Raw genomic sequence first — 55480 nt, forward strand, 5'->3', positions numbered from 1 at the left:
AGTCGCTCCCCGATACACGCTTTGTGGGGGCACTCTCCAGCCCCCGCCCCTACCGCCCTGGAAGCCCGTTCGAGCCTGAAGTACGCGAGGCGTAAGGGGCGGGCGCGGGGAGCTTCTCTCACAAAGCGTGTATCGGGGAGCGACTGAGAGAAGCTCCCCGCGTCCGCCCCGGAACTATGCGGTCAATTACAACGAGCTAAAGAAAGGCCCGCACAAGCGGGCCTGTGACAAAAGGTAAAGCCCTTACATGTGCTCGATGAGCGCGTCGCCGAAGCCGGAGCAGCTGACCAGGGTGGCGCCTTCCATGAGGCGCTCGAAGTCGTAGGTCACCGTGCCGGCCTGGATGGCGCCGTTCATGCCGTTGATGATGAGGTCCGCCGCCTCGTTCCAGCCGAGGTGGCGCAGCATCATCTCGGCGGACAGGATCAGCGAGCCCGGGTTGACCTTGTCCTGGCCCGCGTATTTCGGCGCGGTGCCGTGGGTCGCCTCGAAGAGGGCCACCGTGTCGGACAGGTTGGCGCCGGGGGCGATGCCGATGCCGCCGACCTGGGCCGCCAGCGCGTCGGACAGGTAGTCACCGTTGAGGTTCAGGGTGGCGACCACGCTGTAATCCTTCGGCCGCGTCAGCACCTGCTGCAGCATGGCGTCGGCGATCACATCCTTGATGACGATCTGCTTGCCGTTGTTCGGGTTCTTGATCTCCACCCAGGGGCCGCCGTCGAGAAGCTCGCCACCGAACTCTTCCTGCGCCAGCTGGTAGCCCCAGTCGCGGAAAGCGCCCTCGGTGAACTTCATGATGTTGCCCTTGTGCACCAGGGTCACGGAGGGCAGGTCCTGGTCGATGGCGTAATGAATGGCCTTGCGCACCAGGCGCTTGGTGCCCTCCTCGGAGACGGGCTTGATGCCGATACCGCAGTTCTCCGGGAAGCGGATTTTCGTCGCGCCCATCTCGTTGATGATGAAGTCGATGACCTTCTTCGCCTCGTCCGTATCCGCCTGGTACTCAATGCCGGCGTAGATGTCCTCGGAGTTCTCGCGGAAGATCACCATGTTGCAGTCTCCCGGCTTCTTCACCGGTGACGGCACACCCTCGAACCAGCGCACCGGGCGCAGGCAGGTGTACAGGTCGAGTTCCTGGCGCAGGGCCACGTTCAGGGAACGGAAGCCGCCGCCCACGGGCGTGGTCAGCGGGCCCTTGATCGCCACGGAATAGGACTTGATGGCTTCCAGGGTCTCGCCGGGGAACCAGTCACCCTCGTAAAGCTCAGCGGCCTTCTCACCGGTGTAGATCTCCATCCAGGAGATATTCTTCTTGCCGCCGTAGGCCTTCTCGACCGCTGCGTCGACCACCTTGATCATGACCGGGCTGATATCCACCCCGATACCGTCACCCTCGATGTAGGGGATGATCGGATTGTCCGGGACGCTGAGGCTGTGGTCGTCATTGACCGTGATGCGTTCACCCGTCTCGGGCACCTGGATGTGCTGATAGCCCATTGAATGTCTCCAATACAGTATGGTTGGATGGTGAGCGAGATGACGCCCTTGTGAGGCTCCGCTCAAGCGGCGCCCAGTGTACCAGATTTACCCCCGGGACTCCCCCTCGCGGGGGCGCGCCGAGGCCGCCCCCGCGGCCGTAGCCGGGAGAAGGCCGTGGCCGAAATCATCCTGTTCAACAAGCCCTTCCGGGTGCTCAGCCAGTTCAGCGACGGCGAGGGACGTCGCACGCTTGCGGACTATCTCGACGCCCCCGGCTTCCGCCCGGCCGGCCGCCTCGACTATGACTCCGAGGGTCTACTCCTGCTCACCGACGACGGTGCTCTGCAGCAGCGCATTGCCAACCCGCGCCACCGGCACTGGAAGACCTACCTCGCGCAGGTCGAGGGGCACGCCTCGGATGCCCAGCTCGCCGCGCTGCGCGCCGGGCTCCGGCTCAGGGACGGTCCGACCCTGCCGGCGAAGGTCCGGCGCATCCCTCCGCCGGCCCTCTGGCCGCGAGTGCCGCCGGTGCGCGAGCGTCAGGCGGTGCCGGACTGCTGGCTGGAGCTCTCACTGCGCGAGGGCCGCAACCGGCAGGTGCGGCGCATGACGGCCGCGGCCGGCCTGCCGACGCTGCGCCTGGTGCGGATGGCCGTCGCCGACTGGACCCTCGGCGACCTGGCGCCCGGCGAGTGGCGCCGGTGCCGGGTGCATCTGCCCGCAGCCCCGGTCCGGAGGCGCCGGTGAGCCGCTGGGCGCCGCGGGCCACGGTGGCGACCGTGGTCTTCGATGGCGGCCGCTACCTGCTGGTCGAGGAGAGGGACAAGGCGATTGGCCAGCGGGTCTTCAACCAGCCGGCGGGACACCTGGAGCGGGGCGAGGGACTGGCCGAGGCCGCCCTGCGGGAAGTGCTCGAGGAGACCGCCTGGCAGGTCGAGCTTACCGGTGTCATCGGCGTATCGCTCTACACCCCGCCGTCGGGCAGTCCCGATTTCCTGCGCACGACCTTCCTGGCCCGGCCGCTGGCGCAGCTGGCTGGCGCCACGATCGACGACGACATCGACGCGGTGCACTGGTTCAGCTACGAGGAAATCCTCCAGCGTTCTGCTAGAATGCGCAGCCCGCTGGTGCTGACCGCCGTCGAGCGCCATCGCGCCGGCGCCATTCACTCGCTGGACCTGCTTTTCGACCCTTGAACGGCCCGCTATAGCCCGTGACCGCAAACGCTTCCAAGACCGTCATCGTCGGCATGTCCGGCGGCGTGGATTCGTCCGTGAGCGCCCTCCTCCTGCTCGAGGCCGGCTACCGGGTCGAGGGGCTGTTCATGAAGAACTGGGACGAGGACGACGGCACGGAGTACTGCACGGCGAAGGCGGACTACGCCGACGCCCAGGCGGTAGCCAGCCGCCTCGGCATCACCCTCCACGGCGCCAACTTCGCGGCCGAGTACTGGGACAACGTCTTCGAGCACTTCCTCGCCGAGTACCGGGTCGGCCGGACGCCGAACCCGGATATCCTCTGCAACCGCGAGATCAAGTTCCGCGCCTTCCTCGACTACGCGCTGCACCTCGGTGCCGACTGTATTGCCACGGGCCACTACGCCCGCCGCGGAAGCGATGAGGCGGGACGGGCCACGCTGCTCAAGGGCCTCGACGCGAACAAGGACCAGAGCTACTTCCTCCATGCCGTCGGCCACGAAGAGCTCGCCCGCACGCTCTTCCCTCTCGGTGAACTGCCCAAGCCGCAGGTGCGGGACCTGGCCGCCACCGCGGGGTTCGTGACTCACGACAAGAAGGATTCCACGGGCATCTGCTTCATCGGCGAGCGCCGCTTCAGCGACTTCCTCAGGCAGTACCTGCCCGCGCAGCCCGGCGACATTGTCAGCCTGGACGGCGAGCACCTCGGCCGCCACCAGGGGCTCATGTATCACACCATCGGCCAGCGCCAGGGCCTCGGGATCGGGGGCCTTGCCGGGCACGACGAGGCGCCCTGGTACGTGGTCGGCAAGGACCTCGAGGCCAACGAGCTCCTGGTCGCCCAGGGCAACGACCACCCGGCGCTCTACAAGGAAACGCTGTGGACCAGCCCCCCCACCTGGGTCAGCGGTGAGGCCCCGTCGCTGCCGCTGCGCTGTGCCGCAAAGATCCGCTATCGCCAGGCCGACCAGGACTGCACGGTCCACGCGGACGGCCCGGGCCTGCGCGTGGTCTTCGATGCGCCCCAGCGCGCGGTGACCCCGGGCCAGTCGGCGGTGCTCTACCAGGGCGACCGCTGCCTCGGCGGGGCCATCATCGAGCGCGCGGCCTGACCCGGTGGCCGCGACGCTGAAGGAGCAGGCCATCGCCCTCGCCGGCGTCGCCCAGGCGGCGCGGCTGGTCGACCAGGTCGCCCGCACGGGCAGCTACCCCGACCGGTTCCTCGCGGCCTCTGTCCACAGCCTGTTCCAGTTCGACCCCCCGGACACCGCAGCAGTCTATGACGGCCTGCCGGGCGTCAAGCTGGGCCTCGACACCCTGGCGGCGGTCCTCGCCAACCGCCAGGCCCCGGAACACCGGGAGGTGGTCCGCTATGTCTTTTCCCTGCTCTACCTCGAGCGCCGGTTTGCCGCAGACCCCGAGCGCATGGCGGTGGTCCGCTCCCGCCTCGAGCATGCGAGCTTCAAGGCAGAACATTTCAGCAGCCATGTCGGCCCCGTCTGTCATAGCCTGGCGGGGGTCTACCAGGACACGCTGAGCACGCTGCGCTTCCGCATCAAGGTCACCGGTAGTGCCCAGCACCTGCAGGATCCCCGCATGGCAGACACGGTGCGGGCACTGCTCCTGGCCGGGGTCCGTTCTGCCCACCTGTGGCACCAGCTCGGCGGCCGCCGCTGGCGCCTCGTGTTCGAGCGCCGCCGCCTCCTCGCGACGTGCCAGGCGCTGTCCCGGGAACTTGGGGTGGTGTAACATCCCGGCTTTTTCCGGGGAGCCACCCATGGAGCTTTCGGCCTTAACCGCGGTCTCGCCGATCGATGGTCGTTACGGCGACAAGACCCACGCCCTCCGCGCTATCTTCAGCGAATACGGCCTGATCAAGCGCCGGGTTCTGGTCGAGGTGCGCTGGCTGCAGCAGCTCGCCGCTCACCCGCGCATTGCCGAGGTGCCCGCTCTGTCCGAGGCCGCCAACGCGCGGCTGGAGCAGCTGCTGGCCGACTTCGGGCCCGAAGCCGCCGCCCGGGTCAAGGCGATCGAGGCGACGACCAACCACGACGTGAAGGCCGTCGAGTACTTCCTCAAGGAACAGATCGCCGGTTCCGCGGAGCTCGCCGCGATCAGCGAGTTCGTGCATTTCGCCTGCACCTCCGAGGACATCAACAACCTGTGCCACGCGCTGATGCTGCGCGACGGCGTCGAGGGCGTGTTGCGCCCGGCGCTGGGACGCATCGAGGCAGGCCTCGCCGCCTTCGCCCGGGAGCACGCGGAGCTGCCGATGCTCTCCCGTACCCACGGGCAGACCGCGAGCCCGACCACCGTCGGCAAGGAGTTTGCCAACGTCGTCGCCCGCCTGCGGCGGCAGCTCGCGGCGCTCGATCACTGCGAATACCTTGGCAAGATCAATGGCGCGGTCGGCAACTACAACGCCCACCTCGCCGCCTACGCCGATGTCGACTGGGCGGCGAATGCCCGCAGCTTTGTCGAGTCGCTGGGACTCACCTTCAACCCCTACACGACGCAGATCGAGCCCCACGATTACATCGCCGAATTGTTCGATACCCTCGCCCGCATCAACACGATTCTCATCGATTTCAGCCGCGACGTCTGGGGCTACATCTCCCTCGGCTACTTCCGCCAGAAGACCGTGGCCGGCGAGGTCGGTTCTTCCACCATGCCGCACAAGGTGAACCCCATCGACTTCGAGAATGCCGAGGGTAACCTGGGGCTGGCCAACGCGCTGTTCAGCCACCTCGGCGGCAAGCTGCCGCTGAGCCGCTGGCAGCGCGACCTCACCGATTCCACGGTACTGCGCAACATGGGCGTGGCCACCGGCTACAGCCTGATTGCCTATGCCAGTCTCGAGAAGGGCCTCGGCAAGCTGCAGGTGGACGAGGCGCGCCTCGCCGCAGACCTCGACGGCGCCTGGGAAGTCCTCGCGGAGGCCGTGCAGACGGTGATGCGCCGCCACGGCATCGAGCAGCCCTACGAGAAGCTCAAGGAACTCACCCGCGGGCACGCGGTCAATGCCGAGCGGCTCGCCGCCTTCATCGACGGCCTCGACCTGCCGGAAGCCGCCCGCGCCGAACTCCGTGCCCTCACCCCCGGCAGCTACACGGGGAACGCGGCCTACCAGGCCCGCGCCCTGGACTGACGCCATGGCCGCCGTGCCGCTCGCCATCGACTGGGACACCTTCCTCGCCCGCGACTGGCAGCAGCGGCCGCGGCTTTTCCGCCGCGCTCTGCCGGGCTTCGAGCCGCCACTGGACGGCGATGACCTGGCCGGGCTGGCCATGGAGCCGGAGGCCGAGGCGCGCATCGTCGAGCGGCGGCCCGACGGCTGGGCGCAGGCCGACGGTCCCTTTGCGCCCGGGGACTACGCCCGGGACTATCCCTGGACTCTCCTCGTGCAGGGTGTCGACCGCTGGTCGCCGGGGGTCGACGAGCTGCTTGGCATTCTCGCCCCGATCCCCCGCTGGCGCATCGAGGACGTGATGGTGTCCTGGGCTTCTGACGGCGGCAGCGTCGGCCCCCACTACGACAACTACGATGTCTTCCTGCTCCAGGGCAGCGGCCGGCGACGCTGGCGCATTGGCGACTACTGCGAGCGGGGCTGTGAGCTTCTGCCCCATCCCTCGTTACGCCTTCTCGCCGGGTTCGAGGCGCGGGAAGAGTACGTACTCGAGTGCGGGGACGTGCTCTACCTGCCGCCGCGGGTCGCTCACTGGGGCATCGCAGACGGCCCCTGCACCACCTATTCGCTGGGCCTGCGGGCCCCGCGCCTGAACGACCTGGTGTCGCGCTGGGCGGACCGGCTCCTCGAATCCCTGGACGACGAGCTGTTCTACCAGGACCGGCACCTGGAGCCGGCACGCCGGGCCGGCGAGATCCGCCCCCGGGACCTGGAGCGCGCCCGGCTGCAGTTGCAGGCGGCCCTGGACCAGCTCGAGGGCAACGACTGGTTCGGCGAGCTGGTCACGGACAACCCGCACGCGGAGCCGCCCGGGGCCGAGGAGATCGACGCCGCCCGGGCTAGCCTTCGCGCGGCGGGTGCCACCGCCTGCGCACGGCGAGGCGCGCGTATCGCCTGGCAGGCCGACGGCGACGGACTGCTCGTGTTCACGAACGGCGCGCGCCTTCGCGTCGCAGGCAGCCTGCGCGACCGCGTGGTACAACTGGCCGCGGGCGAGCCGATCGCCGGTGCGGCGCTTCAGGCGCTGCGCGAAAGCACCGAGGGCGAGCGCCTGCTCGAGCACTGCCTGGACTGGGGGGCCATCGATGTCTACTGAGCCGACACTTTCGCGGGCACGTTGGGCGCAGGACGAGGAGACACTGAAGCAGCTGCGGGAAACGGTCTTCGTGCGCGAGCAGCAGGTACCACCGGAGATCGAGTGGGACGGCCGGGACCGGGAGGCCGTGCACGTCATCGCCCGTGACGGCGACGAGGCCATCGCCTGCGGGCGGCTGCTGGCCGACGGCAAGATCGGGCGCATGGCCGTGCTGCCGGCCTGGCGCGGCCGGGGTGTCGGGGCGGCGGTGCTGGCCGCGCTGGTCGATGAAGCCCGGCAGCGGGGGCTGCGCCGGGTCTACCTGCACGCGCAGGCCCACGCGGAGGGCTTCTACGAAGGTCAGGGCTTCGGCGCCGAGGGCGATCGCTTCGAGGAGGCAGGCATCCCCCACGTGGCCATGGCACGGGACATTGACTTCCTCGACTGTCCCGTCGCCGTAGCGCCGGTGTACCAGCCGGAGCCTTTCGCCACCCTGCTCCTGTCGCTTGCACGCAGCGCCCGGCGGCAGCTCGCGATCCTCAGCCCCACCCTCGACCCGCTCCTGTTCGAGCCGTCCGGAGTGACCGAGGCACTCACCACCCTCTGCCGCGAGACTCGCGAGGCAGAGGTGCGGATCCTCGTCGCCGATGGCCGGGCGCTGACGGCGCGCGGCAGCGCTCTGCTCGCGCTGGCGCGACGGCTGCCGAGCAAGCTTTCCCTGCGCGAACTGCCGGAGCATCCGCAGTGGCCCGGGGACAGCTGCGTGATCCGCGACCGGGACGGCCTCCTCGCCCTGCCCGCCGACCCGCTGAGCGGCGGCAGCTACTACCCGGAGGATCGACCGCGGGCCGCCCGGGAACTGGATCGTTTCGACACGCTGTGGCGGCAGGGCCGGGAAACGGCAGAGCTTCGCGCGCTGCACCTCTAGCGGAAGGATTGTTGTTGCCTGGCCCGCCGCAGGGCGTCGTGGCTAGACGAGGTCGACGATCTGCCGCGCGGCGTTATAGGGGGTGGTCCGCTGCGCCTCGACGTCGGCCTCGAGCTTAGGCAGCAGGTCCTTGAGTTCCGGCTGCGCCTGCAGCCGGGCAAGGAGCATCTCGCGCACGAGCTGGTGCATCCAGTCGCGGTACTGGCGCGCGCGCCGGGCGTCGAAGGCGCCGAGCTTCTTTGCCTCGAGATAGTAGTCGACCACCATGCCCCAGACTGTATCGATCTGCAGCCGTTTGAGGGCTGAGCAGGTCATCACCCGCGGCGTCCAGAAGCTCGTGTGGCGCAGGAGCCCCATGGCGCTCAGATAATGCTGCCGGGACTGGCGCGCAAGCTCCTCGCTGGCGCCGTCGGCCTTGTTGATCACCAGGGCATCGGCGAGTTCGAGGATGCCCTTCTTGATCCCCTGCAGCTCGTCGCCGCCGCCGGGCAGCATGAGCACCATGAAAAAATCGACCATGGCCGCGACCTGGTACTCGGACTGGCCGACCCCCACGGTCTCCACCAGGATTACGTCGTAGCCGGCGGCCTCGCAGAGGAGCATGGTCTCGCGGGTCTTCTGGGCGACGCCGCCGAGCGTGCCCTCGGAGGGTGACGGGCGGATAAAAGCCTCATCCCGGCGGGAGAGCTCCTCCATCCGCGTCTTGTCACCGAGGATCGAGCCGCCACCCAGCGGTGAACTCGGGTCCACGGCGAGCACGGCCACGCGCTTGCCCTGCTCGATAAGGTGCAGGCCGAAGGCCTCGATGAAGGTCGACTTGCCGACCCCCGGCACCCCGGTGATGCCCACGCGGACGCTGTGGCCCGTGGCCGGCAGCACATCCTCGAGCAGCGCCTGCGCCGCGTCCCGGTGCGCGGGCAGCCGGCTTTCCACCAGGGTGATCGCCTTGGCAAGCGCGCGGCGGTCGCCGTGCTTCAGCGCATCGACGTCAACGGCGGCCATTCAGTCGCCGACGGCCTCGTTGATGGCCGTGAGCACTTCCCGGGCTGCGGCAGGGATGGGCGTGCCCGGGCCGAAAATACACTTCACACCGCCCTCGCGGAGCACATCGTAGTCCCCCCGCGGGATGACGCCACCGGCGATGACCACGATGTCCCCGGCGCCCTGCTTGCGCAGTTCCTCGACGAGGGCGGGTACCAGGGTCTTGTGGCCGGCGGCCAGGGAGGATGCCCCGACCACGTGCACGTCGTTCTCGACAGCCTGCCGGGCGACCTCCTCCGGCGTGGAGAACATGGGCGACAGGTCGATGTCGAAGCCGACGTCGGCGAAGGCCGTGGCCACGACCTTGGCACCGCGGTCGTGACCATCCTGGCCCATCTTGCAGACGAGCATGCGCGGGCGCCGCCCGTGGCGCTCCACGAAGGCCTCGATGTCACCGGCGATGGCCTGCCAGTCGCCGTCCTCCTTGAAGGCCGAGCCGTAGACGCCGGAGACCGTCTGGGCGTGCGCGTTGAAGCGCCCGAACTCGCGCTCGAGGGCGAAGGAGATCTCGCCCACGGTGGCCCGGCGGCGGGTGGCCTCGACGGACAGCTCCAGGAGGTTGCCCTCGCCGGAGACGGCGGCCTGGTAGAGTTGCTCGAGGATGTCCTCGACGGCCTGCTCGTCGCGCCCGCTACGGATCTTTTCCAGCCGGGCGAGCTGTGCCTTGCGCACGGTCTCGGTCTCGATCTCGAGCACCTCAACCGCATCGTCGTGGCCGGAGCGGTACTTGTTGACGCCGACGATGACGTCGTCGCCGCGGTCGATGCGCGCCTGCTTGCGGGCGGCGGCCTCCTCGATGCGCAGCTTGGGCATGCCGCTCTCGATGGCCTTGGCCATGCCGCCGGCTTCCTCCACTTCCTCGATGAGCTCCCAGGCGCGATCGGCCATATCCTGGGTGAGCTTCTCCATGAAGTAGCTGCCGCCCCAGGGGTCGACCACGTTGGTGATATGGGTCTCTTCCTGGATGATGAGCTGCGTATTGCGGGCGATGCGCGCGGCAAACTCGGAAGGCAGCGCGATGGCCTCGTCGAGGGCATTGGTGTGCAGCGACTGGGTGCCGCCGAACACCGCGGCCATGGCCTCGATGGTGGTGCGCACAACGTTGTTGTACGGGTCCTGCTCCGTCAGCGACCAGCCGCTGGTCTGGCTGTGGGTGCGGAGCATGGAGCTCTTCGGATTCTCCGGGTCGAATTCGGAGACGATCCGCGCCCAGAGCAGCCGCGCCGCGCGCAGCTTGGCGATCTCCAGGTAGAAGTTCATGCCGATGCCCCAGAAGAAGGACAGCCGTGGCGCGAATTCGTCGATGTTGAGACCGGCCGCCAGCGCCGTGCGGATGTACTCCTTGCCATCGGCAAGCGTGTAGGCGAGCTCAAGGGCGGCGTCCGCGCCCGCCTCCTGGATGTGGTAGCCGGAGATCGAGATCGTGTTGAAGCGCGGCATGTGCCGCGAGCAGTAGGCGATGATGTCGCCGATGATCTTCATGCTCGGGGCGGGTGGGTAGATGTAGGTGTTGCGGACCATGAACTCCTTGAGGATGTCGTTCTGGATGGTCCCGGCCAGCTGCTCCTGGGCGACGCCCTGCTCCTCCGCGGCGACGATGTAGCCGGCGAGCACCGGAAGTACGGCGCCGTTCATGGTCATGGACACGGAGACCTGGTCCAGCGGGATACCGTCGAAGAGGATCTTCATGTCCTCGACGGAATCCACCGCGACGCCCGCCTTGCCCACGTCCCCGGTGACCCGGGGGTGATCCGAGTCGTAGCCGCGGTGCGTGGCCAGGTCGAAAGCCACGGAGATACCCTGGCCGCCTGCCTCAAGCGCCTTGCGGTAGAACGCGTTGGACTCCTCCGCGGTACTGAAGCCCGCGTACTGGCGGATCGTCCAGGGCCGCCCGGCGTACATGGTGGCCTGCGGGCCGCGCAGGTACGGCGCCATGCCCGGCATGGTGTCGGTGTACTCGAGCCCCTCGAGGTCTGCCGCCGTGTACAGGGCCTTGACGTCGATGCCCTCGGGCGTGTGCCAGGTAAGCTCTGACGGGTCCCTGCCCTTCATCTGCTTCGTGGCGAGCTCGCGCCAGGCTTCCGGCGTCGCCTGCTCGCGGTCGTAGATCTTTCTGCTCATGTCAATGACCCCCCTCGCCCGGCTGGTTCAGTTCGATGAGGACACCGTCGCAGCTCCTGGGGTGGATAAAGATGGTCAGGCAGCCGTGCGCCCCCGGGGCCGGTTCGTCGGCCAGGAACTGGTAGCCCTTCTCGCGAAGCCGCGCCACGTCTGCGTGAATGTCATCGGAACGGAAGCACAGGTGATGGATACCGCCACCGCGTTTCTCCAGGTATTTCGCGATGGGTCCCTCACCGCGTAGCGGGTGTACCAGTTCGATACTGGTGGGCGGCAGCGGGAAGAAAGCCGTAGAGGTCTTCGCGGCCTCGACATCCTCCGTGCCTTCGAAAGTAAGCCCGAAATCTTCCATGAAGCGCTTTACGGCCTCTTCGAGATCGGGAACGGCGATGGCGATGTGGTCCAGGGCTGTGATCATGGTGTCTCCTCAGACAAGCTGGGCCAGGAATTCGTCCGTGGCGGCGCGGCGGCGGGCGGCAACCTCCTCGGGGGATTCGATGACGATCTTCTCGTCGGGCGTGATCTTGTAAAGCGGCTGGCCCTTGCTGATGATCACGCCGTCATCCTCAATCAGCACCTCGTCCACGGTCCCCGCGAAGGGCGCGTAGACCTTGTTGAACATCTTCATCACCTCGATGATGTACAGCGGGTCGCCCGCATCGAAGTGATCGCCGACGCGGACGTAGGGCTCGTGCGTCGGGGTTTCGCGGCTGTAGAACATGCCGCCGCTCTCGGCGAGAATCTCGTCCGCCTTGGCGCGGGGCGGAGGTACCAGCACCTTGGCCATGGCCGCCTGGTGGTCCGCATCGAGGAGCCGCTCGGGAATGTGGATGCTGAGGTCGGCGTTTACCGAGAGATCGAAGAAGCCGGCATGCTCCGCAAGGCTGGGCAGCACCGCGAGCAGTTCCATGCCGGCCTGGAAGCCGCGGTGGGCAGCGCGGGCGGCGGCCCACTGCGCCTCCGCGACGCCCTCCGGTGCGCCCTCGTCCTCGAGGCGCGACTGCAGGGCCAGCCAGTCTTCTTCGCCGGTCACCGCGTGCAGTTCCCGGTAGAAGGCGAGCCCGGCCTGCAGGAGCTCGTGGTCATGGTCCCAGATCACCGATGCAGCGGGTGCATCGGGGTCGTAGTCCATGTCGAGATAGTGGTAGGTCTCGTCGAGGAGCACGAGCGGGTTGCCGTTCCAGCTGATGTGCCCGTCCTCGAGCACGGTATAGCTGTCGCGGTGGACGCTGAGCCAGCCGGCGAGCATGTGCGGCTGGGCCAGGAGAAGCTCCAGGGGGCGCAGCAGCAGGGTCTGCTTGCGGTCGAGGGCCGCGCCGAGCGCCTTCTCCGCGTCACCCTCGTGGGCCGCCAGCCGGTGCCGGCGAAGACCGCTCCAGGCATGGTGCAGATCGATGTCGTTGGCCCGGGCCTTCAGTTCACCGACCGCCGTCAGGTACGGAACAATGAAGCGCGTCGTCGGCCGCGCGTTGATGTTGTTTCCGATGAACCAGTTAACCAGGCCGTAGTGGAACTCGAGGTTCGTGGCCAGGTCCTTGCCGCGCATCTGCGCCTGGCGGATGGTCTCGGCCATGCGCTGGTAGGTCTCCAGGCGGGTCTCCCCCACCGTGAGCAGAAGCGCGATGTTCGAATCATAAGCGCCGGCCAGCGTGTACTTCATGAAGCTGTCGGTGTCCGGGTTGTGCAGGCTGATGCCCTGGTCGTCCCGGATCTCCCCGTCGATGGCGTCGGACCAGTACTCGATGATGCCCCCCGCCGCGGGCTTCAGCGCCTGGTTGGTCGCGTTGAGGCGTGCCTCGACGCTGTCGTTATGGCGCACTTCGCGGGTTGGCTCGGGCAGCTTGGGGCCGTGCGCGGCCAGCAGCACCATCGCCTCGACCAGGGACTCGACGACAAAGGAATCGGCCGCATCGTCGGGATTGGTGAAGCGCAGCGCGTAGCAGAGTTCCGTCACCCGGTGCTCCACCTGGATGCGGGTGTTCATCTCCATGAAGAAGTGCTTGTCGCGGTCGACGATGCACTCGAAGGTGGACACCGAGTCGAGGCCGACGGCCTTGCCGAAGCGCGCCGCCTCGTCTTCCATCTCCTCGAGGGTGCGGATCTCCTGCTTGAGAATCCGTGCTTCCTCCGCGTTGCCGTCCGCCTCGGCCTGGGCGAGCGCCGTGCGCAGGCTCTCGTCGGTCACGGAGACCTCAAGGAGCTTCTGCTCGTGCATCTGCAGGGAGCAGTCACGGCCGCCGAGGGTGATGCACCAGTGGCCGTTGCCGAGCACCTGGATCTCCTGGTGCCGGGTGGTCTCGATGTTGAGTTCGACGAGGATATTTTTGTTATCGCCCACCCCCGTTGTCTTCACCTCGTTGAGAATCTCCCGGGCCAGCTCCGCCGTGCGCGAGGCCTCGCCGATGCCGAGGATCCGCTGCCCCTTGCCGCCGCCGCCGCTGATGGCTTTCAGGCGCACCCGGTTCTCCGGGTAGTCGGCGGCCATCTTCTCGACCACTTCCGTCAGCGTCTCGCAGAGCTCGTCGACCGTGTACAGGTCGACGCCCTTCTCGTAGGAGGCCGCGAGTACCCGGTCCGCCAGGTCCTCGAGCGCAAGGCTGTCATCGGCGAACAGCGTCTCGTCGATGGCCAGGCCCTTCTGCTCCGCGAGCGCCTTGAGGGCCGCCGCGTCCGGGTGCTTTTTCAGCAGGGTGAGCGCGGTGGCGTTGTCGACGCCCGGCGTAACAGAGACACCGGCCTTGAGCGCCGTGCGCTTGGCTTCGTCCTTCAGACCCGCGTCGTGCACGGTGCGCGAGCAGGGGCCGATGAAGTTGAGCCCGGCCGCCTCCATGGCCGACACCATGGTTTCGTCTTCGGCCATGAAACCGTAGCCGGCGAAGATCGCGTTGTAGCCGTTGTCGTGGGCGATGTTAATGATCTGGCGGATGCGCTGGCCGCGCTCCTCCTTGTTGGCGCCGGTGTAGTCGGGCACGCGGTGGATGCGGTCCGGGTCGGTCATGGCGCGCAGTTCGGGGGCGAGCGCGTTCTGGTAGGTGATCGAGTCCTTTTCCGAGAGCAGGATGCCGAAATGGGTGATGCCCATTTCCCGGAACACGTCCATGGCCTCCTTGCGGATGGGGCCGCGGCAGATGATCAGCGGCGCGATGTGCGTGCAGTCGAACTGGCGCACCCAGGGAGAACGGTGGCGGCCGAGGCGACGGTCGGCGTGGATCAGCGGGTTATGCAGGTAATGTTCGTTGGACACGGGATTTCCTTATCGTTACCGGGACGCCGGATCAGTGGAATTCGCGCTGCACGGAATCGAGCGGCGCGGGCGTGTAGTGGCGGAGACAGAAGTCCATGTGCTCCGTCAGCACGTGGCGAAGGTCCGACGGCATGACGATCTGCGAAATCGAGCCGAGGCTGAGGGCCTCGTTGGGGTTCATCAGCTCCCGCTCGTAACGCTTCGCGAGCTCGGCCTCCTCCGCCTTGACCCAGGCATCGACGAGGCCCCGGGCCGCGTCCTCCGCCTCGGCCGGGCTGAGGCCGGCAGCTTCCTGCGCACGCGTTTCCGCGGCCAGGCGTTCGGGAACGGCGCCGCGGATCTTGCGCAGCTCGTCCTTGTAAACGTACTCGACACCGGCCGGCCCCATGACGGCCACGCGCGTGGTCGGCAGCGCGACCACGAAATCGGCACCGGTCGGGTAGTTATTGTAGGAGGCATAGGCGCCGCCGAAGGCGTTGCGTACGAGCACCAGGAAGCGCGGCGTGCGCAGGTCGACGATGGCGTCGAGCATGGCGCGTCCGGCCTGCACGATGCCGCGGCTCTCCTGGTCCTTGCCCGGGAGGAAGCCCGTGGTGTCCTCGAGGAAGATGATGGGAATGTTGTAGAGGTTGCAGAAGCGGATGAAGCGCGCATTCTTGTAGGCGGCGTCGATATCGATCTGTCCGGAGGCCACCGCGGAGTTGTTGGCAACGAAACCGATAACATGACCACCCATGCGGCCGAGAGCGGTTATCGTGTTTCGGGCGCGCTCCGCCTGCAGCTCGAGAAAGTCACCGTGGTCGCAGAGCTGCTGGATGAGCACGCTGATGTCGATCGGTGTGTTGAAGCCCGTTGAAGAGTTGAAGGCCTTCTTGAGCAGGATGTCGATGTCCCAGGTCTTGCGGCTGACCGGGTCCGAGGAGGGCTGGTGCGGGGCCAGCTCGCTGTTGCAGCCCGGCAGGTACTTGAGCAGCTCACGCACCTTGCGCAGGGCGGCCACCTCGTCGGGCACCACGAAGTCGGTCACGCCGCTCTGGCTGTGCACACCGGGGCCGCCGAGCTCGTCCGGGGTCACGTCCTCGCCGAGCACGGATTTCACCACCCCCGGTCCGGTCAGGCCAAAGAAGGTGTCATTCGGCTGGATGAGGAAACTGCCCTGCCGCGGCAGGTAGGAGCCGCCACCGGCATTGAAGCCGAACATGCACATGATGCTGGGTACGACGCCGCTGATCTTGCGCAGCGCGGTGAAGGCATCGGCATAGCCGTCGAGGCCGCCCACGCCGGCGGGGATGTAGGCACCGGCAGAATCATTCAGGCCGACGAGGGGGATGCGGCGCTTGGCGGCGAGTTCGAACAGGCGGGCAAGCTTCTTGCCGTTGGTGGCATCCATGGAGCCGGCCCGGACCGTGAAGTCGTGGCCGTAGATGGCGACATCGCGCCCGCCGACGCGGACCAGGGCGGTGACCAGGGAGGCGCCATCCAGGTTCGGCCCCCAGTTCTGGTATAACACCGTCGGCGGCTCGTCGGCGAGGAACTTGATCCGCTCCCACACCGTCATCCGTTTCTTCAGGTGCTGGCGCTGCACGTTGCGTACGCCGGCCGCTTCGTAGGGGCGGGCCTGCAGGGCGGCTCCTGCCCGCAGGGCATCCTCGTAGGGGCCCGGTTCCGAAGCGATCTGCCCGGGCACCTCGAAGGTCCGCTCCACCGGGGGGGCGAACGGGTTCTCGAGGCTGGCGTAGAGCGGCTGCTTGTCTTGACTCATGGCGTGGTCCACCGTGGCTGCGGGGTTATTCTTTCCGGCAGGCGCCCGCGGGGTGCGCCGCGCTGCCAGTCGGCACGCAGCACGGCACGGGGACACCCGGATTTCGGGGCCAAGACGATAGCCTTCGGCTGCCGGTAAGTCAATGGAAAACAACAGCTTATGAAGAAAAGCAGAGTTTCAGTCCAGCACTCGGGTCAATCCCGGCCATGCTGACGGTGAGTACATATCGCGGGACCGTTGAGACAGTTCCCTACCGCGATGATCCCCTCGCGCATTACCGTCGTCTCGCCGATCTCCCGGACCCCGTCCTCCTGGACAGCGGTGGCGACCGCGGCCTGGATCTCGTTGCCGCGGCGCCGCTGGCCGGGCGCAGCCTGCGCCTGCCCGCGGCGCCCGATGCCCCGGCCGTTGCCCGTTTCTTCAGCGAGCTGGAGACGCTCCACGCCGACCGGCCACCGGTCGACGATGCCCGCGCCGTCCTGCCCTTCGCCGGTGGCCTTGTCGGCCTCATCGGCTACGATGCGGCCCTGCCGATGCACGGACTCACGGGCCGGGCCACCCCGGGGGGCGCCCCCGCCGCGCTGGTCCATGAGTATCCCTGGGCCGTCCTCCAGGACCGCGCCCGCCGGGAGGCGTGGCTGGTGGCACGCCCGGGCGTGGCCCCGGCCCTGCGCCGGGATCTGCGCTTGCGGCTGCACGCGTCCGGTGCGCCGCTGCCCGGCACCTTCCGGCTCGAACGCCCCTTCCGGCCCGACCGGGACGGGGCCGGTTACCGCGGAGCCTTCGAGCAGGTACAGGGCTGGATCCGCGCCGGGGACTGCTACCAGGTGAACCTGGCACTGCGCTTCACGGCGCCCTTCCACGGGGATCTGCTCGAGGCCTATGCGATGCTGCGGCACCGCGACAGCGCCCCGTTCGGTGCCTACCTGCCGCTCGGTGAAGGGCGCGCCCTCCTCTCACGCTCTCCGGAACGTTTCCTCGCAGTGGCCGGCGGCGTGGTGACCACAGAGCCGATCAAGGGGACGCGCCCGCGGGCGGTGGACACCGCCACCGATCGGGCCATCGCCGAAGAGCTTGCGGCATCGGTAAAGGATCGCGCGGAGAACCTCATGATCGTCGACCTGCTGCGCAATGACCTGGGACGCAACTGCCGGCCGGGCAGCATCCGTGTCGAGGAGCTCTTCGCGCTGCGCAGTTTTCCCGCCGTCCACCATCTCGTGAGCACGGTGCGGGGCGAACTCGCGCCGGGTCACAGCCCCGTGGCCCTGCTCCGCGACAGCCTGCCTGGCGGCTCCATCACCGGAGCGCCGAAGCGCCGGGCCATGGAGATCATCCACGCCCTCGAGCGCGAGCCCCGACAGGCCTACTGCGGCAGCCTCTTCTATCTCGACGATGCGGCCCGCATGGACAGCAGCATTCTCATCCGCAGCCTGCTGGCCCAGGACGGAGAGCTTCATTGCTGGGGCGGCGGCGGGGTGGTGGCCGATTCGGCCTGCGACGCGGAACACCGGGAGATCTACGACAAGGTCGGCGGCTACCTGCGCACCCTGGAAGGGTCACTTCAGTAGGTGGGCAGATCCACGTGATCGAAGAGCGCCTCGACCTCGCCGCGGCTGCGCGCGGAAAAAGCTTCCTGTACCAGCTCCCGGGTAAGATGCGGCGCGAAATCCTCGATGAAGTCGTACATGTACCCGCGCAGGAACGTGCCCTTGCGGCAGCCTATGCGGGTGACGCTGGGCGCGAACAGGTGGCTCGCATCGAGGGCGACGAGGTCCCGGTCGTTGCCCGGGTCGTGGGCCATGCTGGCGATGATCCCGATACCGAGGCCCAGGCGCACATAGGTCTTGATCACGTCCGCATCGGCGGCCGTGAACACGACCCTGGGGGTCAGCCCCGCGCTCGAGAACGCCTCGTCGAGGCGCGAACGGCCGGTAAAGCCGAAGACATAGGTCACGAGCGGGTGCGCCGCCACGTCGGTGAGCGTCAGCTCGCCAGCGCGGGTGAGCGGGTGGTCCCGGGGCACGATGACGCTGCGGTTCCAGCGGTAGCACGGGAGCATCACCAGGTCGCCGAAGAGTTCCATGGCCTCGGTGGCGATGGCGAAATCCACCGTGCCGTCGGAAGCGAGCTCCGCGATCTGCATCGGCGTGCCCTGGTGCATGTGCAGGGATACCTCGGGGTAGCGCTCGATGAAACCGCGGATCACCGGTGGCAGCACGTAGCGGGCCTGGGTATGGGTGGTGGCGATGGACAGCGCACCTTTCGTCTCGTCGCAGAACTCCTGGGCGACCTGCTTGATGTTCTCGACCTTGCGCAGGATTTCCCCGGCGGTCTCCAGGATGACCTCTCCCGCCGGCGTGACGTGAGTCAGGTGCTTGCCGCTGCGGGCGAAGATCTCGACGCCAAGTTCATCCTCGAGGAGGCGAATCTGCTTGCTGATGCCCGGCTGGGACGTAAACAGGCTCTGCGCCGTCGCGGAGACGTTCAGGTCGTGGTGGGCGACCTCCCAGATGTAGCGCAGCTGCTGCAGTTTCACGGGATGCTCCCCCTGTGCCCGGTCATCCACGGCCCGGCGCCTTTGCGAAGCGTGGCTTTATAAAGAATAGCCATCAGGCGGGCGGCATTCCAGTGCCTGTCGTAATAAGCGTCACCGCGGGTCGTTGGCGACACCATGGGGCACGTGGCCCGTCGCCACGTGCGAGCCGGCCGAGCGACAGTAGGTCTCCTGGTCGTCGAAGAACACGTCGGCCTCGTAGGCGCGGAGGAAGTCGGCCTTGTCCAGGCCGCCGAGGAAGATGGACTCGTCGATGCGGATGTTCCATGCCCGCAGCGTGTGGATCACCCGCTCGTGGGCCGGCGCCGAGCGCGCTGTCACCAGCGCGGTGCGGATGGGCGCCTCCGCCGGCGGGAAAGCCTGCTGCAGCTCGTGCAGCGCCGCGAGGAAAGGTTTGAAGGGGCCGCCCTCGAGCGGCTTGCGCGCCGACGCGCGCTCGCTGGCGGTAAAGGCCTCCAGCCCCTCCAGCTTAAACACCCGCTCAGCCTCGTCGGAGAAGATCACCGCGTCACCGTCGAAGGCGAAACGGAGCTGGTCGTCGGCTCCTCCCGCGCCCCGGGACGAGACCAGGGTCGCGGCGGCGACGCCGCACTCCAGTGCGTTGCGCACGTCCTCGGGCTCCGTGGACAGGAACAGGTGGCAGCCGAAGGCATTGACGTAGCGCCAGGGGCTGGCGCCACCGCAGAAGGCGGCCCGGCTGATCGCCAGGTCATAGTGCTGGATGGAGTTGAAGACCCGAAGCCCCGTGTCGGCGCTGTTGCGGGACAGCAGTACCACCTCGACCCGGGCGTCGCCCTCGAGGCGCTCATTGATCCGCAGCAGCTTTTCCACGAGGGGAAAGGCCTCACCGGGCGCCAGGGGCTCCTCTTCGCGGGCGACCTGGTACTCGGAGTAGGCGGCCAGCCCCTGCTCTTCGAAAACCCGGTGGCTTTCGTCCAGGTCGAAGAGCGCCCGGGAGGAGATCGCAATGACCAGCTTGTTGTCGAGGGTAACCGGCATGAGGCAAGGATAGCGCGGGGCTGCAGCCCCGGGGAAGCGCCGGCCACGGCGTACCGGCCGGGCCCGCGAGGGGGCGCGGCGCTAGCCTACCCGCAACAGGCCTCGTTCCTCGAGGTCCAGGAGCAGCAGCTGCTGCAGAATGAACTCCCGGCTCGTTTCCGGGTGGTCAAGGTGGATCCGTTCCAGGTAGTGGCGCGCCTCCTCGTGTTGCGGGTGGTGCAGGAGCGCGCGTACGGTGCGCGCCAGGAAATGTGCCGGCTCTTCGCTGAGCGTCTTGATGCGGCGCAGACTCGCCGCGAGCGTCAGCTCCTCGTCGGTCATTTCCGTACCGAAGGGGTAGTCCGGCAGCAGGCCGCCCTGGCGGTAACCGGCAAGCGCCTGCTGCAGGCGTCCCGGCAGGTTGTGGCGCTGCTCGGCGGGCACACGATAGTCCTGTGGCAGCTTGCCGGCCGCCTTGGCGGCCTGCGCGAGCTCATCCTGGAAGCGGCTGTCAGCGACGGCAATGAGCCGCCGGATCACCTCGGCGTCCTCCTGGCCGCGCAGGTCCGCCACGCCGTATTCGGTGACGATGATGTCGCGGAGGTGACGGGGAATCGTGGTGTGTCCGTAGTAGGGGACGATGTTCGACGAGAGCCCCCTGCCGCTGCCGCGGGTCGCTCGTATGCAGAGGATGGAACGGGCGCCGGGGAGATCGTGGGCCATGGCCACGAAGTTGTATTGCCCGCCTACCCCGCTGATAACCGTGCCGTCCTCGAGCGCATCGGAGGTGACCGCGCCGCTCAGGCTCACCATCATTCCCGTGTTGATGAAGCGGGCGTCCCGACGCTGGGCGCAGTAAAGCGGGTAGTCGCGGAGCAGCTGATTCGTGCGCAGGACGCTGGTCATGCAGATGGCGTCCCGGGCCTCGTCGTCGAGGTTGCAGAGTTTCCTGTAGAAGTCCCGGGGGCCGAGGAAGAAGCCACCGTGGATTACGTGGCCGTGGCGCAGCCGGGACCCGCCGACCGCCGCGAGCAGCCGCTCCCGCGTCCCGCTGTCATCGAGGTCGTTCGGGAACGCTTCGCCATCGAGGGCAAGCGATGCGCCGGCAAGCTCGAGGTCCTCGGGCAGCAGCCCCCAGTACTGCCCGATACCGAGCGCGTTCGCGTCGAGGGTCTTCGGCAGGAGGCCGTGCTCCCGGGCGTAGTGAAAGAGCGACTCGTCAACGATGTCGCCGATAGCCCCCGCGTTCAGGCCCTGCTGCAGCGCGAGGTTGTCATAGACCCGGCGGCTGACGATGCCCGCCTCCATGAGCTGGAGCATGCCGTTGACGAACATCTCGGTGGAGACGTAGAGGCCCTCCTCGAAGCGCCCGCCGGTGGCGCTGCCGCCGAGAGCCCTCAGGAGCGCCCGGTAGTCCGCCGTGCGCTGGTGCCGCAGCTTGAGTGCATGGGCCAGGGCGTCACCGAGAGCGCCGATGCCGATCTGCAGCGTGCCGCCGTCCACGACCAGGCTGCTCGCATGCAGCGCGGTGGCATAGTCAGCCAGGGGAATGGCCGGGTTGGGCACCGCAAAGAGACGCCGGTCGAGCGCGGGGTTTTCCAGCAGCAGGTCGAAGGTCTCCGGGGGCACCTCGGCGTCGTTGGTCATGAACGGGAGGTCCGGGTGGACCTGGGCGATACTCAGGTAGCTCCCGGGGCGTTCCCGGCGCAGGCAGTCCAGGAGGTCCAGCGCCGTATCGGGATTGCAGGACAGGCTCAGACGCCGCCCCCCACCGCTGCCGCGCGACGCCACGAGCTGTGTCAGCACATTCACACCGGCGGCACAGAGGTCCCGTGCGATGTGCGTGTAGTTGCTGGAGATGTAGTGCTGCTGCGCGCTGGCCAGTCCTTTCATCGACCCGGCCTTGAAGTAGAGTTCGCTCACCGTGACATTGTCGGGCAGGCCCTTGCCGCGCAGCGCCTCCAGGTAGGCGAGGCCTTCGTAGTCCCCGAAGAGGCGCTCGATGATCGGCCCCGCCAGCTCCTTCTCCACCGGGTCATGAGGCTTCGGGACCTCGAGCGACAGCGCCGTGTAGATGTGCAGGCGCAGGCTACGGTCGGCTTCTGCCCGGCGGTAGAAGGCGTTGAGCAGCTGCACGGGCTTGCCGAGGCCCAGCGGTGCGGCGAGGCGGATGTCCTTGCCCACGGCGGCGATAGTGGCATCCACGCAGGCATCGAGGGAGGTGTATAGCTCGGTCATGGCGGTTGTCCCCTGTTCTTATCGGTGTCAAAGAAAGCACAGGGGAGGGAAAGCGGCGTTGCGCGAGATCAACACCGCGGCGATCGGGCTCAGCGCAAGGCGACGAAGTACTCGCGGGAAATGCGGAACACCAGGGGCCCGAGGAGGAGCAGGGCGATGAGATTGGGAATGGCCATGAACGCGTTCAGCGTATCGGCCAGCAGCCAGACGAGGTCGAGCTGCACCACCGTTCCCACCGGCAGGGCGAGCACCCAGAGCACCCGGAAAGGCAGGATGCCGCGGGTGCCGAACAGAAACACCACGCACCGTTCCCCATAGAAGGACCAGCCGATCGTGGTGGTGAAACCGAAAAGACAAAGCCCCAGGCTGACAATGATCTCGCCTCCGGGAAAGGCGCCGCCGAAGGCCATGGAGGTCAGGCTCGCGCCGCTGACGCCGGAGGGCAGCACGTCCATGATGACGATCACGAGGCCGGTCATGGTGCAGACCACCAGGGTGTCGATGAAGGTTCCGAGCATGGCGATCATGCCCTGCTCCACCGGCGAGTTGGTGCGCGCCGCGGCGTGGGCAATGGGGGCGCTGCCAAGACCCGCCTCGTTGGAGAAAATGCCCCGGGCCACGCCGAAACGCAGAGCCGCCCACACCGTGGCCCCGGCGAAGCCGCCCGTGGCGGCTGTCCCGGTGAAGGCCGAGCGCACGATTTCCACCACGGCACCGGGCACGGCCTCGATATGGAACAGGATGACCAGCACGCTCATGAGCAGATAGCTGGACGCCATGATCGGTACCAGGTAGCTCGCCACCTGGGCGATGCGACGGATGCCGCCGAGTACGACCGCACCCACCAGCACCATGAGCACGAGGCCGGTAAACAGGGGCGGCACCGCATAGCTGTCGTTCAGGACCTGCGCGATGGAGTTCGACTGTACCGTGTTGGCAATGCCGAAGCCGGCAAGGCTGCCGAAGATGGCGAAGGCATAGGCGAGGAAGTGCCAGCGACGGCCGAGGCCATTGCGGATGTAGTACATGGGGCCGCCGCTGTAGTTGCCGTCCGCATCCTGCTCGCGGAAACGCACGGCGCACACGGCCTCCGCGTACTTTGTGGCCATGCCGAAGAGCGCTGTGAGCCACATCCAGAACAGGGCGCCCGGCCCGCCGAGAGCGAGCGCTGTGGCCACGCCGGCGATATTGCCGGTGCCGATGGTCGCCGACAGGGAGGTCATAAGCGCGCTGAAGGGCGAAATATCGCCCTCCCCCGCGCCGGCGCGACCGCGGAGCAGCAGGCCCACCGCCCGGGGCAGGCGGCGCAGGGTAGCGAAGCGCAGGCCCAGGGTGAGGAAAATGCCCGTGCCCAGCAGCAGGACGAGCATGACCGGGCCCCAGGCCCAGCCATTGACGGTGACGATCAGGTCACGCACGGCGGGCAGCGGGATCAGTCGCCGATGGCTTTCAGGGTGCCTTTCGGCAGCTTCGCATGCACGTGGATGCGCTGGAACTTCAGCGTCGTATTGTCACCCACGTCGAGAACCATGTAATTGTCATCGAGAGCGGTGATGCGGCCGAGGATGCCTGCGCTGGTAACCACTTCGTCACCCTTCGCCAGGCTGCCGACCAGCTCCTGGTGCTCTTTCTGGCGCTTGCGCTGCGGCCGGATCGCAATGAAGTAGAAGATGGCGAACAGTCCGACGAGGAAGACGATCTGGAACAGGCCGCCACCGGGCGGCGGCTCGGCGCCCTGAGCGTGGGCGGCTGCGATAAAGGGGTTCATGACAGTCCTTCTTGCACTGGGAACATGGCGTGGTTTGCCGACGCGGCAATGTAACGGGTTTGGGCGTCCCGGGCAAACGCCCGGGGCTCGTTCGACCCTAGACGGGTAAGTCCAGGTCGAAGATCATGGTCTGCGGCGCGTGATCGGAGAAGCGCTCGTCCCGGTAGATCGACGCCGCGCTGACGCGATCCGCGAGGCCGGGCGTGATCACCTGGTAATCCAGCCGCCAGCCCACGTTCTTCGCCCAGGCCTGGCCGCGGTTCGACCACCAGGTGTACTGGTCCGGTCCCGGCTCGACCAGGCGGAAGCTGTCCAGGTAGCCGAGCTCGTCATAGACGCGGTCCAGCCAGGCCCGCTCCTCCGGCAGGAACCCCGAGTTCTTCTGGTTGGCCTTCCAGTTGCGCAGGTCGATCTCCTTGTGGCAGATGTTCCAGTCGGCACAGATGACGAACTCCCGGCGCTTCCGGCGCAGGCTGCGCAGGTGCTCGTAGAAGCGGTCCATGAAGGCGTACTTCTTCTCGAGAGCCACGTCGCTGCTCGAACCGGAGGGCAGGTAGAGAGACACCACGGACAGGCCGTCGTAGTCCGCCTGCAGGTAACGCCCTTCGCTGTCCGCGGGATCCCAGCCCAGCCGGTCGATCACCCTGCGCGGCCGGACCCGCGAGTAGAGCGCGGTGCCGCTGTAGCCCTTGCGTTCGGCATCGTTGTAGTAGCAGTGGTAGCCCGCCGGATAAAACGGGCTTTCGTCCAGCTGGTGCTCCTGCGCCTTGGTCTCCTGGATGCAGACGATATCCGGCTGTTCCCGTTCGAGCCATGCGAAGAAGCCTTTGCGGGCGGCGGCGCGGATACCGTTCGCGTTCAGGGTGACAATGGACACCATTGCGCTACAGGCCCAGCTCGTCGATGAGCGCCAGCACGTCGTCGTGGTGGGTCTTGGTCCTGACCTTGTCCATGACGTGTTTCAACCGGCCATCCTTGCCGATGATGAAGGTCGTGCGCAGGATGCCCATGAATTCCCGGCCCATGAACTTCTTCAGCCCCCAGGCGCCGTACTTCTCCGCGATGGCGTGGCCTTCGTCGGACAGCAGGCTGAAGTTCAGCTGCTCCTTGTCGATGAACTTGCCGAGGCGCGCCACCGGGTCCGGGCTCACACCCAGCACGACCGTGTCCTTCTTCGCCAGCGCCTTGCTGCTGTCGCGCAGACCGCAGGCCTGCACCGTGCAGCCGGGCGTCATGGCCTTGGGGTAGAAATAGAGCACCACGTTCTTGTCGTCGCGAAACTGCTTCAGGCTGACCTTGTTGCCGTCCTGGTCGGGCAGCGTGAAAGCCGGGGCCATATTGCCGATCTTCGGGAATGCCATGGCGGTCTCCTCGTTGGTTGTCGATCGCTGTACTTGCGCCGGGGCTCAGCCGCCGGCGTCGCGGCGGCGGTAGATGGTCTCCACCGCCAGGGGGTAGTCCCGGCTCGCAGCGCGATCCTCGAAGAAAGCACGCAGCGCCCGGTAGATGCTCGGGAACGCCAGCTCGTCCCAGGGCACCTCGTCGCGATGGAAGAGGCGCGTGTCCGTGCTCTCCGGCCCGGGCGCGTGGCTGCCATCCACCAGCGTGCAGCGGTAGAACAGGTACACTTGGTTGATATAGGGCACATCGTAAACGCGGTAGAGCGCGAGATCGCGGACCTGCGCCCGGGCCTCCTCCCAGGTTTCGCGGGCGGCGCCCTCCTCCGTGGTTTCGCCGTTCTCCATGAAGCCCGCCGGCAACGTCCAGTAATCGCGACGCGGCTCGATGGCGCGGCGGCAGAGCAGGACCTGCTCGCCCCAGGTCGGGAGACAGCCGACGATGAGCCGGGGGTTGATGTAGTGAATCATCTCGCAGGCGGTGCACACGAAGCGCTCCCGGTCATCCCCGGGCGGAATGCGCAAGGCAACGGTGGCGCCGCAGTCGCTGCAGAACTTCATGGGCTCAGGAGACTGCGAGCGCGCGGTAGCCGCCGCGGTAGAAGACGAGGGGGTCGCGCGCCGTGTCCGCGGCGAAGCGGGTCACGCGGCCGACGATGATCGTGTGATCCCCGCCTTCATGGGTCGCCGCGAGTTCGCATTCGAAATGGGCCAGGGCCCCGCTGATAACCGGCGCGCCGTTTTCACCGAAGGTGAAATGCGCGGGTTCCAGCAGGTGTCCGCCCGGCTGGGCATAGCGCACCGAGAGCGCCTCCTGCTCGGCTGCGAGCACACTGATGGCGTAGTGCCGTGGTGTCGCGAAGACGTCAAAGACTTCCGAGTTGTTCTGCAGGCTCCACAGGACCAGGGGCGGGTCGAGAGACACGGAGGAAAAGGAATTGACCGTGAGCGCCTGCGCCCGCCGGTCGCCATCCAGGGCGGTGACCAGGCAGACGCCCGTCGTGAAATTGCCCAGGGTGTTGCGCAGCTCCCGAAAATCCAGTGCCATACTACTCTTCCGTACTTGCCGTGGTCGTACCCGCCCTGGCCCGCCAGCGCGCCGCGCGATCGCGGTCACCGCTGCGAGCCTCCACCCAGCGCGCCTCGGGGCCCCAATGCTCCTTTTTCCAGAAGGGGGCACGGGTCTTCAGGTAATCCATGGTGAATTCGCAGGCGGCGAAGGCGTTGCCGCGGTGGGCGGCGGCCGCGCCGACCCACACGATTCTAGCACCCGGGGCGAGCTCGCCAATGCGGTGGACGACCCCGATTGCGAGCAGCGCCCAGCGCGCGAAAGCCTCGTCGAGGATCGCCCCGATGGCGCGCTCTGTCATGCCCGGGTAATGCTCGACGGTAAGGCCCGTGAATGCCGCATCCCCCGGCGGGCGGCGGACCAGCCCGGTAAACGTCGCCACCGCGCCGGCGGCGTCTTCTGGTTTTCCGCTGCTGGCCAGCAGCGTCGCCGGCAGCTCCGCCGGGTCGAAATCGGCCCGCTGTACACGGCAGAAACACTGCATCCCGTCAGCCGCCGGTCACCGGCGGGAAAAAGGCCACCTCGTCGCCGGGGGCGAGCGTGGTGTTGCCGTGCACCACGGCCTGGTTCACCGCACAGACGAGGTTTGCCTGGGCAAGGACCTCGCGAAAGATCTCGCCGCGTGCCGCCAGCGCCTCGCGCAGCGCATCGAGGTCCGCCGGCTGCGCATCGGGCTCAAAGTGGTACTCGCCCGTACCGAGCCGCTCGCGCACGCTGGCAAAGAACAGCACTTTCACACCGCCACCTCGCCGCGCCGGTATTCGCCGGAGCGGCCGCCGCGCTTGGCGAGGAGCCGCGTCGCGGCAATGGTCATGTCCCGGTCCACGGCCTTGAGCATGTCGTAGACGGTGAGCGCCGCGACGGAGGCCGCCGTGAGCGCCTCCATCTCGACGCCGGTACGCCCCGCCACGGCGCACCGGGCCACGATGCGGACCCCCGGCAACTCCTCGCAGGGGGTGAGCTCAACGTCGATCCGGTCCAGGGGCAGCGGGTGGCACAGGGGTATGAGTTCCGCCGTGCGCTTGGCGGCCTGGATCCCGGCGATCCGGGCCACGGCGAACACGTCACCCTTGGCCGCGTTGCCGGCGCGCAGCAGCTCAAGCGTCGCCGGCGCCATGACCACCTCACTCGCCGCGGTCGCTTCCCGGCGGGTCACGGGCTTGGCGCCCACATCGACCATGTGGGCCTCGCCGTTCTCGTCCAGGTGTGTCAGTTCCGCCATTGCTCCGGCCCTGCGCGTATTGGCCCGGCAGTCTAGCCAAAGGCGGTGTGCGAAGCCAGAAATACCAATCCCGCAGCGGCTGTGGCACAGTCTGCGCCACCTTGCTTCAGCGGTGCCGCCGTGACGACCGAAAACAATAACGTCCGCGACGACAGCTTCAGCCCCGCTTACCGGCGCTTCGTGCTGGTGATGCTGACCATCGTCTACGCTTTCAACTTCATCGACCGGCAGATCCTGGTGATTCTGCAGGAGCCGATCAAGGCCGACATGGGCCTGTCGGACGCACAGCTAGGGCTGCTCTCGGGCTTCACCTTCGCCGTCATCTACGTCACCGCCGGCATTCCCATTGCCTACCTCGCGGACCGCGGCAACCGCCGCAATATCGTGGCGACGGCACTGACGGTCTGGAGCGCCATGACCGCGCTGTCCGGCCTGGTGCAGAGCTACGGCCAGCTGCTGCTGGCGCGGCTCGGCGTCGGCCTCGGTGAGGCCGGGGGCAGCCCCCCGGCACACTCCATGATCAGCGACTACTACCCGCCGGAGCATCGCGGCACGGCGCTGTCCTTCTACTCATCCGGCATTTACGTCGGCATCCTCCTCGGCTATGCCTTCGGTGGTTTTCTCGCCGACGCCTTCGGCTGGCGGGCCGCTTTCATGGTCGTGGGCGTACCGGGCATCCTCTTTGCCGCGGTGCTCGCCCTGACTGTCAAGGAGCCGCCCCGCGGACGCTGGGATGCCGCTGGCAGCAATGACCACCGGCCAGGCATCGGAGAAACGCTGCGCCTGCTTCGAGCGCGCCGGTCCTTCTGGTACGTCGCCCTGGGTTGCGCCCTCACCTCCTACGTATCCTACGGCAACGGCAACTTCCTGCCCTCGCTGCTGATTCGCAACCACGGCATGAGTGTGGGTGATGTCGGCCTGGTGCTGTCGCTGGTGGCGGGCCTTTCCGGCGCCATCGGGACGTTCCTCGGCGGCTACCTCGGGGACCGTCTCGCGGTGGGCGACCGTCGGTGGTACGTGTGGGTCCCGATCCTCGGCGGCACGCTGGCATTCTTCCCCTATTTCTACGTGGTCCTCGGCAACAACACGACGGCGGTACTGTCCGTTCTCGCCCTGGTCTCCGTGGTGAACTCCCTCTACCTCGGTCCGAGTATCGCGATTTCCCACGCGCTCGTTCCGCCGCGCATGCGCGCACTCACCTCCGCCGTGCTGTTCTTCGTGCTGAACATGATCGGCCTCGGGCTCGGACCGTTCCTCACCGGTCTCGCCAGCGACCTGCTCGCCCCGGTGGCCGGCGACCAGAACCTGCGCTGGGCCATGGTCATCACCGCCTGCGTAGGCCTTCTGGCCCTCGCCAGCTTTTTCCTTGCGGCGCGGAACCTGCCGGCGGATCTCGCCAGGGCCGGCAGCCCCGGCAGCGGCGGCACCTGAGGACTCTGTTAAGCTGGACCCATGTTCAAGCTCCCAGCGGTAACACACACCGCCCGCGGCGACTGGCGCCGGGCCGGCTTCGAGATCGAGTTCACCGGCCTGTCCCTGGAACGTGCGGTAGCGGTCGTGGCGGCTGAGCTCGGCGGCGAGCGGCGGGAGCAGGACGCCGCCCACTGCATCCTTGCGGTTCCCCGGGCCGGCGACTTTACCATCGAGATCGACTGGGCTTTCCTCAAGCGCCAGGCTGCCGGGCAGGACGGCGGCAGCGCCGACGGCTGGGTCGAGCTCCTGAGCGCCGCTGCGGAACGCATTGTGCCGCTGGAGGTCGTCGCGCCGCCCCTGCCCCTCGATCACCTCGGGGCGCTGCTCGACCCGCTGGTGGGTGCGCTCCGGGAGGCCGGCGCCGCCGGCACCCGCGACACGGTGATCGCCGCTTACGGCGTCCATATCAATACGGAAGCCCCCGACCTGGAAGTAAGCACGCTGTGGCGTTACCTCGCCAGCTTCGCCCTGTTGCAGTGGTGGCTGGTGGATGCGCACGCCGTGGATCTCGCCCGGCGGGTCAGCCCCTACGTGGACCTCTACCCCGAGGCGTACGCACGGGAGCTCTGCGAGCAGGGGCCGCCGGAGAGCAACGATGCGCTCCTTGCGGCTTACCTGCAGCACAACCCCACCCGCAACCGGGCACTCGATATGCTGCCCCTGTTCAGCGAGCTCGACGCGGGTGCGGTGCAGGCCACGGTCGAGGACGAGCGCGTCAAGGCGAGGCCCGCTTTCCACTACCGCCTGCCCAACTGCCTCATCGACGACCCGGACTGGTCCCTGGGCGATGCCTGGGAGGGCTGGCGCGTCATCGACGACCTGGCCCAGCGGCCGGCGGACCTCGAGGCTCTCGCGGCGGCCTTCCTGGACCGGTGGCGCCCGCTCCTCGGCGTCGACCGGGCCGCCTGGTGCACGGAGCTTTCCCCATGGCTGCGCGACCGCGGATTGGTGTGACCGGGACCGCGCGGCGCTTCGCGCCCGCCTGGTGGTGCACGCGGCTGGCCCTGGCCCTCTGCGGCGCCCGCGCGGTCCGCATCAGCCTGCGCCACGAGCAGACGCTGGACGCCATAGACGGACTGGTTATCGGCGGCGGCAACGACATCGCGCCCGAGCACTACGGCGGTGTGCTCGAGGGGCCGGTGCGCACGGACACGGCCCGCGACGCGCTGGAAATCCGCTGGGTCCGCGGGGCACTGAACCGGGAGCTGCCGCTGCTCGGGATATGCCGGGGCGCACAGCTCATCAATGTCGTCCTCGGCGGCAACCTGCACGCGGATATCCGGCCCCTGCGCCGGCGCACGCGGAACCGTCCGGGCCTTCTGCCCACCAAGCGCGTCGACCTGGTGGGGAACTCGCAGCTGGCGACGGTGACGCACCGCGAACGGCTGCGGGTCAACAGCCTGCACCACCAGGCCATCGACCGCCCCGGTGAAGGCCTCGCCATCACCGGCCGGGACCTGGATGGGCTGGTGCAGGGCGTCGAGCACCGCGAGCGTGCGGTACTCGGCGTCCAGTGGCATCCCGAATACCTGCTCTACCTGCCCGCACAGCTGGCCCTGTTCCGCTGGCTGGTGCAGGCTGCGAGGCGCCGTGACTGAACTCGCGGTACTGTTTGCCAGCGCGTTTCTCGCCGCCACGTTCCTGCCATTCTATTCCGAGGTGGTTTTCCTGGCACTGCTCGCCGACGGCGGCGGAGCGGTGGCACCCGTGGTCGTCGCCACCGCCGGCAACACCCTCGGTGGCCTGGTGAACTGGGCCCTCGGCCGCGCCCTGCTGACCTTCCGGCGCAGGCGTTGGTGGCCTGTCAGTGACAGGCAGCTCAGCCGGGCGACGGCCTGGTTCGGTCGCTACGGCTACTGGAGCCTGCTCTTTGCCTGGCTGCCCCTCGGCGGTGACGCGCTTCCCCTGGTCGCCGGCACACTGCGGGCGCCGCTATGGAAAGTCGCGCCGCTGCTGGCGATCGGCAAGGGCCTGCGCTACGCCGCCCTGGCCCTTCTGGCCGGCTCACCCTTTTCTGCCTGACCCATGGCGCCCTCGGTGGCGGCAGCTATGGCTGGGGCGGGGCCGCTGTTCTGGGTGGACCCGGTAGACGACGTCGTCGGCATCTTCATGACCCGGAGCGTGCCCCACCAGACCACCATGGCGGACAGCTTCAGGGTGCTCACCTACCAGGCGCTGCTGGACACCCGCCGCAAGCGCGTCGGGAACGCCTGCGCCGCCTTCTGAGGCCGGCGCAGCCGATGCGAGGGCTCAGGCCGTTTCGGCGAGGAAGCCTAGCAGCTCCTCGAGGTAGCGTTCGCGTTCCTCGATGAAGGGTGCATGACCGCACTCGGAAAATTCCACGGCGCGGGCGTGGCTGTTGTTCTCCGCGACCCAGCGGCAGATCGGCGGCGCCACGAAGCCGTCCTGGCCGCCGACATAGCTGAGGATCGGAACCGTGAGCCCGGCGAGGACCTCCCGCTGGTCGAGGGGGCCGAGCTCCGCAAGGGTCGCGACGGCCCGCGGCGACGCCTCGGTGAAAACGCGCCACATCCAGTGCTCCAGTGCCTCGCCCACGGGCTTCGCGCAAACGGCCTGGGAAAGCCCGTGCAGGAAAGTAATGCGGTCCTCGCTGAGGCCCTGCACCGTCGCCGACATGTCCTCGGGCGTTCCCCCGAGGGCAAGGTCCGGCTTCTGCACGTAGATCGGCGAGGCGGCACAGGTCAGCACCAGCCCCTCGCAGCGCTCGCCGAGCCGGGCAGCGGCAGCGACGGCGACGGCCCCGCCGAGAGACCAGCCGTTGAGCACGACACGCTCGAGGCCGAGGCGCTCCACCAGGGCCACCGCGTCGCCCGCGATAGCCTCGATGCCCATGTTTGCGAAATCCTTGTCGGAGCCGCCGCAGCCGCGGTGGTCCATGAGCACGACGCGGTAGCCCTGGTCGAGCAGCGCGAGCAACACGGCATCCCAGACGCGCAGGCTCATGCCCCAGCCGTGGAGCAGCAGCACCGTGCGCTCACCACTGCCGTGGTCCTCGAAATAAACGTTGCCGTCGTCGCGTTGCAGATAGGCCATGGGTATCACACTCCTGATATCAAGATGGTCATGACGTGCTTCTCGTAATCGGCGAAGAGCCTGTCGATGTCCAGGGAATCGGCATCCACAAGCCACTGGTAGATCGTGCCGAACATGAAGGCGCAGTAGCGCACGGCGAACTGCTCCGCATCGATGGTCGGCGAGATGTCTCCATCCGCGATGCCCGCCTCGATCCACTCGCGGGCATCCTTGCGATAGATCGCGTGGTGGTCTGCCAGGGTACCGCGGATGTCCGACTCGTGACCGAGGGATTCGTACCACAGCAGGTACATGGCACGGAGGTAGCTGGGCTCGCTGCGGAAGAAATCCCGCTGGGCGTGGATGCCCGCGCGGATAGCCTCGATACCGCGCTTGCCCTGCAGCCGCTCGCCGAGGTGTTCCTTCCAGCGCTTGTCGAAGCGGACGAAAAGCTCCTGCAGCAGGCCGTCCTTGGAACCGAAGCGGTAGCTCGCCAGGCCCCGGCTGTAACCGGCACGCTCACCGATTTCCTTCAGGGTCATCTTGCGGGTGCCGAACTCGTTGATGAGCTCGATGGCCGCCTCGAACATGCGACGGTCGGACAGGGCCGTCCGCTCGGCCTGGGTCAGCGGCCCTTCCTCGGCCCGGGGCGGCTGTGGCTGTGGCATCGATGCCTCTCCTCGTCAGGCTGCGCCCACCATCAGGACACGCGCAGGATCTCGAACTCTCCCGCATCCCGGCGCTCGCGCAGGCGTTTCTTGTCGATCTTGCCCACGCTGGTCTTTTCGATGGCATCGACGAAGACCCAGCGCTCGGGGATCCAGAAACGGGCGACGCGGTCACGCAGGAAGCCGCGTAGCTCCTCGGCTTCGAGACCCTCGCGGCCGCTGGCCACGATTGCCAGCGGGCGCTCCTGCCAGCGCTCGTCGGGGACGGCGATGACGGCGGCCTCGGTCACGTCCGGGTGTGCCGCAAGGGCATTTTCCAGGTCCACGGACGAGATCCATTCGCCACCGGACTTTATCACGTCCTTGGTACGGTCGGTGAGCTGAACAAAGTGTCTGCGGTCGATGTGGCCCACATCACCGGTGCGCAGCCAGCCGTCGTCGGTAAAGCTGTCCGCGGCGTCGATACCATGATAGGCGCCGGTCACCCAGGGACCGCGCAGCTGGAGCTCGCCGACCGTCTCCCCGTCGCAGGGTGCCGGTCTGCCGTCGTCGCCGATGGCGCGCACCTCGATGCCCGGCACCGGGCGTCCGCTCTTGGCTCGCCAGCGCGACTCGGGCAGCCCCCCGAGGTCCCGGGGCGGGTGGGAGAGAACGCACATGGGGCTGGTCTCGGTCATCCCCCAGCCCTGGAGCAGGGGCACACCCCAGCGCTCGCGCACCGCCTCGATCATGGCCGGCGGCACCGCGGAGCCCCCGGAAACCAGGAGACGGAAGCAGCGCATGTCGAGCTCTTCTTCGGGAACCCGGAGCAGGTCGCCGAGCACCGTGGGCACCATGGCACTGAAGGTCGGCCGCTCACTGCCGATCAGCCGGACCAGCTTGTCCGGCTGAACGTGCGGCCCGGGCATGAGCAGGTCGCTGCCCGAAAACCAGCCGCTGTAGGGCATGCCCCAGGAGTTGGCGTGGAACATCGGTGGCAACAGCAGGAGCCGGTCGGCTTCGCAGATACCGAAGGTATCGGTCGCCCGGGAAGCGAGCGCGTGCAGGTAGGTCGTCTTGTGGCTGTAAACAACCCCCTTGGGATTGCCCGTGGTACCGCTCGTGTAGCAGACGGCGGCGGCCGCGTTCTCGTCCAGCGTCGGCCAGGGATAGTCGCCGGGCTGCTGGCTGACCGCAGTGCGGTAGTCATGGCTGTGGATGGGACCGCCGGCGCCTGCGGTATCACCGACGATAAGCAGGTGCTGCACGGTGTCGAGGAGCGGCAGCGCCGGCGCCAGCACCTCGAACAGCTGCGCGTCCACGATCAGCACCCGGTCCTCGGCGTGGTTGATCACGTAGGCAATCTGCTCCGTGGAGAGGCGCACGTTGATCGTGTGCATGATTGCGCCCATGGCGGGGATCGCCAGGTACGCCTCCTGGTGCTCGCGGTTGTTCCAGCTGAACGTACCGACACGGTCCCCCGGTCGAACGCCGAGGTCCCGCAGCAGGTTGGCCAGGCGCACGGCGTTCTCCGCGACCTCGCTGAAGCGCGTGTGGGTGACCCGCTCACCGTCGAAGTCGGCCACCACGCTGTCGGGGAACACCGTCGCGCCGTGACGCAGGATCATCTGCACCGTCATGGGCATATGCATCATGGTGGCGGGCATGGGCGCGTAATCGGCCATTTACCAGTCTCCTTTCGCTGCGGCGGCGGCCTCGGCCAGGAGCGCGGGCACGTCCCGCTCGATGCCCCGGGCATAGGCGGTGTCGACCTTGCCCCGGCGGTAGAGGACGTAGGCGCCCTCGACGATGGCGGCGAGGCGCCAGAAGGCAAAACACAGGTAGTAATCGAGGCGGTCAAGGGAAATCCCGGTCTGTGCGGACCAGCGCTCTGCAAGCACGCGGCGACTGTGGACGCCGGGGCGACGGGTCACCTGCTGGATCTGCGGGAAACCGGGCGGGTCTGCGCGGCGCTGGTCACCCCAGAACATCAGCAGCAAGGCAAGGTCCGACAGCGGATCGCCGATTGTCGCCAGCTCCCAGTCGATGATTGCGGCGAGCCCGGGTCTATCCGGCAACGACAGCGTGTTGTCGAGGTGGTAGTCGCCGTGGGTCAGCGCGCCGGGGTGGTCTGCAGGCTTCTCCGCCAGGAGCCAGTCGGCGAGCGCCTCGAGCTCGGGCAACTCACGCACCTGGTCGTTCCGGCGCAGCTCGCGCCAGCGCGTGACCTGGCGCTCGAGAAACCCCTCGGGCCGGCCGAAACCCTCGAGGCCCAGCGAGGCCCAGGGCAGCTTGTGCACCAGGGCAAGCTCATCCACGAGGTCTTCGCCGAGGCGGTTCACCGTCGCCACCGTGTCCGGGTAGGCGTCCGGCAGCGTGTCAGTGATGGATACACCATCGACGTGGCGCACGACGAGGAAAGGCCGGCCGAGGACGAGCGGGTCCTCGCACCAGGCGACAAACCCCGGCACGCGGGCCCGTCCCGAGAGCGCACGCAGAACTCTACCCTCACGCTCGATACCGCGGTGGGCCTTTGCCGAAACCGCATTTTCCGGCGGTGTGCGCAGCACCAGGGCGCCGTCGTCGCTGGCGAGGCGCAAGGTGACATTGGCGTTGCCACCGCCCAGCTCGCCCGTAACGCGCGCGCCGGTGACACCGGCCTGCGCCGCGAGCCAGTCGCGCAGCGCCGCTTCCCGTTCGGGGCTCATTGCCCCGGGACCCCGAAACTCGACAGCAGGCCGCCGTCTACCGGCACGAAGGCGCCGGTCATGTAGTCGCTGGAACCGACCCAGTGGATGACCCGGCCGATATCTGCGGCCTCGCCATAGCGGCCGAGGGGAATGGTCTTGCGCATCGCTTCCAGTGCCTTCGGTGAAACGCCACCGGTCATCTCGGTGAGGACAAGGCCGGGGATCACGAGGTTGACGCGGATACCGCGGGGCGCGAGTTCAATCGCCAGGGCCCGGGTGAGGCCCGACAGCCCGGCCTTGGACGCCGCATAGGCGGAGTCGCCGGGGAAGCCGCGGAAGCCGACGACGGCCCCGACATTGACGATGGCGCCGCCTTCGGCAAGGTGCGGCTCGACGGCGCGGATGGCATTCAGCGCACCGGTGAGGTTCACATCGAGCACGGCCTGCCAGTCTTCGGGCTTCAGGCGCCCGACACGGCCGCCCCGGTGCAGGCCCGCGTTGTTGACGAGGACGTCGATACGCCCCCACTCGGCGATTACGCGCTCGGCAACCGCGGCGAGCTCTTCGGGACGGGAAACGTCGGCGCGGCAGGCGATGCAGTTGTCGCCGCGCTCAGCGGCAAGCTCATCGAGCCCGTTACCACGGGCGACGAGGGCGACGCGGCCGCCCTGCTCGAGAATGCGGTCGGCGGCAGCCAGCCCGATCCCTCGGGAGGCACCGGTTACAATCCAGGTAGTCGATTCTTTGTCCATGGCATCCTGCGCTGGGGGTTATTAATATTTGCTTGTTTGCGACTAGCAAGTTTAAACTTGCCGCTTACCAAGTCAAGGCGCATTCCATTGGAACAGCCCCGCAAGGCGCGCCAAGACCGACGCCAGACAGCCGAGAATAAACGGGAGGCCGCGTGAGCTGGAGTTTCGAGACAGACCCTGAGTTTCAGCAGAAGCTGGATTGGATCGACACTTTTACCCGGGAGGAGATCGAGCCTCTCGACCTCGTCTTCCGTGGCCCCGGTGACCCCTGGGACCCGGACTCCCCCGCCGCCCGGGCCATGGCGCCGCTGCGGGAGACGGTCAAGAAAGAGAAGCTCTGGGCCTGCCACCTCGGCCCCGAGCTCGGCGGCGAGGGCTACGGGCAGGTCAAGCTCGGCCTCATGAACGAGATCCTCGGCCGCAGCCGCTTCGGCCCGAGCGTCTTCGGCTGCCAGGCCCCGGACTCGGGCAACGCGGAGATTCTCGCCCACTTCGGTACGCCGGAGCAGAAGGCGAAGTACCTGCAGCCGCTCCTCGACGGCAGGATCGCCTCCTGCTACTCCATGACCGAGCCGCACGCCGGTGCCGATCCCGCGGAATTCACCTGCACTGCCGAGCGTGACGGCGACGAGTGGGTGATCAACGGCGAGAAGTGGTTCGCCTCGCACGCGCGTTTCTCCGAATTCCTGCTGGTCATGGTCGTTACGAACAAGGACGTCCCGATCCACAAGGGCGCCTCCATGCTGCTCGTCGAGAAGGGGACGCCGGGCATGGAAATCGTCCGCAACTGCGCCGTGGGCCCCTACGTCGAGCAGGGTGATGGCGTGCACGGTTACCTCCGCTTCAGCAATTGCCGTGTTCCGGCCGAGAACCTGCTCGGCGAGGAAGGCGGTGGCTTTCTCGTTGCGCAGACCCGTCTCGGTGGCGGTCGCGTACACCACGCCATGCGCAGCGTCGGCGTGCTGAAGAAGGCCATGGACATGATGTGCGAACGGGTGAAGAGCCGGCGCACCAAGGGGGAGCTGCTCGCGGACAAGCAAACGGTGCAGGAAAAGATTGCCGACAGCTATACGCAGATTCTCCAGTACCGGCTGCACGTGCTCTACACCGCCTGGCTCATCGACAAGCACAAGGAATACAACCGGGAAGTGCGCAAGGAGATTGCTGCCATCAAGGCCGCCACGCCGAAGGTGCTGCAGGACGTCATTTACCGTGTGATGCACCTGCACGGCAGCTGGGGCATGTCCGACGAGACGCCCCTGATGACCATGTGGGCCAACATCCCGGAACTGGGCGTGGTGGACGGTCCCTCCGAGGTGCACAAGATCACGGTGGCGCGCACGGTGCTGCGCGATTACGAGCCCTCTCCCGGGCTGCTGCCGACCTACCACACGCCCACGCAGCGCGAGGCGGCCATGAAGAAGTACGGCCACTACCTGGAAGACTAGGGCAGTTCAAGGCCTGAAAAACAGGGCATGGGCGCCGGCACCTCCCGGGACCGGCGCGGCCCGGGGAGGCACTCGTGAGGGATCAGCGTACGATAGCAGTCGTCGGTGGCAGCGGAGGCCTCGGTGCAGCCATCTGCCGGCGCCTCGCAGCGGAGGGGAACGCTCTCTGCATCGGTTACCATCGAAACGGCGACGCGGCCCGGGCGCTCTGCGACGAACTCACCGCGGCGAACGTGCCGGTGCGCAGCGCGGCCGTGGACCTGCGCGATCCGGCGGCCGTCGATGCCTTCCTGGCAGGCGCCGGCAGCGATGACTGGCCGCTCCAGGCCGTCGTCAATGCCACGGGGCCGGCGATACCGCTCTGCCCCCTCGTCGATGTTGCCCCGGAGCAGTTCCGGACGATCATGGAAACCGACGTATTCGGTGCCTTCCACCTGCTGACCGCCGCAGCCCGGCGCCTGCCGGCCGGTGGCGCGCTGGTACAGTTGCTGACGACCGCGGTGCTCCGGACCCTCGAGAACGACGGCATGTCGGGCATCCCCAAGACCGCGATCGCCGGCATCGTGCGCCAGCTGGCTCGGGAGATCGCCCCCGATGGCAAGCGGATCAATGCCGTGGCTCCGGGCGTCATCGACGTGGGCATCGTGCACTCTTCCTTCACGGCTGACGAAACGGCCCAGGGCGTGATCCGTCTCTGCCTTGACCGCACGCCGGCACCGCGTCTCGGGCAGCCCGACGAGGTGGCCGCGACCGTCGCCTTCCTGCTGAGCCCCGAGGCCAGCTACGTGAACGGACAGATCATCGGTGTCGACGGCGGCTACAGCGCCTGACGCCCGCCAGCAGCAGAGGATTAGAAGCTATGCCCAAGGCCCTGCCCCTCGCGCTTCTCATGACGTTACTTTCCGCCGGTACCGCGGGCGCTGACGACGCGCCATCGGCCGCCGCCGGGCTGGCGAGCCGGGGCGAGTCGCTATACCAGCGCCACTGCTCCAACTGCCACGGTATGGCCCTGCGCGGTTCGCCGCACGGCAGCGCGCTCCTTGGACCGGTGTTCCTCGACAAGTGGGGCGAGGCCTCCCCTGTCGACCTGCTCCGCTACACGGCAGCCAACATGCCCCCCGGCGGCACCGCCGTGCTGCGCAACCAGGATCTCGCGGCGGTAGTCGCGTTCATGCTTGAGCGCAACCGCGAGACGGCACCGGACGGGCTACCGCTGCTAGTCCCCGCGAGCCTTGCGCCGGCCGGTGAGGCAGGCACTGAAGCCGCCGGCGATGAGGGCTGGTTCAACTTCACCGAGGCGGGGACCATCGACCAGGCCGCCCGCAGCCGCGGCGGTTTTCGTGGGCGCGGCCTCGACAGCTTCTCGCCGGTTACCGAGGCCATGCTGGAAAACCCGCCCCCCGGCGACTGGCTGAGCTGGCGCCGGACCCGAGACGGGCACGGTTACAGCCCCCTGGCACAGGTCAACCGGGACACCGTCGGTGCCCTCAAGCTCGCCTGGGTGCTGGCCATGCGCGACGGCAGCAACCAGGTCACGCCCCTGGCCCACGACGGCATCCTCTACCTCACCCATCCAGGCAACATCGTCCAGGCGGTGGACGGCGCGACCGGCGAGGTGCTCTGGGAATACGCTTACACCTTCCCACCCGGGGCCAAGACGCTCGGCGGCCCCGTACGCAACATCGCCCTCTACGAGGACAAGCTGTTCCTGAGCACCTACGACGCGGCGATCGTTGCCGTTGACGCCCGCAGCGGCGAGCAGCTCTGGCGGACACCGAAGGCAGACTACCGCGAGGCCTACACGCACACGGCCGGTCCCATCGTCGGCGGCGGCGTCGTGCTGTCCGGCATCAATGGCTGCGAGCTGTACACGAAAGCCGGCTGTTTCATCACCGGCCACGACCCTGATACCGGCGAAGAGCTCTGGCGCACCTCGACCATTGCGCTGCCGGGCACTCCCGAGGGCGACACCTGGGGCGGCCAGCCGCAGGCCCTGCGCGCCGGGGGCGATGCCTGGATCGCCGGCTCCTACGACGCCGAGCTCGATCTTTTCTTCATCGGCACGTCGCAGGCCAAGCCCTGGGTGGCCGCAAGCCGCGGCATGAGCGCCCGGGACCAGGCCCTGTACACCAACAGCACCCTGGCCCTCGACCCGCAGACCGGCGAGATCGCCTGGTATTTCCAGCATGTGCCCGGCGAGACCATCGACATGGAGGTCGGCTTCGAACGGGTTCTCGTGGCTATCGACGGCAGGCCGGTCCTGCTCACCGTCGGCAAGGACGGCCTCCTCTGGAAGCTGGACCGGGAGACCGGCGCCTTCATCGCCGTGAAGGAAACGCTGCCGCAGAATATCTTTGCCGACATCGACCGGGAGACCGGCCACGTCCGCTATCGCGACGACATCCTCGCGGCAAAGATCGGCGACACGATCCAGGCTTGCCCGGGCATCTATGGCGGCCACAACTGGCAGGCCTCCGCCTACAGCCCGGAGACGGAGAGCCTAGTGGTCCCGTTGCACCAGCTCTGCTCGGACATGATCGGCCGCGAAGTACCGCTGGAGGAAGGTGGGGGCGGCTACGGCGGCGATTCTCGTACCTATGAAATGCCCGGCGCCGGCGGCAAGCTTGGCAAGCTCGCCGCCTATGACGTGCGCACCCTGGAGGAGCGCTGGTCCCACGAACAGCCCGCGCTTTTCCTCACCGGCGCCCTGAGCACCGGCGGCGGACTCGTCTTCATCGGCGACCTCGACCGCTACTTCAAGGCCTTCGACGTGGCTTCCGGCGAAGTGCTCTGGCAGACACGCCTCGGCGCCCCGCTCCACGGCTACCCGATCACCTATACCGCCGGCGGTAAGCAGTATCTTGCCGTGCCCACCGGTATCGGCGTCTTCCGGGCCCTCACCGCGGTCCTCTCCCCGGAGATCTACCAGCCGACGAACGGCCAGGCGCTGTACGTGTTTGAGCTGCCCGACGAGAGCTGATTCAACAGGCTCTTGGCAAACTCCCGGGCGGCTGTTTTTAGGGCACCCACCCCAATCGCACCAAACCGGTGCGGGGGCGGGATACTTCTCTCAGTCGCTCCCCGTCACACGCTTTGGGGGAGAAGTATCCCGCCCCCGCCCCTGACGCCTCGCGTACTTCCGAGGCGGATGCACTTCCAGAGCGGTAGGGACGGCTGCCAGAAGGTGCCCCCACCAAGCGTGTATCGGGGAGCGACTGGGGGCACCTTCCGGCAGCCGTCCCGGGAATCCCGCAGAGAGGCCGGATCGGCAGGCAAAAAAACCCCCGACCGTCACCGGCCGGGGCCTGAAATCCACTGATCGCGGTGCTAGTCGTCGTCCAGCCCGGTGCGCCCCGCCTCGCGGATGATCGGCTGGTACTCGGCGAAGGCCGGGCCTTCGACCGTGGCGCCGATGGTGATGCCGGCGTCCGTCGTGAGCGTGTGCCCCGTGGTGTAGCCGGACTCATCGCTGGCGAGCCACAAAGCGGCGTTGGCGACATCCATGGCGAGGCCGGGGCGCCCGTGAAGCGGTGACATCTCCGCCAGCGCACGCTCGGCACCGGCGATGTCGGTCGGGTCGCCGGTGAGTACGTTGGCCACCATCGGCGTCGCCATGCTGGCGGCGGCGATCGTGTTGACCCGCACGCCGCTGCGGGCGAGCTCGGTGGCGACACTCTTGGTGAGGCCGACCACGCCATGCTTGGCAGCGGTGTAGGCATGCGGGCCGAGCCCGCCGAGAATGCCGGCGGTGCTGGCCATCGTGATAATCGAGCCGCTCCGCTGCCCTGCCATGATCCGCGCCGCGTGCTTCATGGCGTAGAAGGTGCCGTTCAGGAGTACGTCAATGCTGAAGCGCCACTCCTCGCCAGGCGTGGTGGCCAGCGGCCCCACGGAGCCGACGATGCCGGCGCAGTGGAACAGCGCATCAAGGCGACCGAAGCGTTCGACGGTCGCATCGACGGCTGCGACCAGGTCGCTCTCTTCCGTGACGTCACAGTCCTGGTAGAACGTCCCCTCCCCCAGGCGTTGGGCCAGGGCTTCGCCGGCTTCGCGCTGGATGTCAACGATAGCGACCTTCGCTCCCTCGCGGACGAACAGCTCGACGGCTGCGGCGCCGATACCACTCGCGCCGCCGGTAATCAGCGCGGTCTTGCCTTCAAGACGCATTTTCTTCCCCTTCTCCGGTTCCTGATGCCTGCCATAAAGCGGGCATTGCGCTGCCGCGCTCAGCCCGCCTGGTTGATGAAATCCTGCGGTGCCCGCTGCCCCACCGTCGCCGCGGGCAGGTCACCCATGCCCTGGCTGCAGGACGGCTCCAGGCGCATCCAGTCGGTCAGACCGGTGCGGTGCATGATCTTCCACTCGCCATCGTGGCACTCGAAGCGGTCCACGTAGCGGCCGCCCACCAGGTAATCCATCTCGCTGTCATAGGCCCCGGGCCCGGCGAGGGGATCGCCCTTCGGTCGCATGAGATGGTAGGCGGTGAAATAGGTCTCGACCCGGGCCGCGTCGTCGCCATCAAACTCGATCAGCGTATTGCCGAGCTGGTGGTGTGTGCGGGCACAGGTCGAGAGGAAGCCGAACGCGAAGGCGACGAAGTCCCCGGGCTCCTCCGGCGACGACGGTGCCGAAGGGTCCGAGGATGGGCCCTCGTAGAAATGGTTGTGCCGGGAACCGGGGTGGAACACGCTGCGCAGGAGCGCTTCGTCCATGCGGTCGATGGCGCGAGCATAGCGGTGGATGACGTCCCTGATGGCCTCCCTGGCCGCGAGCTCTTCCGTTGTCATCACCATCCTTCCTCCCCGGCTCCCGGGTTTGCTTACTGCGTCAGTTGTTGAAGTTGTAGACCACTTCCACCCCGTAGGTCCGCGGGCGCCGCGTGGCGGCGTAGGACCAGAGGCCGGCGACCTCGTAACCGTGGGTGTAGGTGTCCTCGTCCGTCAGGTTGCGGCCGAAGAGGCTGAACTGCAGGTCGCCGACCGCGTAGTTGATGGACGCGTCCACCAGGCCCTGGGCGTCGTTTTCCGTCTCCGGGTTGTTGGTCGCCGTGGTGAAGTGATCACCGATGTAGCGGTAGGACCCCCGCAGCCAGGCGTTGCCACCGCCGACTTCCCACTCATAGGTGGCATCGATGGTGCCGGTCCACTCCGGTGCGCGCCGGAACTCGAGATTGCTGAGATCGACGACACTGCCTTCCGGATCCGTGTAGACGAAGTCGTCATACTCGGAGTCCAGGTAACCGAGGTTGGCGCGCAGGCTGAGCTTATCCGTCACGTAGGCCTGCATGTCGAACTCGATGCCCTGGATTGTCGCCGAGGACGGATTGATAACCACCGTCTTCTGGCCGGTATCGGTCTGGTCCGAGGGCAACTGCAACTCTTCCTGCTTGTCCTGGTAGTCCATGCTGAAGATCGTGGCGTTCAGGCGCACCCGGTTGTCGAAGAACTGCGACTTCACGCCGAGTTCGTAATTGTCCACGGTCTCCGGGTCGTAGGGCTGGATCGCCTCCTCGAGGCTCGCGACCCGGCCGTTGAAGCCCCCGGCGCGGAAACCCACCGAGTAGGTGGCGAAAAACATCACGTCCTCGCTGTAGTGGTACTTGAGGCCCAGGCGCGGCGTGAACTCGTCCCACTTGTCGCTCGGGTGCTCCGTGCGGCCCTGGGACAGCGTATTCACCTCGCCGAACTGCGCGGAAGTCTTCTCGTCCTCCGTGTAGCGCCCGCCGAAGGTCAGAGTCCACTTGTCGCTGAAGCGCCAGTCAGCCTCGAAGAACGCGGCGATGGACTCGGTGGTCTGGTTCGTGGTCTGCGGGATGTCGAGCACCAGGCCGGGCACTGCGAAGCCGATGTAGCTGCGCATGCGGCTCTCGTACTCCGAGTCCCAGTAGAACAGGCCGCCAACCGCGGTGAAGGCACCGCCGTTATCCCAGGTCAGGCGCACCTCGTGGCTGTCCTGCTCCCACTCGCCCGGGCGCTCCGTGTGGTAGAGCAGCTCGGGAACGCCGTCCCAGTCCTGCAGCGAGTCCTCATCCGATTCCCAGCGACCGTACACGTAGTCGAGGCGGAGCGCGTCGTTGATGTCCCAGCGTGCCTCCAGGATGTGGGTTTCCGTATCGAAGAACGCGTCCATGAACTGGGGCCGGATCTGGTCCACCGACGTAATGTTCGTCTCGAAAGACGGCGGCTCCGGCGGCACCCCGCCACCGCCGGCAACACCCAGACGATCACCGGTGATCGTCGTATCGAGGCTCGGGGAACAGTAGCCGTAGGCCGTGCAGAAGAGCTGGTCGGGGCGGGTGGCATTGACCAGCGCAGGCGTATCCTGGTCGAGCTCTTCCCGGTTATAGGTGTACTCGAGCTCCAGCGTATCGGTGGGCGTCCACAAGAAATTGGCACCGAGGTTGGTGTATTCCTGTCGGCCCTGGTCGCGGTTGAAGGTGACGTTGTCGTAGTAACCCTCTCCCTGGTCACGGAGCGATGCGGTCAGCTTCACTGCGAGATCGTCGGTGAGGGCAAAGTTGAAGATGCCGTCCAGGTAGTAGGTCTCGTAGTTCTCTGCGCCCGCGCGGAAGCGGCCGCCGAGCTCACCCGTGGGCTTGGTGCGCTCGATATTGATGAGGCCGCCGACCGTGTTGCGCCCGAACAGCGTGCCCTGCGGACCGCGCAGTACCTCGACGCGGGCGAGGTCGATGCTGCGCATCAGCGAGCCGGCCGTGGAGCCGATGAACACGCCATCGATGCTGACGCCAACGGCGGGGTCGAAGTTCTTCTCGAGGTCAGCCATGCCGACACCGCGGATGAAGATGGCAGCGGTGCCGCCCGGGCCCTGGCCGGTGTCATCGATGATCAGGTTCGGCGCGATATTCGCGAGGTCCTGGATATCCCGGGCGAACTGCCGCTGGATTTCCGTCTCGCTGAGGGCGCTCACCGAGATACCGACATCCTGCATGCTCTCCTCGCGTTTCCGCGCGGTAACGGTGATTTCCTCGAGCACACCCTGCTGGGCCTGCACGACCGGTACGGACGTGATGGCGACACCAGCCGCGGCCAGCGCGATAACCAGTTGCTTCTTACCGTTCTTCATGGGGCTTGCCTCCTCGGCGGTACATCGTTGCTGTTATTGCTCTGTATTTATTGCTGTCGTTCCGTGGCGGAGCGCCCGCAGGCGCCCGTGCGTCAACCCGGCGCCACCAGCGGGGTGCCATTCACCGGGTTGAAATAATGGATCGTCACGTCCCGCTGCCTGATGCGCCAGGTGCCGTCGCGTCGTTCGACCAGGTCTTCGTAGGTCGCGCCGACGATCTGGCAGACGCTCTCCCCTGCCAGCCGGCCGACGCAGTCGACGTCACAGACGGCGCGGGCGCGATCCGGGGACTCGAAGTGGATCACGTTGTTGGTCGTGAGGTGATGGCTCTCGTCCCACGCCGGCCAGAGCACGTCCCTGACGGCCTCCCGGATCCCGGCGTGCCCCTCGAAGGCACCGAAGGGCGGGCCTATGTTCCAGGTGCAGTCCTCCCACCAGATGGCGAGGAAACGGTCGAAGTCCCGCTTGTCGAAGCCGTGACAGTATTCGGAGGCCAGGTCCACGATAGCCCGGCGGCTCTCCAGCTGGTCAATGCGGGCCAGCAATGCCTCGATGGTGGCGGCATCTGCGCTCATGTCTTGCTCCCCTGCCCTGTTATGGTCCCGTCGGGCTTATCTCAGGCTTGGTAAGACGAGTTGCTTGTTTGTGTCTAGCAAGTGTATCCGACCCGCCCGCGGGGTCAAGCGCCTCGCGGCGAAAAAATCCCGTTCAGCGGTCGCTGTCGAGCGTGGCCCACGGACCTGCGGGCGCCATGAGCGAAGGGTCTTTCCGGCGGGTATCGCCCACCGCCCGGGCGACCGGTGCGAGTTGCAGCGGGAACTTGAGCACAGGGGCAAACAGGGGGTCGTCGACAGCCACCGGGCTCTCGTTATCGAGCCAGCGCAGCGCTTCCTCGCCGGCCAGCAGCACGGGCATGCGCTGGTGCCAGCGACGAAAGGCCGGGGCGGCGGCCGTGGTCACCAGGGTGCAGGAAAGGAGCGGCGCGCCGCCACCGTTCCAGACATCCCAGAGCGCGGCGACGGCAAGAGCCTCATCGCCATTGGTGATCAGCCAGGGCACCTTGCCCTTGCCCTCCCTGCGCCACTCGAGAAAGCTGCTCATGGGAACGATGCCGCGCTGCCGGCGGAAGGGCCCGCGGAACGCACGGCTGGTGGCGAGGTTCTCGCAGCGCGCATTGAACATCGCGTAGCGTTGGTCCAGCGCCGGCGCCCAGGAGGGCGTCAGCCACCAGCGTGCCTCGCCCGGTCCCTCGCGGCGCAGCAGCGTTACCGGCTCCGTAGGCGCGACGTTGTAGCGGGCTGGGGGCAGTGACACGGCAAGCCCCAGGCTGTCAATCAGGGCTGAAAGCCCCGGGGTCTGGGCGATGTTGAAGCGGCCGCACATCGTCAGCGCAGCGTTGCCGCCAGGAGCAGCAGGACGAGCGCCACGGTGGCTGCCAGGGCCATCCCCCAGCTGCCGAGCACGAGCTCCAGCGCACCGAGTCGACCCGGCAGCCCGGCGCTCCCGACTCCCGCTTGCCCCCCCGCGGTGTCGGTTCCCCGCCGACCGGGCAGCGGGATCGGTCTCGGCAGCCCGCGGGCCAGGAGCAGCGCCAGCGCGGCAGCCAGCAGGTTGAACGCCGCAACGGCGGTCACCGCCCCGAGGGCCGCGCTGCCGCCGCCCAGGCGCCAGCCCAGGGCCGGCACGACAAGCAGGGCGAGCGCGGCAAGCGACAGGCCGACACCGTTGCAGCGCCCGGCCAAGAGCAGCAGTGCGCCCCGACTACCCGCGGCCGTCGCGGCAAAGGCCGCGACGATCGGCGACGACGCCAGCGCGCCGGCCGCATCGGCCACGGAAGGCACGAGGGCATGATCGACCACCTTGGCGAAGAGCAGGGCCACTTCGAAGGCCGCGAGGTCTCCGAGCACCAGCACGACAACCACGGCGGACAGGCGCCCGGGGGGGGCGCCGGCGTCGCTGAGCCGTGCCGCGAGCAGCGCATAGGTAGCGAGCGTGACACCGGCGAGGAGCAGGAGCAGGTCCGACGCCAGCAGCGCTGCGCCCAGGGCCCCCTGTCCCAGTAACAGGCAGGCTCGGGCGCGTGGCCCGGGGCGGGCGGGCCCGGCGGGCCACAGGACCCGTGCGAAGAACAGCGCGAGAAGCGCGATCACGGCCACTGGTGGCGTGCCACGCACCAGGCCGGCCCCGAGCATGACCCAGGGCAGCTTCAGGGCCTCACCGGGGAACAGTGCCGCCGCGGGCAGGAGCGCCGCGAGCGGTGGAAGCCAGCGCCGACCCACGCCGGGCACGATCGGCAGGAGTGGCAGCGCCAGCAGGGGTGCGAAGACGAAAAGCATGACCGGGTTCACGGTGCGTAGAACTCCCGGCGTACCACGAGCGTCGCCCACTCCTGCGGGCTGTAGGGCACGGCCGCGAGCAGCCCCGCAAGGAGCACGAGCACTGCGGTGACCACCGGGGGCGCCAGCAGCGCCAGTGCGGTTTCGGCGCGGGCGCCCGCGGGGCGCGGGGGCCAGGACCCGGCGGGAGCCCGGAACCAGGCCCGGTGCAGGATCGGCAGGAAGTAGGCCGCGTTCAGGGCGCTGCTGCCGGCGAGGACGACGACGGCCCAGCTATCCCCGGCCTCCAGCGCGCCGAGACCCAGGTACCACTTGCTGATGAACCCGGCCATGGGTGGCAGCCCGACCATGCCCAGCGCGGCGACGGTGAACGCCGCGGTCGTCAGGGGCATGCGCCGGCCTACCCCGTCCAGTTCGCTCACCTTGTGCAGGCCCAGGGTCTCGGCGTAGTTGCCGGCGCAGAAAAACAGCGTGATCTTCATGAGACCCTGGTGTACCAGGTGGACGATGCCGCCTATGCTGGCCAGCGGCCCGACGATCGCCACCCCGAGGGCGATGTAGGACACCTGGGACACGGTCGAGAATGCCAGCCGGCGTTTGAGGTCGTCCTGGGCGAGGGCGCGCAGAGAACCGTAGATAATGGTAAACGCCGCTACCGCCGCTAGCGCATCGATCACGCCGAGTTCGGCTGCGTACTCCACCCCGAACACGTCGTAGACGATGCGGATGATACCGAAGGCCCCGGCCTTGACCACGGCAACCGCGTGCAGGAGCGCGCTGACCGGCGCCGGCGCCACCATGGCCCGGGGCAGCCAGCCGTGAAGCGGCACGAGCGCCGCCTTCACCCCGACACCCGCCACGAGCAGGAAGAAGATCGCCCCGAGCACCGGTGCCGGCGCAGTGGCACCGTCGACGAAACCGCGCGGCGTGAAGGTGAGCGTGCCCACCTCCGCGTACAGCCACGCCGTGCCGAGCAGCAGCGCCGCCCCGCCGCCGATGGTGTAGGCGAGATAGCGGTTGCCCGCGGCGCGGGCCACGGGCGTCTCCCGGTGCACGACCAGCGGATAGGTGGAGAGGGTCAGCAGTTCGTAGAACAGCAGGAAAGTCAGCAGGTTGCCGGCCATGGCAACGCCCACCGTCGCCGTGACGCAGAGGCTGAAGAAGCCGAAGAAGCGCGCCCGGTTCGGCGAGTCTTCGAGGTAGCCGATGGCGTAGATCGTGGTCAGGAACCAGAGCTGGGCCGAGAGCGTGACGAAGAGCAGTGCGAGCGAGTCGGCGCGCAGCGAGAACGCGATCCCGGGCAGCAGAGCAAAGGAAACGGCATAGCTCACGCCCCGGGAGACGCCCCAGAGCATCACCGCTACCAGAAGGAGCTTGACGGTCGCGCCCACGAGGTTGAGCGCGCTGCGAAGGCGCACCGCCCGCTCGGGCAGGAAGAAGATCACCACCCCCGGCAGGAGCGAGCTGGCGAGAACCGCCAGGGGTACCAGCGCGTGCTCGTTCATGGCACGCCCCCGAGAAGGGCGAGCAGTGGCTGACCGAGAAAGCCAAGGCCGACGGCGCCGCCGGAGAGGGCCATTGCCGCCCATTCCATGCGCCGCGGGAGCGCCCTGGCATCGGGACGGTCACTGCCGCCGAAGGTATGCTCGATCAGCTTGAAGATATAGACCGCCGCCAGCAGGCCGCCGAGGAGCACCACGGTGACCAGCCACCACTTGCCGCTGGCAATAGCGGCCTGCAGCAGGAGCCACTTGCCGTTGAAGCCACCGCTCGGCGGGAGCCCCATGAGGCTCACCCCCGCGAGCGCGATGGCGCCGGCCGACACCGGCATGTGCTGCACGACGCGCTCAAAGCCGTCGATGCGGTCGTGACGCGCGCGGCGGGCCAGGTTGCCGACGGCGAGAAACAGCCCGGCCTTTGCCAGCACGTGGGAGACCAGCAGCAGGGCAAAGGCTCCGTAGGCCTGGAGCCCGGCCACTGGCACCAGGGCCAGGGCGATGAGCAGATAGCCGAGCTGCGCAACGGTCGAATAGGCCACGAGCAGTTTGGCCCGGGACTGGAGTACGGCCTGCAGGGAACACCAGAGCACGCCCGCTGCCCCTAGGGCCGTAAGCAGCTCGCCGGCCAGCGGCCAGGCGCCATCGTAGATCGAGAGCCACAGGCGCAGCACCAGGTACAAGGGCGCCTTGACCACCAGCCCGGACAGCGCCGCGCTCACCGGCGGTGTCGCGTTGGCGTGCGCCGGCGGCAGCCAGAAATGCAGCGGAAACACCGCCGCCTTGAGCAGCAGGCCGGTTATCATGAGTGCGAACGCCAGGCGGCCACCGGGCAGGCCCGCGCCCTGCCCCGCCAGCTGCGCAAGATCCAGGGTGCCGGCAGCACGGTAGAGCAGGGCCACCCCGAGCAGGTAGGCCAGGGACCCGGTGAGCGTCGCCAGGAGATAACGCAACGACGCCGCCAGCGCGGCCGGCCCGCCGCCCAGTGCGGCCAGCGCGACGGCGGAAAGCCCAAGTAGCTCCAGCGTTACGTAGAGGTTGAACAGGTCCCCCGCCAAAAAGACACCGTTCAGGGCAGCGAGGCACAGGAGGAACAGGCCGGTAAAGTAGCGCCGTTCCGGTCCGCCGTAGGCCGCGCTGGCGTGCAGCGCGATCAGGGGGGCGACAAGCGCAGTGACCAGCACAAGGACCACCGAGAGCCCGTCGGCGCGCAGCGCGATGCCGAGCGGTGCCCCCCAGCCACCGACATCATGGGTGGCTGCACCGGCTGCCGGCAGCGCCCCCGCCAGGAACAGGGCAAGGACCAGGTTGCCCGCCGTGCCGACGCCCAGGACGACGCGCTCGCCCCGCGGTGTAACCAGGGCGACGAGGCCGCCGGCGAGGGGCCAAAGGACCAGCAGCGGCAGCAGTGCAGCCGTGCTCATGACGACCCCTGCCCGCCTCCGGGCTCATCGTCCACAGCCGGTACGGCCAGGCGCAGCAACAGGTTGAGTCCCAGGGCCGTCGCGGCGACAGCGACGACGATGCCGGTAATGACCAGGGCCTGGGGCAGCGGATCGCCCGGCGCTGCCCCTGCGACGAGCACGAGGAACACGCTGCTGCCCATGACGTTTACCGCAAGCAGGCGGCGCAGAGGGTGCGCCGCGACCACGAGGGCGTGGAAGCCCAGGCAGAACAGCCCGCAGCCCAGCACCGCATAGAGCGCCTGCCCTGTCACGGCCCACGGTCCTCCAGCTCCCCGGTACCCAGGAACAGGGCGACCAGTGTCACGGCGATGGAGAAAAGCGCGACGCTCTCGATCAGCAGGATCAGCGTCCCCGCGTGGGCGGGTGGCAAGCCGAGCAGTACCCCGCCGGCGCCAAGCGTTGCGGCCGCAACGGCGAGGAACACCCCCACGCCCAAGCTGGCCAGGGGCCAGAGGCGGTGCTCGAAACGCCAGAGGAAACGGTCGCGCCCGGCAAGAAGGGCGAGAATCCCCGCGGCAGCGAGAAGCGCGCCACCCTGGAACGCTCCACCGGGCCGCGTGGCCCCCGCCCACAGCAGGTAGAGGGCAACGAGGACAAGCACAGGCAGGAGCAGCGAGGCGAGCTCCCGCAGCACACCGCCGACCGGCGCGCCGCCCCGGGGTGGCGCCAGCGGCGCCAGGCACCGCACCCCGGCGAGAGCGACGAGCAGAACCACGAGCTCCAGCAACGTGTCGTAGCCACGGAAGTTGAGCAGTACGGCCGTCACGGGATGGCTCACGCCGCTGTCAGCGAGGGACCCGGCGATAAGTGCCGGCACGTCCCGGCCCGGCGCCACGGGCCGGGTCACGGTCCACGCCAGCAGTGCACCCAGCCCCGCCAGCAGGAGTGCGAGCGCTGCGCTGGCCGGGCCCTTCATGGCTGGTCCTCGTCGCGCTCGCGCAGCCGCGCCACCGCGGCCATGAGCAGCGCCCCGGTCAGGCCCGCACCGATCGCCGCCTCGGCGAGGGCGACGTCCGGAGCCTCCAGCCGCATCCAGGCAAGGGCCAGCAGCATGCCGAAGGCCACGAAGAAGACGACCGCAGGGAAGAGCGCCTGTGTATACAGGGCGCGCCAGGCCGTGAACAGGAGCGCGACAGCCAGGAAGAGGTCGGGCGCCGGCGGCAACAGGTTCATCGCTGCCATGGCTCGACTCCCCGGCGCAGCGCCGCGCGGGCAATGACGTGGGACACGGAGGCACTGGCGAGGAGTACCAGGCACCAGGTGACGAAGAGCTTGGCCGCTACCGCCGCCGAGCCCGCCTCGAGGGCCAGTCCCAGGAGCAGGAAGCCGAGGCCCACGTTGTCCGCCTTGGTCAGCGCGTGCAGCCGCGCATGCACGTCGGGAAAGCGCAGGAGACCGACGGTGCCGGCGAGAAAAAACAGCGCGCCGAGCACCATGCAGGCCAGTGCCAGCCAGTTCATTCGCCCTCCTCCCGCGGCTGCCAGACGCGGCGCACGAACGCGACCGCGGTAATCGCGGCGAGCAGCGCGAAGACCAGCGCGACATCCCTCAGGGCCGGCATGCCGCGCGTATCGGCCTCCATGGAAAGGAGTGCCACGGCCGTCGTGCCGAAGAGCTGTGTGCTCAGCATGCGATCGGCGGGCGTCGGCCCGGCGAGCACCCGCCAGAGGCCGGCGAGGAGATTGGCAAGAAGAAACAGGGCCAGCCCCGTATGCACCGCGTCGAGGTTCACGGAGAAAAGACCCGTGCCAGCCGTGCCTCGAGACCGGCGAGGGCGGCCTCGTGCCCCCCGGCCCCGTCCAGCACATGGACCCAGACCGTATCATCGCGGATATCAGCGCTCAGCGTCCCGGGCGTCAGGGAAATACTGTTGAGAAGGAAGACCCGTGGCAGCCCGGCAGGCAGCTCGGTGTGAAAAGGGACAAGTGCGGGCGCCAGGCGCAGGCGCGGGGCCAGGGCCCGCCGGGCAACGTCGACCGCGCCAAGCAACGAATGCCAGGCAAAGTAGCCCAGGAAAGACAGGACCGGGAGCAGGCGGAAAGCCAGGGGCGGCAGCAGGCGCAGGCTCAACCAGGTCGCCAGCAGCACGGCCGGCACGCCCAGGGACCAGCTTCCCGGCTCGAAGGCGGTAAGTACGCCCCAGAGCAGCGCGTAGAGAACGGCGCGGAAGGCGCCGGCACGAAAGACGACAGTACTCGAGACAGCGGGCACGTCAGCTCATCGACAGCGAGAGGATGGCTGCCAGCATAGACTGCGGTACGAAGGCAGGTCAAAGAGACCTTGCGAGGTAGTGAGGTAGCTGGGATGGCGGTGGGGGAGGGATTCGAACCCTCGAACGGTTTCCCGTTACACACTTTCCAGGCGTGCGCCTTCGACCACTCGGCCACCCCACCGGAGGGCGCGCATCATAGCAGCTTACTGGCGATGGAGTCGATACTGCGGGGCCTTCCCCGGCACGCTGCTGCGCCAGGGGCTGATAGCGAGACCGCCGCGGCGCGTGTACAGCGCCTGCACCGCCAGGGTCTCCGGTGACAGGGCCGCGGCAAGGTCGAGGAACATGCGCTCGACACATTGCTCATGGAAGTCCTGCTGCTCACGGTAGGCGACGAGATAGGCAAGCAGCGCGCCGCGGTTCAGCCGCGGACCCCGGTAGCTAATGACTACCGTCGCCCAGTCCGGCTGTGCCGTGACCGGGCAGAGGGAGCGCAGCAGGTGGGAATGCAGTGTTTCCTCGACCTGGTCCTCGGCATCCACCCGCAGCAAGTCCAGCGCGGGGGCGTCAACCGGGCCGGCCAGGGGGGCCTCGTCGATACACTGCCCCGGCGCGGCCATCCCCTGGAAGGCGGGGTCGTCGAGGCCGGCAAGGGTTACCGTGACCGCGCCGCCGGTGGCCTCGCCCAGGTCCCGCGCGATGGTCTCGCGCACCGCCCCGGCATCGGCGAAGATGCTGCCGTTGAAGGCATTGAGGTAGAGCTTGAGAGACTTGGACTCGACCATCCGCGGTGAATCCGCTGGCACCTCGATGCGTCCAAGCGCGACCCGCGGCCGGCCGCCGGCCTCAAGCCAGGAGAGTTCGTAGGCGTGCCAGACATCGGTACCGCTGAACGGCAGCCTACCCGCCCCCAGCCCCAGGCGCGCCCTGCCCTCGCTGCGCTCAATAGGAAAAAGCAGCGACGGGTCGTACTGCGTGCTGCCGCTGACCTGGCGCCCAAGGGGACTTTGACGATCCATGGCGTGCTACTGCCTGAGCCGCTTGCCGCTGGACAGGAGGTGCATGGCGTAGAAAAAGAGAAGCACCGTGAAGCCGGCGATCATCGCGAAGGCGAAGGCCACGTTCACGTCGGACACGCCGAGGACACCGTAGCGGAAGGCATTGACCACGTAGACCAGGGGGTTCAGCTTCGACACGCCGGCCCAGAACTCCGGCAGCAGGTCGAGGGAATAGAATACGCCGCCGAGGTAGGTGAGCGGCGTGAGGACGAAGGTGGGGATGATGCTGATATCGTCGAAATTGTTGGCGAAAACGCCGTTGATGAAACCCGCCAGGGCGAAGAGCGTCGCGGTGAACAGAACGACGAGCGCAACGATGCCGATGTTGTAGATGGGCAGGCGCGTGAAAAACAGCGACACGGCCGTGACGATGAGCGCGACCAGCAGCCCGCGGGCAATGCCCCCGAGGAGGAACCCCAGGAGGATCACGTAATTCGGCGTCGGCGAGACCAGCAGTTCCTCGACACTGTGATTGAACTTGGAGCCGAAGAAGGAGGACACCACGTTCGAATAGCTGTTAGTGACGATGGCCATCATGATCAGACCCGGAACCACGAACTCCATGTAGCGGAAGCCGCCCATGTCGCCGATGCGAGAGCCGATCAGCGAACCGAAGATCACGAAATAGAGCGACATCGTGATGGCCGACGGCAGCAGCGTTTGCGGCCAGATCCGCAGGAAACGGCGGATTTCCTTGCGCAGCAGGGTCATGAGGGCGATGTACTGTTCCCGCGGGCTCATGCAGCGCTCTCCACCAGGTTAACGAACATCTCCTCGAGGCGGTTGGCGCGATTGCGCATGCTGGTGACCCGCACGCCGATGGCGCTCAGTCCCTCGAAGACCTCGTTCACGTGCTGCCCCTTCTCGACCTCCACCTCGAGGCTGTGGTCATCGACACGGCGAATTTCGAAGCCGGGAAGCTCCAGCGGGTCGGGGAGCGTTCCGGCGCTGTCGAGAATGAAGACCTCGCGGTGCAGGCGCCGCAGCAGGTCGCGGATCGAGCTGTGCTCGACGATCTCGCCGTGGTTGATGATGGCGATGTTACGGCAGAGCGCCTCGGCCTCTTCCAGGTAGTGGGTGGTGAGGATGATCGTCGTGCCTTTGCGGTTGATCTCCTGCAGGAAATCCCACATGGAACGGCGCATTTCGATGTCCACGCCGGCAGTCGGCTCATCGAGGATAAGCAGGCGCGGTTCGTGCACCAGCGCCCGGGCGATCATCAGCCGGCGCTTCATGCCGCCGGACAGCATGCGCGAGGCGCTGTCACGCTTCTCCCAAAGACCCAGGGCGCGCAGGTATTTCTCGGCGCGCTCCCGGGCCAGGGGCAGCGGCAAGCCGTAATACCCCCCCTGGTTGACGACGATGTCGCCGACCTTTTCGAACATGTTGAAATTGAATTCCTGCGGCACGATGCCGATGAACTTCTTGGCGCCGGGAAAGTCGATGTCGATATCCACGCCATAGACCTCGATGCTGCCCCCGGTCTTGGCCACCAGGGAGCAGATGATGCCGATAGTCGTGGATTTTCCGGCACCGTTCGGGCCGAGGAGCGCGAAGAAATCCCCCTGCTCCACCTGCAGGCTGATACCCTTGAGGGCCTCGAAGCCGCCGGGGTAGGTCTTCTTGAGTGCGTCGATTTTCAGAGCCGGGACCATGAACTACCCTTGTGTTGAGAACGCGAACAGCAAAACGATCAGGAAAGCCCCCCATTCTACCCGCAAAGCGCGGGGGCCTAGAACCGGAGTGACCATGGACGATGTCGAATACGCAGAATACTGCCGGGGCCTCCTGGAGACTTTCGCCCGGGAGTTCCTGGAACGCACCCGTGAACTGGGGCCGCAGGATGGCCTGCGGGAGCTGGCCCTGGCCTTCGGCGAGGTCGCAGCCGGGGGTGCCGATTACTACGACCGGGGCCGGGAACTGGTTTCCCGCCTGTTCACGGTCTACCCGGAATTCGCCCCGACTTTCCCGCGTGAGTTGCTCTGGGTCTTCGGTGGTGAATGCCTTCACTACATGCCCGACGAGGAAATCGCCGAGTTCGAGCGCCGACAGGAAGATAGTGCTTGACGCTCACAGGCACCCTTCATACAATGCGCCGCTCTCGACGAGAGGTCACAGCGTCCCCTTCGTCTAGTGGCCTAGGACACCGCCCTTTCACGGCGGGAACAGGGGTTCGAACCCCCTAGGGGACGCCATTTTTCCTGCGGGAATAGCTCAGTTGGTAGAGCGCAACCTTGCCAAGGTTGCAGGGGGGGCGCCCAGCCTCGCCGGTACCGGCGACCAACCAGCGGTCGGTACGAAACACGGAGCGCGGGAATAGCTCAGTTGGTAGAGCGCAACCTTGCCAAGGTTGAGGTCGCCGGTTCGAACCCGGTTTCCCGCTCCAATCCTCAACACCCCTACAGGTCCTTCGGCCGTAGCTGCCCCTGCCACTCTGGCAGTCCGCATGGCGGCCGGGGTGAGCGCGGGATACCTTCCTCCCCAAGAATGGACCGGGGGAGAAATGAGAGAAAGGGCCCCCACCCCCCCC

General features: G+C 67.7%; 57 protein-coding genes and 3 tRNA genes. 19 read left to right on the forward strand and 41 right to left on the reverse strand.

The window, feature by feature from the left end; translation table 11 throughout:
- Positions 1–243 precede the first annotated feature (243 nt).
- Positions 244–1497 (reverse strand): NADP-dependent isocitrate dehydrogenase, encoded by a 1254-nt coding sequence (icd, locus tag ACX93N_RS12065; RefSeq protein ID WP_459428677.1) that lies wholly within the window; start codon positions 1495–1497, stop codon positions 244–246.
- Positions 1498–1653: 156 nt separating this feature from the next.
- Between icd and ACX93N_RS12070 the strand changes: the two genes are divergently transcribed.
- From ACX93N_RS12070 to ACX93N_RS12100, 7 genes are read left to right on the forward strand one after another with little or no spacing between them, the layout of a single operon-like run.
- Positions 1654–2226: a pseudouridine synthase gene (locus tag ACX93N_RS12070; RefSeq protein ID WP_459428678.1), complete on the forward strand. Its 573-nt coding sequence runs from the start codon at positions 1654–1656 to the stop codon at positions 2224–2226.
- Entirely contained in the window at positions 2223–2675 is a 453-nt protein-coding gene (locus tag ACX93N_RS12075; RefSeq protein ID WP_459428679.1) for an NUDIX hydrolase, read from the forward strand. Before ACX93N_RS12070 ends, ACX93N_RS12075 begins: the two co-directional genes overlap by 4 nt.
- Positions 2676–2692: 17 nt before the next feature.
- Entirely contained in the window at positions 2693–3787 is a 1095-nt protein-coding gene (mnmA, locus tag ACX93N_RS12080) for a tRNA 2-thiouridine(34) synthase MnmA (RefSeq protein ID WP_459428680.1), read from the forward strand.
- A 4-nt stretch (positions 3788–3791) separates the two neighbouring features.
- Positions 3792–4424: a high frequency lysogenization protein HflD gene (gene hflD / locus ACX93N_RS12085; RefSeq protein ID WP_459428681.1), complete on the forward strand. Its 633-nt coding sequence runs from the start codon at positions 3792–3794 to the stop codon at positions 4422–4424.
- Between the two features lie 28 nt (positions 4425–4452).
- Entirely contained in the window at positions 4453–5823 is a 1371-nt protein-coding gene (purB, locus tag ACX93N_RS12090) for an adenylosuccinate lyase (protein WP_459428682.1), read from the forward strand.
- Between the two features lie 4 nt (positions 5824–5827).
- The gene (locus ACX93N_RS12095) at positions 5828–6958 is read left to right on the forward strand and encodes a cupin domain-containing protein (RefSeq protein WP_459428683.1); all 1131 of its coding nucleotides are present in this window, start codon (positions 5828–5830) and stop codon (positions 6956–6958) included.
- Positions 6948–7865 (forward strand): GNAT family N-acetyltransferase, encoded by a 918-nt coding sequence (locus ACX93N_RS12100; RefSeq protein WP_459428684.1) that lies wholly within the window; start codon positions 6948–6950, stop codon positions 7863–7865. The genes ACX93N_RS12095 and ACX93N_RS12100 overlap by 11 nt, the downstream gene beginning before the upstream one ends.
- Before the next feature lie 42 nt (positions 7866–7907).
- On the opposite strand, the gene meaB is transcribed toward ACX93N_RS12100, so the two are convergent.
- From meaB to ACX93N_RS12125, 5 genes are read right to left on the reverse strand one after another with little or no spacing between them, the layout of a single operon-like run.
- The gene (gene meaB, locus ACX93N_RS12105) at positions 7908–8867 is read right to left on the reverse strand and encodes a methylmalonyl Co-A mutase-associated GTPase MeaB (RefSeq protein ID WP_459428685.1); all 960 of its coding nucleotides are present in this window, start codon (positions 8865–8867) and stop codon (positions 7908–7910) included.
- Complete coding sequence (gene scpA / locus ACX93N_RS12110; protein WP_459428686.1) at positions 8868–11027, reverse strand: methylmalonyl-CoA mutase; 2160 nt, start codon at positions 11025–11027, stop codon at positions 8868–8870.
- A gap of 1 nt (position 11028) precedes the next feature.
- Positions 11029–11442: a methylmalonyl-CoA epimerase gene (mce, locus tag ACX93N_RS12115; protein ID WP_459428687.1), complete on the reverse strand. Its 414-nt coding sequence runs from the start codon at positions 11440–11442 to the stop codon at positions 11029–11031.
- A gap of 9 nt (positions 11443–11451) precedes the next feature.
- A complete protein-coding gene (locus tag ACX93N_RS12120; protein ID WP_459428688.1) occupies positions 11452–14268 on the reverse strand; it encodes an ATP-binding protein in 2817 nt (938 codons plus the stop codon).
- 31 nt (positions 14269–14299) lie between these two features.
- Positions 14300–16030, reverse strand: a complete 1731-nt coding sequence (locus tag ACX93N_RS12125; protein ID WP_459428689.1) for an acyl-CoA carboxylase subunit beta — start codon at positions 16028–16030, stop codon at positions 14300–14302.
- Between the two features lie 215 nt (positions 16031–16245).
- Between ACX93N_RS12125 and ACX93N_RS12130 the strand changes: the two genes are divergently transcribed.
- A complete protein-coding gene (locus ACX93N_RS12130; RefSeq protein ID WP_459428690.1) occupies positions 16246–17598 on the forward strand; it encodes an anthranilate synthase component I family protein in 1353 nt (450 codons plus the stop codon).
- Here the strand turns inward: ACX93N_RS12130 and cysB are convergent.
- The 12 genes from cysB to moaC form a co-directional block, all read right to left on the reverse strand.
- Positions 17592–18566 (reverse strand): HTH-type transcriptional regulator CysB, encoded by a 975-nt coding sequence (cysB, locus tag ACX93N_RS12135; RefSeq protein ID WP_459428691.1) that lies wholly within the window; start codon positions 18564–18566, stop codon positions 17592–17594. The genes ACX93N_RS12130 and cysB overlap by 7 nt on opposite strands.
- Positions 18567–18677: 111 nt before the next feature.
- Positions 18678–19583 (reverse strand): 5'-nucleotidase, encoded by a 906-nt coding sequence (locus ACX93N_RS12140; RefSeq protein ID WP_459428692.1) that lies wholly within the window; start codon positions 19581–19583, stop codon positions 18678–18680.
- Between the two features lie 81 nt (positions 19584–19664).
- A complete protein-coding gene (locus ACX93N_RS12145; protein ID WP_459428693.1) occupies positions 19665–21800 on the reverse strand; it encodes an acetyl-CoA hydrolase/transferase C-terminal domain-containing protein in 2136 nt (711 codons plus the stop codon).
- A gap of 89 nt (positions 21801–21889) precedes the next feature.
- The gene (locus ACX93N_RS12150) at positions 21890–23170 is read right to left on the reverse strand and encodes an alanine/glycine:cation symporter family protein (protein WP_459428733.1); all 1281 of its coding nucleotides are present in this window, start codon (positions 23168–23170) and stop codon (positions 21890–21892) included.
- 62 nt (positions 23171–23232) lie between these two features.
- Complete coding sequence (gene yajC, locus ACX93N_RS12155; RefSeq protein WP_459428694.1) at positions 23233–23568, reverse strand: preprotein translocase subunit YajC; 336 nt, start codon at positions 23566–23568, stop codon at positions 23233–23235.
- A 97-nt stretch (positions 23569–23665) separates the two neighbouring features.
- Positions 23666–24448: an exodeoxyribonuclease III gene (locus ACX93N_RS12160; protein ID WP_459428695.1), complete on the reverse strand. Its 783-nt coding sequence runs from the start codon at positions 24446–24448 to the stop codon at positions 23666–23668.
- Positions 24449–24452: 4 nt separating this feature from the next.
- Entirely contained in the window at positions 24453–24929 is a 477-nt protein-coding gene (gene bcp, locus ACX93N_RS12165) for a thioredoxin-dependent thiol peroxidase (RefSeq protein ID WP_459428696.1), read from the reverse strand.
- Between the two features lie 45 nt (positions 24930–24974).
- Entirely contained in the window at positions 24975–25526 is a 552-nt protein-coding gene (locus tag ACX93N_RS12170) for an NUDIX hydrolase (protein ID WP_459428697.1), read from the reverse strand.
- 4 nt (positions 25527–25530) lie between these two features.
- The gene (locus ACX93N_RS12175; protein WP_459428698.1) at positions 25531–26013 is read right to left on the reverse strand and encodes a flavin reductase family protein; all 483 of its coding nucleotides are present in this window, start codon (positions 26011–26013) and stop codon (positions 25531–25533) included.
- Position 26014: 1 nt separating this feature from the next.
- Positions 26015–26518, reverse strand: coding sequence for a molybdenum cofactor biosynthesis protein MoaE (locus tag ACX93N_RS12180; RefSeq protein ID WP_459428699.1), 504 nt, complete (start codon positions 26516–26518; stop codon positions 26015–26017).
- A gap of 4 nt (positions 26519–26522) precedes the next feature.
- Positions 26523–26771 (reverse strand): molybdopterin converting factor subunit 1, encoded by a 249-nt coding sequence (gene moaD / locus ACX93N_RS12185; RefSeq protein WP_459428700.1) that lies wholly within the window; start codon positions 26769–26771, stop codon positions 26523–26525.
- Positions 26768–27256, reverse strand: a complete 489-nt coding sequence (moaC, locus tag ACX93N_RS12190) for a cyclic pyranopterin monophosphate synthase MoaC (protein ID WP_459428701.1) — start codon at positions 27254–27256, stop codon at positions 26768–26770. The genes moaD and moaC overlap by 4 nt, the downstream gene beginning before the upstream one ends.
- A gap of 120 nt (positions 27257–27376) precedes the next feature.
- Here moaC and ACX93N_RS12195 point away from each other — a divergent pair, with 120 nt between their 5' ends.
- The 5 genes from ACX93N_RS12195 to ACX93N_RS12215 are packed head-to-tail and all read left to right on the forward strand — an operon-like array spanning position 27377 to position 30955.
- Entirely contained in the window at positions 27377–28687 is a 1311-nt protein-coding gene (locus ACX93N_RS12195) for a spinster family MFS transporter (protein WP_459428702.1), read from the forward strand.
- Between the two features lie 21 nt (positions 28688–28708).
- On the forward strand, positions 28709–29683 hold the full coding sequence (locus ACX93N_RS12200) for an amidoligase family protein (protein WP_459428703.1): 975 nt from the start codon (positions 28709–28711) through the stop codon (positions 29681–29683).
- Positions 29656–30327 (forward strand): gamma-glutamyl-gamma-aminobutyrate hydrolase family protein, encoded by a 672-nt coding sequence (locus ACX93N_RS12205; RefSeq protein WP_459428704.1) that lies wholly within the window; start codon positions 29656–29658, stop codon positions 30325–30327. Before ACX93N_RS12200 ends, ACX93N_RS12205 begins: the two co-directional genes overlap by 28 nt.
- Positions 30320–30751 carry a YqaA family protein gene (locus tag ACX93N_RS12210; protein WP_459428705.1) on the forward strand — a complete coding sequence of 144 codons (432 nt, stop codon included), beginning with the start codon at positions 30320–30322 and terminating at the stop codon, positions 30749–30751. The genes ACX93N_RS12205 and ACX93N_RS12210 overlap by 8 nt, the downstream gene beginning before the upstream one ends.
- A gap of 27 nt (positions 30752–30778) precedes the next feature.
- Positions 30779–30955 carry a hypothetical protein gene (locus tag ACX93N_RS12215; RefSeq protein WP_459428706.1) on the forward strand — a complete coding sequence of 59 codons (177 nt, stop codon included), beginning with the start codon at positions 30779–30781 and terminating at the stop codon, positions 30953–30955.
- Between the two features lie 24 nt (positions 30956–30979).
- Here the strand turns inward: ACX93N_RS12215 and ACX93N_RS12220 are convergent, their stop codons facing one another.
- Genes ACX93N_RS12220 through ACX93N_RS12240 form a run of 5 tightly spaced genes read right to left on the reverse strand, consistent with a single transcriptional unit; the run spans position 30980 to position 35851 of the window.
- Complete coding sequence (locus ACX93N_RS12220) at positions 30980–31783, reverse strand: alpha/beta fold hydrolase (RefSeq protein WP_459428707.1); 804 nt, start codon at positions 31781–31783, stop codon at positions 30980–30982.
- A gap of 5 nt (positions 31784–31788) precedes the next feature.
- Positions 31789–32430 (reverse strand): TetR/AcrR family transcriptional regulator, encoded by a 642-nt coding sequence (locus tag ACX93N_RS12225; protein ID WP_459428708.1) that lies wholly within the window; start codon positions 32428–32430, stop codon positions 31789–31791.
- A 32-nt stretch (positions 32431–32462) separates the two neighbouring features.
- Positions 32463–34094, reverse strand: coding sequence for a long-chain fatty acid--CoA ligase (locus tag ACX93N_RS12230; protein ID WP_459428709.1), 1632 nt, complete (start codon positions 34092–34094; stop codon positions 32463–32465).
- Positions 34095–35117 (reverse strand): phosphotransferase family protein, encoded by a 1023-nt coding sequence (locus ACX93N_RS12235; RefSeq protein WP_459428710.1) that lies wholly within the window; start codon positions 35115–35117, stop codon positions 34095–34097.
- A complete protein-coding gene (locus tag ACX93N_RS12240) occupies positions 35114–35851 on the reverse strand; it encodes an SDR family NAD(P)-dependent oxidoreductase (RefSeq protein WP_459428711.1) in 738 nt (245 codons plus the stop codon). The genes ACX93N_RS12235 and ACX93N_RS12240 overlap by 4 nt, the downstream gene beginning before the upstream one ends.
- Positions 35852–36003: 152 nt before the next feature.
- Here ACX93N_RS12240 and ACX93N_RS12245 point away from each other — a divergent pair, with 152 nt between their 5' ends.
- The 3 genes from ACX93N_RS12245 to ACX93N_RS12255 all read left to right on the forward strand — a co-directional run bounded on the left by ACX93N_RS12245 (position 36004) and on the right by ACX93N_RS12255 (position 40279).
- Positions 36004–37299, forward strand: a complete 1296-nt coding sequence (locus ACX93N_RS12245; protein ID WP_459428712.1) for an acyl-CoA dehydrogenase family protein — start codon at positions 36004–36006, stop codon at positions 37297–37299.
- A gap of 74 nt (positions 37300–37373) precedes the next feature.
- Positions 37374–38129: an SDR family NAD(P)-dependent oxidoreductase gene (locus ACX93N_RS12250; RefSeq protein WP_459428713.1), complete on the forward strand. Its 756-nt coding sequence runs from the start codon at positions 37374–37376 to the stop codon at positions 38127–38129.
- A 29-nt stretch (positions 38130–38158) separates the two neighbouring features.
- Positions 38159–40279 (forward strand): outer membrane protein assembly factor BamB family protein, encoded by a 2121-nt coding sequence (locus ACX93N_RS12255; protein ID WP_459428714.1) that lies wholly within the window; start codon positions 38159–38161, stop codon positions 40277–40279.
- Positions 40280–40626: 347 nt separating this feature from the next.
- Here the strand turns inward: ACX93N_RS12255 and ACX93N_RS12260 are convergent, their stop codons facing one another.
- The 18 genes from ACX93N_RS12260 to ACX93N_RS12345 all read right to left on the reverse strand — a co-directional run bounded on the left by ACX93N_RS12260 (position 40627) and on the right by ACX93N_RS12345 (position 54605).
- Positions 40627–41466 (reverse strand): SDR family oxidoreductase, encoded by an 840-nt coding sequence (locus ACX93N_RS12260; protein WP_459428715.1) that lies wholly within the window; start codon positions 41464–41466, stop codon positions 40627–40629.
- A gap of 59 nt (positions 41467–41525) precedes the next feature.
- The gene (locus ACX93N_RS12265; RefSeq protein WP_459428716.1) at positions 41526–42086 is read right to left on the reverse strand and encodes a nuclear transport factor 2 family protein; all 561 of its coding nucleotides are present in this window, start codon (positions 42084–42086) and stop codon (positions 41526–41528) included.
- A 40-nt stretch (positions 42087–42126) separates the two neighbouring features.
- A complete protein-coding gene (locus ACX93N_RS12270) occupies positions 42127–44382 on the reverse strand; it encodes a TonB-dependent receptor (RefSeq protein WP_459428717.1) in 2256 nt (751 codons plus the stop codon).
- Between the two features lie 92 nt (positions 44383–44474).
- On the reverse strand, positions 44475–44957 hold the full coding sequence (locus ACX93N_RS12275) for a nuclear transport factor 2 family protein (RefSeq protein ID WP_459428718.1): 483 nt from the start codon (positions 44955–44957) through the stop codon (positions 44475–44477).
- Positions 44958–45090: 133 nt separating this feature from the next.
- Positions 45091–45765, reverse strand: coding sequence for an SOS response-associated peptidase (locus ACX93N_RS12280; RefSeq protein ID WP_459428719.1), 675 nt, complete (start codon positions 45763–45765; stop codon positions 45091–45093).
- 2 nt (positions 45766–45767) lie between these two features.
- Positions 45768–46730 (reverse strand): hypothetical protein, encoded by a 963-nt coding sequence (locus tag ACX93N_RS12285; protein ID WP_459428720.1) that lies wholly within the window; start codon positions 46728–46730, stop codon positions 45768–45770.
- Positions 46727–48223: a complex I subunit 5 family protein gene (locus tag ACX93N_RS12290; RefSeq protein ID WP_459428721.1), complete on the reverse strand. Its 1497-nt coding sequence runs from the start codon at positions 48221–48223 to the stop codon at positions 46727–46729. The genes ACX93N_RS12285 and ACX93N_RS12290 overlap by 4 nt, the downstream gene beginning before the upstream one ends.
- Positions 48220–49638 (reverse strand): complex I subunit 5 family protein, encoded by a 1419-nt coding sequence (locus ACX93N_RS12295; protein WP_459428722.1) that lies wholly within the window; start codon positions 49636–49638, stop codon positions 48220–48222. Before ACX93N_RS12295 ends, ACX93N_RS12290 begins: the two co-directional genes overlap by 4 nt.
- Positions 49635–49931, reverse strand: coding sequence for an NADH-quinone oxidoreductase subunit K (locus ACX93N_RS12300; RefSeq protein ID WP_459428723.1), 297 nt, complete (start codon positions 49929–49931; stop codon positions 49635–49637). Before ACX93N_RS12300 ends, ACX93N_RS12295 begins: the two co-directional genes overlap by 4 nt.
- Entirely contained in the window at positions 49928–50596 is a 669-nt protein-coding gene (locus tag ACX93N_RS12305) for an MnhB domain-containing protein (RefSeq protein WP_459428724.1), read from the reverse strand. Before ACX93N_RS12305 ends, ACX93N_RS12300 begins: the two co-directional genes overlap by 4 nt.
- Positions 50593–50862: a Na(+)/H(+) antiporter subunit B gene (locus tag ACX93N_RS12310; RefSeq protein WP_459428725.1), complete on the reverse strand. Its 270-nt coding sequence runs from the start codon at positions 50860–50862 to the stop codon at positions 50593–50595. Before ACX93N_RS12310 ends, ACX93N_RS12305 begins: the two co-directional genes overlap by 4 nt.
- Positions 50850–51140: a monovalent cation/H(+) antiporter subunit G gene (mnhG, locus tag ACX93N_RS12315; RefSeq protein WP_459428726.1), complete on the reverse strand. Its 291-nt coding sequence runs from the start codon at positions 51138–51140 to the stop codon at positions 50850–50852. Before mnhG ends, ACX93N_RS12310 begins: the two co-directional genes overlap by 13 nt.
- The gene (locus tag ACX93N_RS12320) at positions 51137–51412 is read right to left on the reverse strand and encodes a monovalent cation/H+ antiporter complex subunit F (protein ID WP_459428727.1); all 276 of its coding nucleotides are present in this window, start codon (positions 51410–51412) and stop codon (positions 51137–51139) included. Before ACX93N_RS12320 ends, mnhG begins: the two co-directional genes overlap by 4 nt.
- Positions 51409–51891, reverse strand: coding sequence for a Na+/H+ antiporter subunit E (locus tag ACX93N_RS12325; RefSeq protein ID WP_459428728.1), 483 nt, complete (start codon positions 51889–51891; stop codon positions 51409–51411). The genes ACX93N_RS12320 and ACX93N_RS12325 overlap by 4 nt, the downstream gene beginning before the upstream one ends.
- Positions 51892–51985: 94 nt before the next feature.
- Positions 51986–52073, reverse strand: a tRNA-Ser gene (locus tag ACX93N_RS12330).
- 22 nt (positions 52074–52095) lie between these two features.
- Positions 52096–52911: an NADPH-dependent 7-cyano-7-deazaguanine reductase QueF gene (queF, locus tag ACX93N_RS12335; RefSeq protein ID WP_459428729.1), complete on the reverse strand. Its 816-nt coding sequence runs from the start codon at positions 52909–52911 to the stop codon at positions 52096–52098.
- Positions 52912–52917: 6 nt separating this feature from the next.
- On the reverse strand, positions 52918–53691 hold the full coding sequence (locus ACX93N_RS12340) for an ABC transporter permease (protein WP_459428730.1): 774 nt from the start codon (positions 53689–53691) through the stop codon (positions 52918–52920).
- Positions 53688–54605, reverse strand: coding sequence for an ABC transporter ATP-binding protein (locus ACX93N_RS12345; RefSeq protein WP_459428731.1), 918 nt, complete (start codon positions 54603–54605; stop codon positions 53688–53690). The genes ACX93N_RS12340 and ACX93N_RS12345 overlap by 4 nt, the downstream gene beginning before the upstream one ends.
- 94 nt (positions 54606–54699) lie before the next feature.
- Here ACX93N_RS12345 and ACX93N_RS12350 point away from each other — a divergent pair, with 94 nt between their 5' ends.
- The 3 genes from ACX93N_RS12350 to ACX93N_RS12360 all read left to right on the forward strand — a co-directional run bounded on the left by ACX93N_RS12350 (position 54700) and on the right by ACX93N_RS12360 (position 55336).
- On the forward strand, positions 54700–55017 hold the full coding sequence (locus ACX93N_RS12350) for a PA2817 family protein (protein WP_459428732.1): 318 nt from the start codon (positions 54700–54702) through the stop codon (positions 55015–55017).
- Positions 55018–55069: 52 nt separating this feature from the next.
- Positions 55070–55145: transfer RNA gene (locus tag ACX93N_RS12355), tRNA-Glu, on the forward strand.
- 115 nt (positions 55146–55260) lie between these two features.
- A tRNA-Gly gene (locus ACX93N_RS12360) sits at positions 55261–55336 on the forward strand.
- Positions 55337–55480: the final 144 nt, after the last annotated feature.

It is taken from the genome of Pseudohaliea sp. (genome assembly GCF_054552115.1).

What these genes read in the sequence shown, in the direction of transcription:
- icd (WP_459428677.1), bottom strand. Translation starts at nt 1,497, where the DNA reads ATGGGCTATCAGCACATCCAGGTGCCCGAGACGGGTGAACGCATCACG.
- purB (WP_459428682.1), top strand. Translation starts at nt 4,453, where the DNA reads ATGGAGCTTTCGGCCTTAACCGCGGTCTCGCCGATCGATGGTCGTTAC.
- ACX93N_RS12095 (WP_459428683.1), top strand. Translation starts at nt 5,828, where the DNA reads ATGGCCGCCGTGCCGCTCGCCATCGACTGGGACACCTTCCTCGCCCGC.
- ACX93N_RS12100 (WP_459428684.1), top strand. Translation starts at nt 6,948, where the DNA reads ATGTCTACTGAGCCGACACTTTCGCGGGCACGTTGGGCGCAGGACGAG.
- meaB (WP_459428685.1), bottom strand. Translation starts at nt 8,867, where the DNA reads ATGGCCGCCGTTGACGTCGATGCGCTGAAGCACGGCGACCGCCGCGCG.
- scpA (WP_459428686.1), bottom strand. Translation starts at nt 11,027, where the DNA reads ATGAGCAGAAAGATCTACGACCGCGAGCAGGCGACGCCGGAAGCCTGG.
- mce (WP_459428687.1), bottom strand. Translation starts at nt 11,442, where the DNA reads ATGATCACAGCCCTGGACCACATCGCCATCGCCGTTCCCGATCTCGAA.
- ACX93N_RS12125 (WP_459428689.1), bottom strand. Translation starts at nt 16,030, where the DNA reads ATGAGTCAAGACAAGCAGCCGCTCTACGCCAGCCTCGAGAACCCGTTC.
- ACX93N_RS12140 (WP_459428692.1), bottom strand. Translation starts at nt 19,583, where the DNA reads ATGCCGGTTACCCTCGACAACAAGCTGGTCATTGCGATCTCCTCCCGG.
- ACX93N_RS12145 (WP_459428693.1), bottom strand. Translation starts at nt 21,800, where the DNA reads ATGACCGAGCTATACACCTCCCTCGATGCCTGCGTGGATGCCACTATC.
- ACX93N_RS12150 (WP_459428733.1), bottom strand. Translation starts at nt 23,170, where the DNA reads ATGCTCGTCCTGCTGCTGGGCACGGGCATTTTCCTCACCCTGGGCCTG.
- yajC (WP_459428694.1), bottom strand. Translation starts at nt 23,568, where the DNA reads ATGAACCCCTTTATCGCAGCCGCCCACGCTCAGGGCGCCGAGCCGCCG.
- ACX93N_RS12160 (WP_459428695.1), bottom strand. Translation starts at nt 24,448, where the DNA reads ATGGTGTCCATTGTCACCCTGAACGCGAACGGTATCCGCGCCGCCGCC.
- bcp (WP_459428696.1), bottom strand. Translation starts at nt 24,929, where the DNA reads ATGGCATTCCCGAAGATCGGCAATATGGCCCCGGCTTTCACGCTGCCC.
- ACX93N_RS12170 (WP_459428697.1), bottom strand. Translation starts at nt 25,526, where the DNA reads ATGAAGTTCTGCAGCGACTGCGGCGCCACCGTTGCCTTGCGCATTCCG.
- ACX93N_RS12175 (WP_459428698.1), bottom strand. Translation starts at nt 26,013, where the DNA reads ATGGCACTGGATTTTCGGGAGCTGCGCAACACCCTGGGCAATTTCACG.
- ACX93N_RS12180 (WP_459428699.1), bottom strand. Translation starts at nt 26,518, where the DNA reads ATGCAGTGTTTCTGCCGTGTACAGCGGGCCGATTTCGACCCGGCGGAG.
- moaC (WP_459428701.1), bottom strand. Translation starts at nt 27,256, where the DNA reads ATGGCGGAACTGACACACCTGGACGAGAACGGCGAGGCCCACATGGTC.
- ACX93N_RS12200 (WP_459428703.1), top strand. Translation starts at nt 28,709, where the DNA reads ATGTTCAAGCTCCCAGCGGTAACACACACCGCCCGCGGCGACTGGCGC.
- ACX93N_RS12205 (WP_459428704.1), top strand. Translation starts at nt 29,656, where the DNA reads ATGGCTGCGCGACCGCGGATTGGTGTGACCGGGACCGCGCGGCGCTTC.
- ACX93N_RS12215 (WP_459428706.1), top strand. Translation starts at nt 30,779, where the DNA reads ATGGCTGGGGCGGGGCCGCTGTTCTGGGTGGACCCGGTAGACGACGTC.
- ACX93N_RS12220 (WP_459428707.1), bottom strand. Translation starts at nt 31,783, where the DNA reads ATGGCCTATCTGCAACGCGACGACGGCAACGTTTATTTCGAGGACCAC.
- ACX93N_RS12225 (WP_459428708.1), bottom strand. Translation starts at nt 32,430, where the DNA reads ATGCCACAGCCACAGCCGCCCCGGGCCGAGGAAGGGCCGCTGACCCAG.
- ACX93N_RS12230 (WP_459428709.1), bottom strand. Translation starts at nt 34,094, where the DNA reads ATGGCCGATTACGCGCCCATGCCCGCCACCATGATGCATATGCCCATG.
- ACX93N_RS12235 (WP_459428710.1), bottom strand. Translation starts at nt 35,117, where the DNA reads ATGAGCCCCGAACGGGAAGCGGCGCTGCGCGACTGGCTCGCGGCGCAG.
- ACX93N_RS12240 (WP_459428711.1), bottom strand. Translation starts at nt 35,851, where the DNA reads ATGGACAAAGAATCGACTACCTGGATTGTAACCGGTGCCTCCCGAGGG.
- ACX93N_RS12255 (WP_459428714.1), top strand. Translation starts at nt 38,159, where the DNA reads ATGCCCAAGGCCCTGCCCCTCGCGCTTCTCATGACGTTACTTTCCGCC.
- ACX93N_RS12260 (WP_459428715.1), bottom strand. Translation starts at nt 41,466, where the DNA reads ATGCGTCTTGAAGGCAAGACCGCGCTGATTACCGGCGGCGCGAGTGGT.
- ACX93N_RS12265 (WP_459428716.1), bottom strand. Translation starts at nt 42,086, where the DNA reads ATGACAACGGAAGAGCTCGCGGCCAGGGAGGCCATCAGGGACGTCATC.
- ACX93N_RS12270 (WP_459428717.1), bottom strand. Translation starts at nt 44,382, where the DNA reads ATGAAGAACGGTAAGAAGCAACTGGTTATCGCGCTGGCCGCGGCTGGT.
- ACX93N_RS12275 (WP_459428718.1), bottom strand. Translation starts at nt 44,957, where the DNA reads ATGAGCGCAGATGCCGCCACCATCGAGGCATTGCTGGCCCGCATTGAC.
- ACX93N_RS12280 (WP_459428719.1), bottom strand. Translation starts at nt 45,765, where the DNA reads ATGTGCGGCCGCTTCAACATCGCCCAGACCCCGGGGCTTTCAGCCCTG.
- ACX93N_RS12290 (WP_459428721.1), bottom strand. Translation starts at nt 48,223, where the DNA reads ATGAACGAGCACGCGCTGGTACCCCTGGCGGTTCTCGCCAGCTCGCTC.
- ACX93N_RS12295 (WP_459428722.1), bottom strand. Translation starts at nt 49,638, where the DNA reads ATGAGCACGGCTGCACTGCTGCCGCTGCTGGTCCTTTGGCCCCTCGCC.
- ACX93N_RS12305 (WP_459428724.1), bottom strand. Translation starts at nt 50,596, where the DNA reads ATGAAGGGCCCGGCCAGCGCAGCGCTCGCACTCCTGCTGGCGGGGCTG.
- ACX93N_RS12310 (WP_459428725.1), bottom strand. Translation starts at nt 50,862, where the DNA reads ATGGCAGCGATGAACCTGTTGCCGCCGGCGCCCGACCTCTTCCTGGCT.
- mnhG (WP_459428726.1), bottom strand. Translation starts at nt 51,140, where the DNA reads ATGAACTGGCTGGCACTGGCCTGCATGGTGCTCGGCGCGCTGTTTTTT.
- queF (WP_459428729.1), bottom strand. Translation starts at nt 52,911, where the DNA reads ATGGATCGTCAAAGTCCCCTTGGGCGCCAGGTCAGCGGCAGCACGCAG.
- ACX93N_RS12340 (WP_459428730.1), bottom strand. Translation starts at nt 53,691, where the DNA reads ATGAGCCCGCGGGAACAGTACATCGCCCTCATGACCCTGCTGCGCAAG.
- ACX93N_RS12345 (WP_459428731.1), bottom strand. Translation starts at nt 54,605, where the DNA reads ATGGTCCCGGCTCTGAAAATCGACGCACTCAAGAAGACCTACCCCGGC.
- ACX93N_RS12350 (WP_459428732.1), top strand. Translation starts at nt 54,700, where the DNA reads ATGGACGATGTCGAATACGCAGAATACTGCCGGGGCCTCCTGGAGACT.